The 40,660-nt window shown below is 50.9% G+C and carries 37 protein-coding genes and 3 pseudogenes; 21 read left to right on the top strand and 19 right to left on the bottom strand.

The genetic code is table 11. The features are described from left to right. Positions 1 to 75 precede the first annotated feature (75 nt). Positions 76 to 246: pseudogene (locus tag RTW80_RS14430) on the top strand (IS3 family transposase); the annotation flags it as partial. Positions 247 to 524: 278 nt separating this feature from the next. On the opposite strand, the gene glyS reads toward RTW80_RS14430, so the two are convergent. The 3 genes from glyS to RTW80_RS14415 all read right to left on the bottom strand — a co-directional run bounded on the left by glyS (position 525) and on the right by RTW80_RS14415 (position 3,909). Then, on the bottom strand, positions 525 to 2,594 hold the full coding sequence (glyS, locus tag RTW80_RS14425) for a glycine--tRNA ligase subunit beta (RefSeq protein ID WP_001291772.1): 2,070 nt from the start codon (positions 2,592 to 2,594) through the stop codon (positions 525 to 527). 9 nt (positions 2,595 to 2,603) lie between these two features. Then, the gene (gene glyQ, locus RTW80_RS14420; RefSeq protein ID WP_001168544.1) at positions 2,604 to 3,515 is read right to left on the bottom strand and encodes a glycine--tRNA ligase subunit alpha; all 912 of its coding nucleotides are present in this window, start codon (positions 3,513 to 3,515) and stop codon (positions 2,604 to 2,606) included. 94 nt (positions 3,516 to 3,609) lie between these two features. Then, entirely contained in the window at positions 3,610 to 3,909 is a 300-nt protein-coding gene (locus tag RTW80_RS14415; RefSeq protein WP_000980109.1) for a YsaB family lipoprotein, read from the bottom strand. Positions 3,910 to 4,083: 174 nt separating this feature from the next. Between RTW80_RS14415 and wecH the strand changes: the two genes are divergently transcribed. Then, entirely contained in the window at positions 4,084 to 5,079 is a 996-nt protein-coding gene (gene wecH, locus RTW80_RS14410) for an O-acetyltransferase WecH (protein ID WP_001182642.1), read from the top strand. 41 nt (positions 5,080 to 5,120) lie between these two features. On the opposite strand, the gene yiaA is transcribed toward wecH, so the two are convergent. The 4 genes from yiaA to xylA form a co-directional block, all read right to left on the bottom strand. Continuing rightward, positions 5,121 to 5,558: an inner membrane protein YiaA gene (gene yiaA, locus RTW80_RS14405; protein WP_063119200.1), complete on the bottom strand. Its 438-nt coding sequence runs from the start codon at positions 5,556 to 5,558 to the stop codon at positions 5,121 to 5,123. A 45-nt stretch (positions 5,559 to 5,603) separates the two neighbouring features. Further along, a complete protein-coding gene (yiaB, locus tag RTW80_RS14400) occupies positions 5,604 to 5,945 on the bottom strand; it encodes an inner membrane protein YiaB (protein WP_001295228.1) in 342 nt (113 codons plus the stop codon). 168 nt (positions 5,946 to 6,113) lie between these two features. After that, a complete protein-coding gene (gene xylB, locus RTW80_RS14395) occupies positions 6,114 to 7,568 on the bottom strand; it encodes a xylulokinase (RefSeq protein ID WP_032247845.1) in 1,455 nt (484 codons plus the stop codon). 71 nt (positions 7,569 to 7,639) lie between these two features. Continuing rightward, complete coding sequence (gene xylA, locus RTW80_RS14390; protein ID WP_001149592.1) at positions 7,640 to 8,962, bottom strand: xylose isomerase; 1,323 nt, start codon at positions 8,960 to 8,962, stop codon at positions 7,640 to 7,642. 365 nt (positions 8,963 to 9,327) lie between these two features. On the opposite strand from xylA, the gene xylF reads away from it, so the two are divergent. From xylF to xylR, 4 genes are all read left to right on the top strand, one after another. After that, entirely contained in the window at positions 9,328 to 10,320 is a 993-nt protein-coding gene (gene xylF, locus RTW80_RS14385; protein ID WP_001300957.1) for a D-xylose ABC transporter substrate-binding protein, read from the top strand. A 77-nt stretch (positions 10,321 to 10,397) separates the two neighbouring features. After that, positions 10,398 to 11,939 (top strand): D-xylose ABC transporter ATP-binding protein, encoded by a 1,542-nt coding sequence (gene xylG, locus RTW80_RS14380; protein ID WP_001146479.1) that lies wholly within the window; start codon positions 10,398 to 10,400, stop codon positions 11,937 to 11,939. After that, on the top strand, positions 11,917 to 13,098 hold the full coding sequence (xylH, locus tag RTW80_RS14375; protein WP_000045978.1) for a xylose ABC transporter permease XylH: 1,182 nt from the start codon (positions 11,917 to 11,919) through the stop codon (positions 13,096 to 13,098). The genes xylG and xylH overlap by 23 nt, the downstream gene beginning before the upstream one ends. Before the next feature lie 77 nt (positions 13,099 to 13,175). Beyond that, a complete protein-coding gene (xylR, locus tag RTW80_RS14370) occupies positions 13,176 to 14,354 on the top strand; it encodes a D-xylose utilization transcriptional activator XylR (protein WP_000494484.1) in 1,179 nt (392 codons plus the stop codon). Between the two features lie 195 nt (positions 14,355 to 14,549). Here the strand turns inward: xylR and RTW80_RS14365 are convergent, their stop codons facing one another. Next, the gene (locus RTW80_RS14365) at positions 14,550 to 15,374 is read right to left on the bottom strand and encodes a protein bax (protein WP_001297957.1); all 825 of its coding nucleotides are present in this window, start codon (positions 15,372 to 15,374) and stop codon (positions 14,550 to 14,552) included. Positions 15,375 to 15,693: 319 nt separating this feature from the next. Here RTW80_RS14365 and malS point away from each other — a divergent pair, with 319 nt between their 5' ends. Both malS and avtA read left to right on the top strand, forming a co-directional pair. After that, a complete protein-coding gene (gene malS / locus RTW80_RS14360; protein ID WP_000761225.1) occupies positions 15,694 to 17,724 on the top strand; it encodes an alpha-amylase in 2,031 nt (676 codons plus the stop codon). Between the two features lie 177 nt (positions 17,725 to 17,901). Then, the gene (gene avtA, locus RTW80_RS14355; RefSeq protein ID WP_000144361.1) at positions 17,902 to 19,155 is read left to right on the top strand and encodes a valine--pyruvate transaminase; all 1,254 of its coding nucleotides are present in this window, start codon (positions 17,902 to 17,904) and stop codon (positions 19,153 to 19,155) included. 150 nt (positions 19,156 to 19,305) lie between these two features. Here the strand turns inward: avtA and RTW80_RS14350 are convergent, their stop codons facing one another. Beyond that, a complete protein-coding gene (locus RTW80_RS14350) occupies positions 19,306 to 19,779 on the bottom strand; it encodes a 4Fe-4S binding protein (protein WP_001295229.1) in 474 nt (157 codons plus the stop codon). A 101-nt stretch (positions 19,780 to 19,880) separates the two neighbouring features. Next, a complete protein-coding gene (yiaJ, locus tag RTW80_RS14345; RefSeq protein ID WP_000514240.1) occupies positions 19,881 to 20,729 on the bottom strand; it encodes an IclR family transcriptional regulator YiaJ in 849 nt (282 codons plus the stop codon). A 200-nt stretch (positions 20,730 to 20,929) separates the two neighbouring features. On the opposite strand from yiaJ, the gene yiaK reads away from it, so the two are divergent. The 9 genes from yiaK (at position 20,930) to araD (ending at position 28,978) form a co-directional block, all read left to right on the top strand. Next, positions 20,930 to 21,928, top strand: coding sequence for a 3-dehydro-L-gulonate 2-dehydrogenase (gene yiaK, locus RTW80_RS14340; RefSeq protein ID WP_000869037.1), 999 nt, complete (start codon positions 20,930 to 20,932; stop codon positions 21,926 to 21,928). Positions 21,929 to 21,939: 11 nt separating this feature from the next. Then, complete coding sequence (locus RTW80_RS14335) at positions 21,940 to 22,407, top strand: YhcH/YjgK/YiaL family protein (RefSeq protein ID WP_000576071.1); 468 nt, start codon at positions 21,940 to 21,942, stop codon at positions 22,405 to 22,407. Positions 22,408 to 22,524: 117 nt separating this feature from the next. Then, positions 22,525 to 22,998, top strand: a complete 474-nt coding sequence (gene yiaM, locus RTW80_RS14330; protein WP_000721666.1) for a 2,3-diketo-L-gulonate TRAP transporter small permease YiaM — start codon at positions 22,525 to 22,527, stop codon at positions 22,996 to 22,998. Positions 22,999 to 23,000: 2 nt separating this feature from the next. After that, positions 23,001 to 24,278 carry a 2,3-diketo-L-gulonate TRAP transporter large permease YiaN gene (yiaN, locus tag RTW80_RS14325; protein ID WP_033548878.1) on the top strand — a complete coding sequence of 426 codons (1,278 nt, stop codon included), beginning with the start codon at positions 23,001 to 23,003 and terminating at the stop codon, positions 24,276 to 24,278. Between the two features lie 12 nt (positions 24,279 to 24,290). Next, positions 24,291 to 25,277: a 2,3-diketo-L-gulonate TRAP transporter substrate-binding protein YiaO gene (gene yiaO / locus RTW80_RS14320; protein WP_000776887.1), complete on the top strand. Its 987-nt coding sequence runs from the start codon at positions 24,291 to 24,293 to the stop codon at positions 25,275 to 25,277. 3 nt (positions 25,278 to 25,280) lie between these two features. After that, positions 25,281 to 26,777 (top strand): L-xylulokinase, encoded by a 1,497-nt coding sequence (gene lyxK / locus RTW80_RS14315; RefSeq protein ID WP_000196054.1) that lies wholly within the window; start codon positions 25,281 to 25,283, stop codon positions 26,775 to 26,777. Next, positions 26,774 to 27,436, top strand: coding sequence for a 3-keto-L-gulonate-6-phosphate decarboxylase UlaD (gene ulaD, locus RTW80_RS14310; RefSeq protein WP_001521852.1), 663 nt, complete (start codon positions 26,774 to 26,776; stop codon positions 27,434 to 27,436). Before lyxK ends, ulaD begins: the two co-directional genes overlap by 4 nt. Further along, positions 27,429 to 28,289, top strand: coding sequence for an L-ribulose-5-phosphate 3-epimerase (locus tag RTW80_RS14305; RefSeq protein WP_001295230.1), 861 nt, complete (start codon positions 27,429 to 27,431; stop codon positions 28,287 to 28,289). Before ulaD ends, RTW80_RS14305 begins: the two co-directional genes overlap by 8 nt. Next, positions 28,283 to 28,978 (top strand): L-ribulose-5-phosphate 4-epimerase, encoded by a 696-nt coding sequence (gene araD, locus RTW80_RS14300; protein WP_000893142.1) that lies wholly within the window; start codon positions 28,283 to 28,285, stop codon positions 28,976 to 28,978. The genes RTW80_RS14305 and araD overlap by 7 nt, the downstream gene beginning before the upstream one ends. Before the next feature lie 31 nt (positions 28,979 to 29,009). Here the strand turns inward: araD and RTW80_RS14295 are convergent. Next, positions 29,010 to 29,111, bottom strand: a pseudogene (locus RTW80_RS14295) (AraC family transcriptional regulator); the annotation flags it as partial. Between the two features lie 3 nt (positions 29,112 to 29,114). Between RTW80_RS14295 and RTW80_RS14290 the strand changes: the two are divergent. Continuing rightward, a pseudogene (locus tag RTW80_RS14290) lies at positions 29,115 to 29,303 on the top strand (hypothetical protein); the annotation flags it as partial. Between the two features lie 21 nt (positions 29,304 to 29,324). Here the strand turns inward: RTW80_RS14290 and RTW80_RS14285 are convergent. Further along, complete coding sequence (locus RTW80_RS14285; RefSeq protein WP_000906819.1) at positions 29,325 to 30,065, bottom strand: MipA/OmpV family protein; 741 nt, start codon at positions 30,063 to 30,065, stop codon at positions 29,325 to 29,327. A 123-nt stretch (positions 30,066 to 30,188) separates the two neighbouring features. Here RTW80_RS14285 and RTW80_RS14280 point away from each other — a divergent pair, with 123 nt between their 5' ends. After that, positions 30,189 to 31,163 carry a LysR family transcriptional regulator gene (locus tag RTW80_RS14280; RefSeq protein ID WP_000164033.1) on the top strand — a complete coding sequence of 325 codons (975 nt, stop codon included), beginning with the start codon at positions 30,189 to 30,191 and terminating at the stop codon, positions 31,161 to 31,163. Here the strand turns inward: RTW80_RS14280 and RTW80_RS14275 are convergent. Both RTW80_RS14275 and RTW80_RS14270 read right to left on the bottom strand, forming a co-directional pair. Further along, complete coding sequence (locus RTW80_RS14275) at positions 31,160 to 32,296, bottom strand: HlyD family secretion protein (RefSeq protein ID WP_000364882.1); 1,137 nt, start codon at positions 32,294 to 32,296, stop codon at positions 31,160 to 31,162. The two genes, RTW80_RS14280 and RTW80_RS14275, sit on opposite strands and share 4 nt — an antisense overlap. 5 nt (positions 32,297 to 32,301) lie before the next feature. Further along, complete coding sequence (locus RTW80_RS14270) at positions 32,302 to 32,625, bottom strand: DUF3302 domain-containing protein (RefSeq protein ID WP_000478193.1); 324 nt, start codon at positions 32,623 to 32,625, stop codon at positions 32,302 to 32,304. A gap of 170 nt (positions 32,626 to 32,795) precedes the next feature. Between RTW80_RS14270 and RTW80_RS14265 the strand changes: the two genes are divergently transcribed. After that, complete coding sequence (locus RTW80_RS14265; protein WP_001296793.1) at positions 32,796 to 32,951, top strand: hypothetical protein; 156 nt, start codon at positions 32,796 to 32,798, stop codon at positions 32,949 to 32,951. A gap of 218 nt (positions 32,952 to 33,169) precedes the next feature. On the opposite strand, the gene aldB is transcribed toward RTW80_RS14265, so the two are convergent. The 5 genes from aldB to RTW80_RS14240 form a co-directional block, all read right to left on the bottom strand. Continuing rightward, the gene (aldB, locus tag RTW80_RS14260) at positions 33,170 to 34,708 is read right to left on the bottom strand and encodes an aldehyde dehydrogenase AldB (protein WP_000183976.1); all 1,539 of its coding nucleotides are present in this window, start codon (positions 34,706 to 34,708) and stop codon (positions 33,170 to 33,172) included. A 164-nt stretch (positions 34,709 to 34,872) separates the two neighbouring features. Beyond that, complete coding sequence (yiaY, locus tag RTW80_RS14255; protein ID WP_000168700.1) at positions 34,873 to 36,024, bottom strand: L-threonine dehydrogenase; 1,152 nt, start codon at positions 36,022 to 36,024, stop codon at positions 34,873 to 34,875. Positions 36,025 to 36,213: 189 nt separating this feature from the next. After that, entirely contained in the window at positions 36,214 to 38,058 is a 1,845-nt protein-coding gene (gene selB, locus RTW80_RS14250; protein WP_000582470.1) for a selenocysteine-specific translation elongation factor, read from the bottom strand. Then, positions 38,055 to 39,446: an L-seryl-tRNA(Sec) selenium transferase gene (gene selA, locus RTW80_RS14245; protein ID WP_000206275.1), complete on the bottom strand. Its 1,392-nt coding sequence runs from the start codon at positions 39,444 to 39,446 to the stop codon at positions 38,055 to 38,057. Before selA ends, selB begins: the two co-directional genes overlap by 4 nt. Positions 39,447 to 39,543: 97 nt before the next feature. Next, a complete protein-coding gene (locus tag RTW80_RS14240) occupies positions 39,544 to 40,152 on the bottom strand; it encodes a glutathione S-transferase (protein ID WP_000779792.1) in 609 nt (202 codons plus the stop codon). Positions 40,153 to 40,380: 228 nt separating this feature from the next. Between RTW80_RS14240 and RTW80_RS14235 the strand changes: the two genes are divergently transcribed. Continuing rightward, positions 40,381 to 40,660, top strand: a 280-nt coding sequence (locus RTW80_RS14235; RefSeq protein ID WP_194245000.1) for a DUF6531 domain-containing protein, incomplete at its 3' end; no start/stop codon positions are given.

Here is a 40,660-nt window from a genome sequence, read left to right as displayed (position 1 = left end):
CTGATAGAAACAGAAGCCACTGGAGCACCTCAAAAACACCATCATACACTAAATCAGTAAGTTGGCAGCATCACCGGAACCTTAAAGTCGGAGTGTTTTTATCTTGATGAGTTCAGTAATATAAGCGAACTGAAGGATGCTGTTACGGAATATATTGAATACTACAACAGCAGAAGAATTAGCCTGAAATTAAAAGGTCTGACTCCAATTGAATATCGGAATCAGACCTATATGCCTCGTGTTTAACTGTCCAACTTTTTGGGGTCAGTACAAACTTTGATTTATAGTCAGGTGGGGCTTTTCTCTGTCTGCCTTTCGGTGAATACCTGAGACAAACAGTCTCAAGCACCCGTGGCTATTCTAGCTTAATAAGTTTGTTTCTTCTCCTTGATATAATCCTAAAAAAATCTCATAAAATTAATATATGAGATAATCTTTATTCAGCAGAAGATTATTAAAGGTTGCTGTATTATTTAGCGATAAAAAAAGCCTGCCAGATGGCAGGCTATTTAATAACGGCGTTATTATTGCAACAGCGAAATATCCGCAACGCGCAGGAACAGTTCGCGCAGTTTCTCCAGCATGGTCAGACGGTTGATACGCAATTCTTTGTCATCAACCATGACCATCACTTTATCGAAGAAAGCATCAACCGGTTCACGCAGCTCAGCCAGTTCGACCAGCGCATCCTGGTAACGACCTTCCGTAAAGTACGGCTCCAGCTTGTCACGTAGCACCACAACCTGCATCGCCAGTTTAATTTCTTCCGGCTCTTTCAGGGTAGAGGCATTCACGCGGTCGCTCAGCACTTCGTCAGATTTCGCCAGAATGTTAGATACACGTTTGTTCGCCGCCGCCAGTGCAGCAGCTGCATCCAGGGTACGGAAATGCGATACCGCTTTCATACGGGCATCGAAATCAGCCGGACGAGTCGGACGACGCGCCAGTACCGCCTGGATGGTGTCAACGGTATAACCTTCGTCCTGATACCAGGCGCGGAAGCGACCGAGCATAAAGTCGATAACATCATCAACTACGTTGGCATTAGTCAGCTTATCGCCATACAGACGCACCGCTTCTTCGGTCAGCGTTTGCAGATCAAGGTTGAGGTTCTTCTCAACGATAATTCGCAGCACGCCAAGCGCGGCACGACGCAGCGCAAACGGGTCTTTGTCGCCTTTCGGATGCTGACCGATACCGAAGATACCCGCCAGGGTATCCATCTTGTCAGCAATCGCCAGCGCACAAGCTACTGGGTTGGACGGCAGGTCATCACCAGCAAAACGCGGCTGATACTGCTCATTCAGCGCCACCGCGACATCTTCCGCTTCGCCATCGTGACGCGCATAGTGCATCCCCATAACGCCCTGGGTGTCGGTGAACTCGAAGACCATGTTGGTCATCAGGTCGCACTTAGACAGCAGACCCGCACGGGTAGCGTGGTTAACGTCAGCGCCAATCTGTTCAGCAATCCAGCCAGCCAGCGCCTGGATGCGGTCAGTTTTGTCGCGCAGCGTCCCCAACTGTTGCTGGAACAACACGGTTTGCAGGCGCGGCAGGTTATCTTCAAGACGTTTTTTACGGTCGGTGTTGAAGAAGAACTCGGCATCCGCCAGACGCGGACGAACGACTTTCTCGTTACCGGAGATAATCTGCTGCGGATCTTTCGATTCGATGTTGGCAACGAAGATAAAGTTCGGCAGCAGTTTGCCGTCGTTCGCATACACCGGGAAGTATTTCTGGTCACCTTTCATGGTGTAAACCAGCGCTTCAGCCGGCACCGCGAGGAATTTCTCTTCGAATTTTGCGGTCAGAACGACCGGCCACTCCACCAGCGAAGCCACTTCTTCCAGCAGGCTTTCGCTTAAGTCAGCGTTACCGCCAATCTTACGCGCTGCTTCTTCGGCATCGGCTTTAATCTTCGCCTTACGTTCTTCGTAATCGGCGATGACTTTCCCACGCTCACGCAGAATTTCCGGATACTGATCGGCGTTATCGATGGTGAATTCCGGCTCGCCCATAAAGCGGTGGCCGCGAATCACGCGATCGGACTGAATGCCCAGAATGGTTGCCGGAATGACTTTGTCGCCCAGCAGCAGGGTCACGGTGTGCACCGGACGCACGAAGTGCACGTCGCTTGCGCCCCAACGCATCAGTTTCGGGATCGGCAGTTTCGCCAGAGAAGTCGCAACCATATTCGGCAGCAGTGCTTCGGTGCTTTCGCCCTTCACATGGGCGCGATACAGCAGCCATTCGCCTTTATCGGTAGTCAGACGCTCAGCCTGGTCAACGGTAATACCGCAACCACGCGCCCAACCTTCTGCCGCTTTGCTCGGTTTGCCTTCAGCGTCGAACGCCTGGGCAATCGCCGGGCCGCGTTTTTCGATTTCACGATCCGGTTGCGCTTCCGCCAGGTTAGCTACTTTCAGCGCCAGACGACGCGGAGCAGCAAACCATTGAACGGTGCCGTGTGCGAGGCCAGCGTTATCCAGCTCCGCAGTAAAGTTCGCAGCAAAGGACTCAGCCAGGCTGCGCAGTGCTTTTGGTGGCAGCTCTTCAGTGCCGATTTCCACCAGAAAAGTTTTCTCAGACATAGCCGCCTCTTACTTATCTTTGTTGCACATCGGGAAGCCGAGGGCTTCACGGGAAGCGTAGTATGCTTCTGCCACTGCTTTGGTCAGGGTGCGAATGCGCAGAATGTAGCGCTGACGCTCGGTGACGGAGATGGCTTTACGCGCATCCAGCAGGTTGAAGCTGTGGGCGGCTTTCAGAATACGCTCGTAGGCTGGCAGCGGCAGCGGATTTTCCAGCGCCAGCAGCTGCTGCGCTTCTTTCTCGTACTGCTCGAAGCAGGTGAACAGGAAGTCCACATCCGCGTATTCGAAGTTGTAAGTGGACTGCTCCACTTCGTTCTGATGGAACACGTCGCCGTAGGTGGTTTTACCCAGCGGGCCGTCGCTCCAGACCAGGTCGTAAACGCTGTCTACGCCCTGAATGTACATGGCCAGACGTTCCAGACCGTAGGTGATCTCGCCGGTAACCGGTTTACACTCCAGACCACCAACCTGCTGGAAGTAAGTGAACTGCGTCACTTCCATGCCGTTCAGCCACACTTCCCAGCCCAGTCCCCAGGCACCCAGCGTCGGGTTTTCCCAGTTATCTTCCACGAAACGGATGTCGTGAATAGTCGGGTCCATGCCCAGCTCTTTCAGAGAACCGAGGTACAGCTCCTGAATATTGTCCGGCGATGGCTTAATGACCACCTGGAACTGATAGTAGTGCTGTAAACGGTTGGGGTTTTCGCCGTAGCGACCATCGGTCGGGCGACGAGAAGGCTGAACATAAGCAGCCGCCATCGGTTCTGGCCCCAGCGCGCGCAGACAGGTCATTGGGTGAGAGGTTCCCGCGCCGACTTCCATGTCCAATGGTTGAACAATGGTGCAGCCCTGGCGAGCCCAGTAATCCTGTAAGGTCAGGATCAAGCCCTGGAAGGTCCTGGTATCAAACTTTTGCATATTATTTCGTGCTGGATACGTGTGGATTTAAAGGAAGGGATCAGTATACCCGCTGGATGGAAGATATACAGTACGAAACGGGAAAAAGCAGGGCTTAACGCATGGAAAGATGCAAAAAATGGCCATCCGCGTCAAAAGAACAGACAAACTGCTCTTTACGGAAGGTATAACCGCGCATTTCATAGCTTCCCTGGAACTGTTCGAAGGCGGTGACGTCGATTTTTTGCTCGCCGGTGTTATAACGTTTTGCCGCCTGATCCTTGCATAACGCTTCCATATTCAATGACCGAATGGGATCAACTTTCACCCTTTGAGCTTTCTGTTCTGGTGGTGGTGTAGAACAACCCACTAGCACCATAAGCGCCATTGCCGGAAAGAAAGCGTTCATCATCATTAAATTACCGTCTGGTTTGCAGGTGAGTCTTATTATTTATATCGGTATAGTGGCTGATATCTTACGAATTTCCTTAAGCCTCTATAAGCTGTAGTGATAAAACTCAGATTATTCCAGTGTGCCAACTGAATGATTTATCGGTCAGACTTTTTTTAACCAGATACAGAGACACAGATGCAGCCCAAAATTTACTGGATTGATAACCTGCGAGGGATAGCGTGTTTAATGGTGGTGATGATTCACACCACTACCTGGTATGTGACCAATGCTCATAGTGTTAGCCCCGTCACCTGGGATATCGCCAATGTTCTGAATTCTGCCTCTCGTGTCAGCGTGCCGCTATTTTTCATGATATCCGGCTATCTCTTTTTTGGCGAACGCAGCGCCCAGCCGCGCCATTTCTTGCGTATCGGCTTATGTCTGTTTTTTTATAGCGCAATCGCGCTGCTCTACATTGCACTATTTACCTCCATCAATGTGGAGTTAGCGCTGAAAAACCTGCTGCAAAAGCCAGTGTTTTACCACTTATGGTTTTTCTTCGCGATTGCGGTGATTTATCTGGTTTCACCGCTGATTCAGGTGAAGAACGTCGGCGGAAAAATGTTGCTGGTACTAATGGTAGTGATTGGTATCATCGCTAACCCAAACACCGTGCCGCAGAAAATCGACGGTTTTGAATGGCTGCCAATTAACTTATATATCAATGGCGATACTTTTTACTACATTCTGTATGGCATGTTGGGCCGCGCTATAGGGATGATGGACACGCAGCATAAAGCACTGTCGTGGGTGAGCGCAGTACTGTTTGTGACGGGGGTTTTTATTATCTCTCGCGGGACATTATATGAATTGCAGTGGCGCGGAAATTTTGCCGATACCTGGTATCTTTACTGTGGGCCGATGGTTTTTATCTGCGCAATCGCGCTATTGACTCTGATTAAAAACACGCTGGATACGCGTACCATTCGCGGACTTGGCTTAATCTCACGCCATTCGTTGGGTATATACGGATTCCACGCCTTGATTATCCATGCGCTGCGCACCCGGGGAATTGAGCTTAAAAATTGGCCAATACTGGATATTATTTGGATCTTTTGCGCGACGTTGGCAGCGAGTTTGTTACTTTCTATGCTGGTACAACGAATCGACAGAAACAGATTAGTGAGTTAAGTAAAAGCCCGGTCACATTGGACTGACCGGGCTTACGTGAGTTATTCGCTGTATTCTTCCTGGGTAACCTGTGTTTCTTTTGGTAGGTTTATTCCGGCATCACGAATATTTTTCTGCACCGCTACTGCACCAAACAAGCTTAAGAAGAAAGCCAGTCCATAAAAACCTTTTTCGCTGAGTAATAATGTCGCATTCCACAGACCTACCATCAGTAATGCAACAGAGATAATAAAGACAGTCAGGCAGGTCATATAATAAATGGAAGTGGTCGGTATGCCTTCATACTTGTCCCGAACGGTCTTTTGATAAGACGCCGCAGAAAACAGTCCTAATACCAGTACGGCAAAATAATATCCTTTTTCATTTAACTGCATCTCTGCATTCCATAGCCCTAACAGATAGGTAACGATACCACCAACGAGAGCTATCCATGACACAATACTAAAGGCTGGTGAATAGGTTGATATTTTGTTGTCCATCACAGTATTCCTTTCATTCCTGAATATGTAAGAGCTTTATGTTGCTCATGCCGAGCGAAACAAACGCATTTGACCAAACAAGCAGACAAAAAAGGCGATGGGATAGATCACCATTTCATAAGTATTGATAGGTGCGTTTAAAACACCGATAAACAAGAGACCGATAGTGATTAACGCAACTAACTGGCAGATATGGGTAAAAAAATCATCCAGTTGCCCGAGTTTTTCTGCGCGAAGATATGCATAGTTGCCAAAAGTTGCTGTCATTAACACGCCAAGAAAATAGCCTTTTCCACTTAACAATGGGCATGAGATCCATAGCCCAACCAGATAAACCAGCGCCCCGACAACAAATAATAGTTTTGCCACAGTCTTTGAGGTTTTCATAACGATCTCCATATCTACCAGCGATACATTACGAGTAACCAACGAAAGACAAAACTGAAAAATGCCATTAACAAATGATTTTCAGAATAAATTCATACTAAATATTAATTAATTACTGAGATATATAGATGTGAATTATCCCCCACCCGGTCAGGCAGGGGATAACGTTTACGCCATTAATGGCAGAAGTTGCTGATAGAGGCGACGGAACGTTTCTCGTCGTGGCTGATAAGCGGCATAACGCTGCGCATCTGGTAGATGCGACTGTTCTAACGGTAGTTGCGGCAACAATTCAATGAGCGATTTCTCTGGATTCGCCGCGATCTGCGCCAGCCTTGCTGCGCCCAGTGCTGGCCCCACATCCCCCCCCGTACGGTAATCGAGCTGCTGACCGCTGATATCCGCCAGCATCTGACGCCAGTACTCACTACGCGCCCCGCCCCCAATCAACGTAACACTTTGCGGTTTAATACCGCAGGCATGCACGACATCCATGCCATCTGCCAGCGCATAACCCACGCCTTCCAGCACTGCTCGCGCCAGTTCATTGGGGCCATGTTGATGAGTCAAACCAAAGAAAATCCCCTTCGCCTGGGGATTATTGTGTGGCGTACGCTCGCCGGAAAGATAAGGCAGAAACCAAACTGGCTCGGCACTTTCATCAGCCTGTTGAGCTGCAGCGATTAAAGCTGGGACATTGCTCAGGCCGGTTAATTTCGCGGCCCAATCCAGACACGACGCTGCACTCAGCATCACAGACATTAAATGCCAACGTTGCGGTAGCGCATGGCAAAAGCTATGTACGGCGCTTTCTGGCTTGCTTAAGAACCCTTCGCTGACAGCAAAATAGACCCCCGACGTCCCCAGCGATAACATTGCCTGATTAGCATCAACCATTCCCACACCAACTGCACCAGCTGCATTGTCGCCACCGCCTGCGACAACTGGCACCGTCGCCATACCCCACGCTTTCGCAACTTCAGGTAACAAAGCACCAGTAATTTCGCTGCCTTCGTATAATGCGGGCATCTGGTCACGAGATAAGTCGCAAGCCTGCAGCATGACGTCACTCCAGTCACGCTTTGCGACATCCAGCCACATGGTGCCAGCTGCGTCAGACATATCGCTGGCAAACTCCCCCGTCATACGCAGACGCAAGTAATCTTTCGGTAATAATACTTTGTCGATTTGACGGAATATCTCCGGCTCATGCCGCTGAACCCATAGCAATTTAGGCGCAGTAAATCCGGGCATCATCAGGTTGCCGGTAATCACTCGTGATTGCGGAACTCTCGCTTCCAGCAAAGTGCACTCTTGCGCACAGCGCCCGTCGTTCCACAAAATGGCAGGGCGCAATACCCGTTGTTGAGCATCCAGTAAGGTTGCTCCATGCATCTGGCCGGCAATACCCAATGCTTTAACGTCCTGCAGAGAATGCTGATCGCCCAGAGCTTTCATTGCGCGATCAGTTGCCTGCCACCACTGTTCCGGGTCTTGTTCCGACCAGAGTGGATGCGGGCGCGAAACGGTCAGCTTTTCCGTTTGCGAAGCAACCACCTCACCCTGCTCGTTGAGCAAAATAACTTTTACGCCCGAGGTGCCAAGATCTATCCCGATATACATATCGATCGTTCCTTAAAAAAATGCCCGGTATCGCTACCGATAACCGGGCCAACGGACTGCACAGTTAGCCGTTATTTGTCGAACAGATAATGATTTACCAGATTTTCCAGTTGCTCCTGGCGACCACTCTGATGCACCGGAGACAAATTATGTTCCTGAGCATATTTGGCTAAATCTGCCAGTGACATTTGGCCTTTCAGGATTTGCTGGCCCAATTCGCTATTCCAGCCGGAATAACGCTGCGCGATGCGTTTATCCAGCTCGCCATCTTCAATCATGCGCGCTGCAATTTTCAGCGCCAGTGCCATCGTATCCATCGCGCCGATATGACCGTAAAACAGATCATATTTATCAGTACTTTGACGACGTACTTTGGCATCGAAGTTCAGACCACCGGTGGTGAAACCGCCTGCTTTGAGAATTTCATACATCACCAGCGCATTCTCTTCCACACTGTTCGGGAACTGGTCGGTGTCCCAGCCCAGTTGCGCATCGCCACGGTTGGCGTCGACAGAACCGAACAGGCCAAGCGCAATGGCGGTGGCTATTTCATGATGGAAAGAGTGACCTGCCAGCGTCGCGTGGTTAGCTTCAATGTTCAGTTTAATCTCTTTTTCCAGACCAAACTGTTTCAGGAAGCCATAGACCGTCGCGGCATCGTAATCATATTGATGTTTGGTCGGTTCTTGCGGTTTCGGTTCGATAAGCAACGTGCCCTGGAAACCGATTTTATGTTTATGCTCAACCACCATCTGCATAAAGCGGCCCAGTTGTTCACGCTCCTGACGCAAGTCGGTATTTAACAGCGTTTCGTAACCTTCACGACCGCCCCACAGGACATAGTTTTCACCGCCCAATTTATGGGTTGCTTCCATCGCTGTAACAACTTGCGTTGCCGCCCAGCTGAAGACTTCAGGATCTGGGTTCGTCGCCGCACCCGCGCCGTAGCGAGGGTTTGTAAAGCAGTTGGCGGTTCCCCACAGCAGCTTCACGCCGCTCTCTTCTTGCTTGCCTGCCAGGACATCAACCATTTGCGCAAAATTATTGATGTACTCTTTTAACGACGCGCCCTCAGGGGAAACATCCACATCGTGGAAGCAATAAAATGGCACATGTAACTTGTGGAAAAACTCAAATGCGACATCTGCTTTACGCTTCGCCAACGCCAGTGCCTCACCAGGCTGCTGCCACGGACGATTAAACGCCCCCACACCAAACATATCCGCCCCGTTCCAGCAGAAGGTGTGCCAGTAGCAGGCGGCAAAACGCAAGTGCTCTTCCATACGCTTACCCAACACCAGTTCGTCGGGATTGTAGTGACGGAATGCTAACGGGTTTGAGGATTTTGAGCCTTCATAACGAACGCGATCGAGCTGGTCAAAATAGGCTTGCATATTGAACTCCATAATCAGGTAATGCCGCGGGTGATGGATGATGTCGTAATATTGGGCACTCCCTTTCAGTTGCTCAATTATGTTATTTCACACTGCTATTGAGATAATTCACAAGTGTGCGCTCGCTCGCAAAATAAAATGGAATGATGAAACTGGGTAATTCCTCGAAGAGAAAAATGCAATAAGTACAATTGCGCAACAAAAGTAAGATCTCGGTCATAAATCAAGAAATAAACCAAAAATCGTAATCGAAAGATAAAAATCTGTAATTGTTTTCCCCTGTTTAGTTGCTAAAAATTGGTTACGTTTATCGCGGTGATTGTTACTTATTAAAACTGTCCTCTAACTACAGAAGGCCCTACACCATGAAAATAAAGAACATTCTACTCACCCTTTGCACCTCACTCCTGCTTACCAACGTTGCTGCACACGCCAAAGAAGTCAAAATAGGTATGGCGATTGATGATCTCCGTCTTGAACGCTGGCAAAAAGATCGAGATATCTTTGTGAAAAAGGCAGAATCTCTCGGCGCGAAAGTATTTGTACAGTCTGCAAATGGCAATGAAGAAACACAAATGTCGCAGATTGAAAACATGATAAACCGGGGTGTCGATGTTCTTGTCATTATTCCGTATAACGGTCAGGTATTAAGTAACGTTGTAAAAGAAGCCAAACAAGAAGGCATTAAAGTATTAGCTTACGACCGTATGATTAACGATGCGGATATCGATTTTTATATTTCTTTCGATAACGAAAAAGTCGGTGAACTGCAGGCAAAAGCCCTGGTCGATATTGTTCCGCAAGGTAATTACTTCCTGATGGGCGGCTCGCCGGTAGATAACAACGCCAAGCTGTTCCGCGCCGGACAAATGAAAGTGTTAAAACCTTACGTTGATTCCGGAAAAATTAAAGTCGTTGGTGACCAATGGGTTGATGGCTGGTTACCGGAAAACGCATTGAAAATTATGGAAAACGCGCTAACCGCCAATAATAACAAAATTGATGCTGTAGTTGCCTCAAACGATGCCACCGCAGGTGGGGCAATTCAGGCATTAAGCGCGCAAGGTTTATCAGGGAAAGTAGCAATCTCCGGCCAGGATGCGGATCTCGCAGGTATTAAACGTATTGCTGCCGGTACGCAAACTATGACGGTGTATAAACCTATTACGTTGTTGGCAAATACTGCCGCAGAAATTGCCGTTGAATTGGGCAATGGTCAGGAGCCAAAAGCAGATACCTCACTGAATAATGGCCTGAAAGATGTCCCCTCCCGCCTCCTGACACCGATCGATGTGAATAAAAACAACATCAAAGATACGGTAATTAAAGACGGATTCCACAAAGAGAGCGAGCTGTAAGCGTTACGCCCCGGCGCGGAGCGGGGGCGTGATTTCTCTCCATGCCGCGTGAATGAATTGGCTTAGGTGGAGTCGTTATGCCTTATCTACTTGAAATGAAGAACATTACCAAAACCTTCGGCAGTGTGAAGGCGATTGATAACGTCTGCTTGCGGTTGAATGCTGGCGAAATCGTCTCACTTTGTGGGGAAAATGGGTCTGGTAAATCAACGCTGATGAAAGTGCTGTGTGGTATTTATCCCCATGGCTCCTACGAAGGCGAAATTATTTTTGCGGGAGAAGAGATTCAGGCGAGTCACATCCGCGATACCGAACGCAAAGGTATCGCCATCATTCATCAGGAATTGGCCCTGGTGAAAGAATTGACCGTGCTGGAAAATATCTTCCTGGGTAACGAAATAACCCACAATGGCATTATGGATTATGACCTGATGACGCTACGCTGTCAGAAGCTGCTCGCACAGGTCAGTTTATCCATTTCACCTGATACCCGCGTTGGCGATTTAGGGCTTGGGCAACAACAACTGGTTGAAATTGCCAAGGCACTTAATAAACAGGTGCGCTTGTTAATTCTCGATGAACCGACAGCCTCATTAACTGAGCAGGAAACGTCGGTTTTACTGGATATTATTCGCGATCTACAACAGCACGGTATCGCCTGTATTTATATTTCGCACAAACTCAACGAAGTCAAAGCGATTTCCGATACGATTTGCGTTATTCGCGACGGACAGCACATTGGTACGCGTGATGCTGCCGGAATGAGTGAAGACGATATTATCACCATGATGGTCGGGCGAGAGTTAACCGCGCTTTACCCTAATGAACCACATACCACCGGAGATGAAATATTACGTATTGAACATCTGACGGCATGGCATCCGGTCAATCGTCATATTAAACGAGTTAATGATGTCTCGTTTTCCCTGAAACGTGGCGAAATACTGGGTATTGCCGGACTCGTTGGTGCCGGACGTACCGAGACCATTCAGTGCCTGTTTGGCGTGTGGCCCGGACAATGGGAAGGAAAAATTTATATTGATGGCAAACAGGTAGATATTCGTAACTGTCAGCAAGCCATCGCCCAGGGGATTGCGATGGTACCCGAAGACAGAAAGCGCGACGGCATCGTTCCGGTAATGGCGGTTGGTAAAAATATTACCCTCGCCGCACTCAATAAATTTACCGGTGGCATTAGCCAGCTTGATGACGCGGCAGAGCAAAAATGTATTCTGGAATCAATCCAGCAACTCAAAGTTAAAACGTCGTCCCCCGACCTTGCTATTGGACGTTTGAGCGGCGGCAATCAGCAAAAAGCGATCCTCGCTCGCTGTCTGTTACTTAACCCGCGCATTCTCATTCTTGATGAACCCACCAGGGGTATCGATATTGGCGCGAAATACGAGATCTACAAATTAATTAACCAACTCGTCCAGCAGGGTATTGCCGTTATTGTCATCTCTTCCGAATTACCTGAAGTGCTCGGCCTTAGCGATCGTGTACTGGTGATGCATGAAGGGAAACTAAAAGCCAACCTGATAAATCATAACCTGACTCAGGAGCAGGTGATGGAAGCCGCATTGAGGAGCGAACATCATGTCGAAAAGCAATCCGTCTGAAGTGAAATTGGCCGTACCGACATCCGGTGGCTTCTCCGGGCTGAAATCACTGAATTTGCAGGTCTTCGTGATGATTGCAGCTATCATCGCAATCATGCTGTTCTTTACCTGGACCACCGATGGTGCCTACTTAAGCGCCCGTAACGTCTCCAACCTGTTACGCCAGACCGCGATTACCGGCATCCTCGCGGTAGGAATGGTGTTCGTCATAATTTCTGCTGAAATCGACCTTTCCGTCGGCTCAATGATGGGGCTATTAGGTGGCGTCGCGGCGATTTGTGACGTCTGGTTAGGCTGGCCTTTGCCACTTACCATCATTGTGACGTTGGTTCTGGGACTGCTTCTCGGTGCCTGGAACGGATGGTGGGTCGCGTACCGCAAAGTCCCTTCATTTATTGTCACCCTCGCGGGCATGTTGGCATTTCGCGGCATACTCATTGGCATCACCAACGGCACGACTGTTTCCCCCACCAGCGCCGCGATGTCACAAATTGGGCAAAGCTATCTACCTGCCAGCACTGGCTTCATCATTGGCGCGCTTGGCTTAATGGCTTTTGTTGGTTGGCAATGGCGCGGAAGAATGCGCCGTCAGGCTTTGGGTTTGCAGTCTCCGGCCTCTACCGCAGTAGTCGGTCGCCAGGCTTTAACCGCTATCATCGTATTAGGCGCAATCTGGCTGTTGAATGATTACCGTGGCGTTCCCACTCCTGTTCTGCTGCTGACGTTGCTGTTACTCGGCGGAATGTTTATGGCAACGCGGACGGCATTTGGACGACGCATTTATGCCATCGGCGGCAATCTGGAAGCAGCACGTCTCTCCGGGATTAACGTTGAACGCACCAAACTTGCCGTGTTCGCGATTAACGGATTAATGGTAGCCATCGCCGGATTAATCCTTAGTTCTCGACTTGGCGCTGGTTCACCTTCTGCGGGAAATATCGCCGAACTGGACGCAATTGCAGCATGCGTGATTGGCGGCACCAGCCTGGCTGGCGGTGTGGGAAGCGTTGCCGGAGCAGTAATGGGGGCATTTATCATGGCTTCACTGGATAACGGCATGAGTATGATGGATGTACCGACCTTCTGGCAGTATATCGTTAAAGGTGCGATTCTGTTGCTGGCAGTATGGATGGACTCCGCAACCAAACGCCGTTCTTGATTTTGATAAAAATTTTCTCAAAGCCGGTTACGTATTACCGGTTTTGAGTTTTTGCATGATTCAGCAGGAAAAGAACCATGTTTACTAAACGTCACCGCATCACATTACTGTTCAATGCCAATAAAGCCTATGACCGGCAGGTAGTAGAAGGCGTAGGGGAATATTTACAGGCGTCACAATCGGAATGGGATATTTTCATTGAAGAAGATTTCCGCGCCCGCATTGATAAAATCAAGGACTGGTTAGGAGATGGCGTCATTGCCGACTTCGACGACAAACAGATCGAGCAAGCGCTGGCTGATGTCGACGTCCCCATTGTTGGGGTTGGCGGCTCGTATCACCTTGCAGAAAGTTACCCACCCGTTCATTACATTGCCACCGATAACTATGCGCTGGTTGAAAGCGCATTTTTGCATTTAAAAGAGAAAGGCGTTAACCGCTTTGCTTTTTATGGTCTTCCGGAATCAAGCGGCAAACGTTGGGCCACTGAGCGCGAATATGCATTTCGTCAGCTTGTCGCCGAAGAAAAGTATCGCGGAGTGGTTTATCAGGGGTTAGAAACCGCGCCAGAGAACTGGCAACACGCGCAAAATCGGCTGGCAGACTGGCTACAAACGCTACCACCGCAAACCGGGATTATTGCCGTTACTGACGCCCGAGCGCGGCATATTCTGCAAGTATGTGAACATCTACATATTCCCGTACCGGAAAAATTATGCGTGATTGGCATCGATAACGAAGAACTGACCCGCTATCTGTCGCGTGTCGCCCTTTCTTCGGTCGCTCAGGGCGCGCGGCAAATGGGCTATCAGGCGGCAAAACTGTTGCATCGATTATTAGATAAAGAAGAAATGCCGCTACAGCGAATTTTGGTCCCACCAGTTCGCGTCATTGAACGGCGCTCAACAGATTATCGCTCGCTGACCGATCCCGCCGTTATTCAGGCCATGCATTACATTCGTAATCACGCCTGTAAAGGGATTAAAGTGGATCAGGTACTGGATGCGGTCGGGATCTCGCGCTCCAATCTTGAGAAGCGTTTTAAAGAAGAGGTGGGTGAAACCATCCATGCCATGATTCATGCCGAGAAGCTGGAGAAAGCGCGCAGTCTGCTGATTTCAACCACCTTGTCGATCAATGAGATATCGCAAATGTGCGGTTATCCATCGCTGCAATATTTCTACTCTGTTTTTAAAAAAGCATATGACACGACGCCAAAAGAGTATCGCGATGTAAATAGCGAGGTCATGTTGTAGCGATGATGAGAATTGTCGGCGTCACATCAGGTAACGCTGCGTGGTTGTCGGATGCGGCGTGAACGCCTTATCCGACCTACCCGCCAGGCATGATAAAACGCACCAACAACGCTTCAGGCTCGTAGCTCAACTGCCTGAGACAAAGTAAAAAGCCTTATCCGACTGACAAGTCGGATAAGGCTCAAGGAAATGCAATTACATATGCGCCGCGATTAACCGTTGGTTATCCTGGTACATTGCGAACAGGTAGTTGTTATAACTCTTCCCTTTGGTCGAGTAGCCCTTCAGCTTGTGAATCATCGCTGTGGCAGTCACTTCCTGATCCGCTTTACGCAGCTGCGCACGCGATTTACGGAACGAAGAGTAAGCCGGGTGCGTATTCAGGTTAGTGACATAGGCGCTCACCGATTCTTTGACAGAACTAAACTGTGAGTACCCTTTCACTTTACCTGGCGCATTGGTACAACGTCCTTTCATGCATTTCATGCCGAACAGGTTGTTGTTGTTGCGCGCCAGCTTCGACGTTCCCCAACCGCTTTCTGCTGCAGCCATCGTCGCCACCATACTGGTGGGGATAATGTCTACGCGTTCAAGCAAGGTATTCCACGGGATTTTTCGCGTATTACCGGACCACTTCACCTTGTAGCGTTTGGCGATGTCTTTCAGACGCGCACGCTCAGCAGGTGACCATTGGCCCTGATACTGTTTTGAAATGAGCCAGTTACGTTCCGCAGTAATGGCCGCATTTTGGCTGGTAATGTAAGGCATTACGGTCCGGAGAAACGCCTTTTTCCTTGGTGTTCCGGAAGGGTATTTTCGCAAATCAGGAAGTGAACTACTCTTTGCACTATTGCGAGAATACTCTTGTTTACTGCTTACCTGTTTATTACTAGCTTTAGTTAAGTGGGACTTTTGACTCGCTGTTGTTGTGTGCGTCTTCGCTAACACCTCACTCGAAAACACCAGAGTGAGTAACATAAGAATCATCGCCCCATATCGTCGTATGGGAGTCAAAATCATCAGGTCTCCTGGTCGGATTTAATCATTCCAACACCTTATATTTTTCACAAATTTGAGAGTTGAATCTCAAATCATATCAAAAATAGCTGTCAAGAGCACCCCAAGGAATAGTCCAAATCTGAAACTATGTCACGTGTTAACGATTCAGATTGGCGCTAAATCGCAGAAAATGTGGGGGTTATCGCAAAATTCAGCCGTTTTTTGCGCGAGATCGCTCACCCTTGCTTCTCATCCTGTGGACTTACCGCTCAGGGATGAGTTTTGTTTGGCTTATCGCTGGCAAACTGTCTGAAATCGCAGCAATAAGGACTCATCCGCCATGAAACTCGCCGCCTGTTTTCTGACACTCCTTCCTGGCTTCGCCGTTGCCGCCAGCTGGACTTCTCCGGGGTTTCCCGCCTTTAGCGAACAGGGGACAGGAACATTTGTCAGCCACGCGCAGTTGCCCAAAGGTACGCGTCCACTAACGCTAAATTTTGACCAACAGTGCTGGCAGCCTGCGGATGCGATAAAACTCAATCAGATGCTTTCCCTGCAACCTTGTAGCAACACGCCGCCTCAATGGCGATTGTTCAGGGACGGCGAATATACGCTGCAAATAGACACCCGCTCCGGTACGCCAACATTGATGATTTCCATCCAGAACGCCGCCGAACCGGTAGCAAGCCTGGTCCGTGAATGCCCGAAATGGGATGGATTACCGCTCACAGTGGATGTCAGCGCCACTTTCCCGGAAGGAGCCGCCGTACGGGATTATTACAGCCAGCAAATTGCGATAGTGAAGAACGGTCAAATAATGTTACAACCCGCTGCCACCAGCAACGGTTTACTCCTGCTGGAACGGGCAGAAACTGACACATCCGCCCCTTTCGACTGGCATAACGCCACGGTTTACTTTGTGCTGACAGATCGTTTCGAAAACGGCGATCCCAGTAATGACCAGAGTTACGGACGTCATAAAGACGGTATGGCGGAAATTGGCACTTTTCACGGCGGCGATTTACGCGGCCTGACCAACAAACTGGATTACCTCCAGCAGTTGGGCGTTAATGCTTTATGGATAAGCGCACCATTTGAGCAAATTCACGGCTGGGTCGGCGGCGGTACAAAAGGCGATTTCCCGCATTATGCCTACCACGGTTATTACACACAGGACTGGACGAATCTTGATGCCAATATGGGCAACGAAGCCGATCTACGGACGCTGGTTGATAGCGCACATCAGCGCGGTATTCGTATTCTCTTTGATGTCGTGATGAACCACACCGGCTATGCCACGCTGGCGGATATGCAGGAGTATCAGTTTGGCGCGTTATATCTTTCTGGTGACGAAGTGAAAAAATCGCTGGGTGAACGCTGGAGCGACTGGAAACCTGCCGCCGGGCAAACCTGGCATAGCTTTAACGATTACATTAATTTCAGCGACAAAACAGGCTGGGATAAATGGTGGGGAAAAAACTGGATCAGAACGGATATCGGCGATTACGACAATCCTGGATTCGACGATCTCACTATGTCGCTAGCCTTTTTGCCGGATATCAAAACCGAATCAACTACCGCTTCTGGTCTGCCGGTGTTCTATAAAAACAAAATGGATACCCACGCCAAAGCCATTGACGGCTATACGCCGCGCGATTACTTAACCCACTGGTTAAGTCAGTGGGTCCGCGACTATGGGATTGATGGTTTTCGGGTCGATACCGCCAAACATGTTGAGTTGCCCGCCTGGCAGCAACTGAAAACCGAAGCCAGCGCCGCGCTTCGCGAATGGAAAAAAGCTAACCCCGACAAAGCATTAGATGACAAACCTTTCTGGATGACCGGTGAAGCCTGGGGCCACGGCGTGATGCAAAGTGACTACTATCGCCACGGCTTCGATGCGATGATCAATTTCGATTATCAGGAGCAGGCGGCGAAAGCAGTCGACTGTCTGGCGCAGATGGATACGACCTGGCAGCAAATGGCGGAGAAATTGCAGGGTTTCAACGTGTTGAGCTACCTCTCGTCGCATGATACCCGCCTGTTCCGTGAAGGGGGCGACAAAGCAGCAGAGTTATTACTATTAGCGCCAGGCGCGGTACAAATCTTTTATGGTGATGAATCCTCGCGTCCGTTCGGTCCTACAGGTTCTGATCCGCTGCAAGGTACACGTTCGGATATGAACTGGCAGGATGTTAGCGGTAAATCTGCCGCCAGCGTCGCGCACTGGCAGAAAATCAGCCAGTTCCGCGCCCGCCATCCCGCAATTGGCGCGGGCAAACAAACGACACTTTTGCTGAAGCAGGGCTACGGCTTTGTTCGTGAGCATGGCGACGATAAAGTGCTGGTCGTCTGGGCAGGGCAACAGTAACTTTTCCGGCTTCCCGTTCGTCAGTACCTCGGGAAGCCGCCAACCAGGATAAAATGTCAGCCCTAATCAGCGTTGCAGGATAAAGCACCGCTCACTCTTCAACAGACCGATTTGCACCCCAGCAAATGTAGCGTTATTGTTACCTTCCTTGCTACAGAGTTCGACAGATATCCCGCTATGACATTCTCCCTTTTTGGTGACAAATTTACCCGCCACTCCGGCATTACGCTGTTGATGGAAGATCTGAACGACGGTTTACGCACGCCTGGCGCGATTATGCTCGGCGGCGGTAATCCGGCGCAGATCCCGGAAATGCAGGACTACTTCCAGACGCTACTGACCGACATGCTGGAAAGTGGCAAAGCGACTGATGCACTGTGTAACTACGACGGTCCACAGGGGAAAACGGAGCTACTCACACTGCTTGCCGGAATGCTGCGCGAGAAGTTGGGTTGGGATATCGAACCACAGAATATTGCACTAACAAACGGCAGCCAGAGCGCGTTTTTCTACTTATTTAACCTGTTTGCCGGACGCCGTGCCGATGGTCGGGTCAAAAAAGTGCTGTTCCCGCTTGCACCGGAATACATTGGCTATGCTGACGCCGGACTGGAAGAAGATCTGTTTGTCTCTGCGCGTCCGAATATTGAACTGCTGCCGGAAGGCCAGTTTAAATACCACGTCGATTTTGAGCATCTGCATATTGGCGAAGAAACCGGGATGATTTGCGTCTCCCGGCCGACGAATCCAACAGGCAATGTGATTACTGACGAAGAGTTGCTGAAGCTTGACGCGCTGGCGAATCAACACGGCATTCCGCTGGTGATTGATAACGCTTATGGCGTCCCGTTCCCGGGTATCATCTTCAGTGAAGCGCGCCCGCTATGGAATCCGAATATCGTGCTGTGCATGAGTCTTTCCAAGCTGGGTCTACCTGGCTCCCGCTGCGGCATTATCATCGCCAATGAAAAAATCATCACCGCCATCACCAATATGAACGGCATTATCAGCCTGGCACCTGGCGGTATTGGTCCGGCGATGATGTGTGAAATGATTAAGCGTAACGATCTGCTGCGCCTGTCTGAAACAGTCATCAAACCGTTTTACTACCAGCGTGTTCAGGAAACTATCGCCATCATTCGCCGCTATTTACCGGAAAATCGCTGCCTGATTCATAAACCGGAAGGAGCCATTTTCCTCTGGCTATGGTTTAAGGATTTGCCCATTACGACCGAGCAGCTCTATCAGCGCCTGAAAGCACGCGGCGTGCTGATGGTGCCGGGGCACAACTTCTTCCCAGGGCTGGATAAACCGTGGCCGCATACGCATCAATGTATGCGCATGAACTACGTACCAGAGCCGGAGAAAATTGAGGCGGGGGTGAAGATTCTGGCGGAAGAGATAGAAAGAGCCTGGGCTGAAAGTCACTAAAAATTGCCTGATGCGCTACGCTTATCAGGCCTACATGATTTCTGCAATATATTGAATTTGGAAGAATTTGTAGGCCGGATAGGGCGTTTACGCCGCATCTGGCATAAACAAAGCACGCTATTCCGGCGTTGAGAAACGCCGGAAAACGTTTCAAACAGGCTGCTGCCGTAGCCGATGCCGCTGCACTTTCTCGACATCCATGCACTGCAACGCCTTTGTCGGGCAGGCTTCAACACAGGCCGGTCCCGTCTCCCGATGCCAGCACAGATCGCACTTAATCGCCCTCGCCTTTTTGCGCGAAGAAACGACCTCCATCGCACCAAACGGGCAAGCCAGCATACAGCTTTTACAGCCAATGCAACGTGTTTGTTCAACGAAAATATGCCCTTGTTCGCGGCTTATCGCGTCAACAGGGCAGACATTCGCGCACGGTGCATCTTCACACTGATGACAGGCTACTGCCGTGGTCCAGCTGTGGTCTTTAATGACACGAATACGGGAAATAAACTCGTCTGGTGACAACGCAGCGCAATCCTGATTCTCCTGATGCGACACTGCGCAAGCCACTTCACAGGTACGGCAACCGATACATTTCGTCGCATCCGCAATAATAAACCGGTTCATGATCACTCCTTTGCACTAAAACAGCAGAGTGCCAGAGAGCGCGTCCCTACTGCTTTGATCCAACGAAGGAAATGTTAAAGTTTTGGCACTTGTCCAAAGCGTTATGTGATCGCGCCCAGGTCATCCCTGACAGTAAATCCCAGTTCATTAGAAATAGCCTGCGCGGTTTCACGCAGTGGTTTCAGGAGATTTTTCTCTCCCACCTGTTTCAGACGTGATGTCGAAAGCGAAATCGACACGGCGTACGGCACCCGCCCATGAATATCAAACACCGGAACAGCAATACAGGAGACGCCGAGTTCGTTTTCTTCTCTGTCCATCGCCGCTCCGCTTTCACGAATGTGCGCCAGTTCGTCGAACATCGCGGGCAGCTCGGTAATGGTATTGCGGGTTAACGGCTGGATCTCATGCTGATGGCTTTCCCAGTATGACTTCACGTAGTCCGGGTGACCAAACGCCATGTAGATCTTGCCCATTGCGGAACAGTAGAGCGGCATATGCTGGCCAATATAGGCACGGGTTCGCAGCATCCCGGTTGTGGGTTCCAGCTTATAAATCAAAATAGCGTGATCGTCTTCGCGGCTGGAGAAGTTAATGGTTTCACCAGTGGCGATGTTCAGTGCCTCAAGATGCGGAGCGGCGATATGAATGATATTCAGCGAAGACAGCGCCTTCTGCCCGACGGCAATAAATTTGGTGGTCAGGCGATAACTCCCTGCGGCAGGCGCGGTGGTCACATAGCCGCAGGACTGTAATCCCTGCAATAAGCGATGGACGGTACTCTTATTTAAACCAGCCAGCTCCGAAAGATGCGCCAACGGACAACCGTTTGGATAGTTGCTCAAAATCTCAATCAGCATCAACCCGCGAAACAGACTCTGGCTTCCGGCTGGACGCTCTTTTTCCTGCGCCATCTCGTTCTCTTTTTTTCCCATCACTTCTTTCCCCATTTTGTCGCGTCCTGATGGTAGCGCAAAGTGTGCCGTAGTTCACGATCTCGACAGATAATTTATAACCAATTGATTTTTATGTCTTTTGAAATTCATCAATCAGATTGCTTTGTTAAAAAGCGATCGATATATTTGAAATTAAGTTTCGCATATTGAAATTTTAAGCCAAAAAAGCGATCAAAAAAACAAGGAAGCCTGGGATGAAAGTGACATTTGAGCAGTTAAAAGCAGCCTTTAATCGGGTCTTAATTTCACGCGGCGTTGACAGCGAAACGGCTGACGCCTGTGCAGAGATGTTCGCCCGCACCACCGAATCCGGCGTTTATTCTCACGGCGTTAATCGTTTCCCTCGTTTCATTCAACAACTGGAAAACGGCGATATCATTCCTGATGCCCAACCCAAACGTATAACCAGCCTCGGCGCAATTGAACAGTGGGACGCCCAGCGTTCGATCGGTAACCTGACAGCGAAAAAGATGATGGATCGCGCCATTGAACTGGCTGCCGATCACGGTATTGGTCTGGTGGCACTACGTAATGCCAACCACTGGATGCGCGGCGGCAGCTACGGCTGGCAGGCGGCGGAAAAAGGCTATATTGGCATTTGCTGGACCAACTCCATCGCCGTAATGCCGCCGTGGGGCGCAAAAGAGTGTCGCATCGGCACTAACCCGCTGATCGTCGCCATTCCTTCCACGCCGATCACCATGGTCGATATGTCGATGTCGATGTTCTCTTACGGCATGTTAGAAGTTAACCGTCTGGCAGGTCGTCAGCTCCCGGTCGATGGTGGCTTTGATGATGAGGGCAATTTGACCAAAGAACCTGGCGTTATCGAGAAGAATCGCCGCATTTTGCCGATGGGCTACTGGAAAGGTTCTGGCATGTCGATTGTGCTGGATATGATCGCTACTCTCCTTTCCGACGGCGCATCCGTTGCCGAAGTCACCCAGGACAACAGCGACGAATACGGCATTTCACAAATTTTTATTGCCATTGAAGTGGACAAGCTTATCGACGGTCCCACCCGCGATGCCAAGCTGCAACGCATCATGGATTACGTTACTAGTGCCGAGCGTGCTGACGAAAATCAGGCCATTCGCTTACCCGGCCATGAATTTACTACCCTGCTGGCCGAAAACCGCCGTAACGGTATTACCGTTGATGACAGCGTGTGGGCCAAAATCCAGGCGTTATAAGGAGATAAGTCATAATTTTTGGACATATCGCGCAGCCCAATCCGTGCCGTTTGCCCGCCGCCATTGAAAAGGCGCTCGATTTTCTGCGCGCTACCGATTTCAACGCCCTGGAGCCGGGCGTTGTCGAAATCGACGGCAAAAATATTTATGCGCAAATTATCGATTTAACCACACGCGAAGCGGTGGAAAACCGTCCGGAAGTGCATCGTCGGTATATCGATATTCAGTTTCTGGCGTGGGGTGAAGAGAAAATCGGCATTGCTATTGATACGGGAAATAATAAAGTCAGCGAATCACTATTAGAGCAGCGCGATATTATTTTTTATCATGACAGTGAACATGAATCATTTATAGAAATGATACCGGGCAGCTACGCAATTTTCTTTCCGCAGGATGTTCACCGACCAGGTTGTATTTTGCAAACAGCCTCTGAGATACGAAAAATTGTGGTTAAAGTCGCATTAACGGCGCTGAATTAATCGAATAATCGTCTACGCCAGAACGCCTGGGTAATGTTATTGCTCTAACTATATTAATAATTCAGGTTGCTGCACATGCAACATGAATTATGACAGACATAGCCTCAAGGAATAGCTATGAAAAAAATACTCGAAGCAATACTGGCGATTAATCTCGCCGTACTTTCCTGTATTGTGTTTATAAACATTATTTTAAGATATGGTTTTCAAACAAGTATTTTATCTGTAGATGAATTGTCGCGTTATTTATTTGTCTGGTTAACATTTATTGGCGCGATTGTGGCTTTTATGGATAACGCCCACGTTCAGGTCACCTTTCTGGTGGAGAAACTCTCCCCCGCATGGCAGCGACGAGTCGCTCTGGTTACCCATTCCTTAATCTTATTTATTTGTGGCGCACTGGCCTGGGGCGCAACGCTAAAAACAATTCAGGACTGGAGCGATTATTCACCGATCCTCGGTTTACCCATCGGCCTGATGTATGCCGCTTATCTGCCCACCAGCCTCGTTATCGCATTCTTTGAACTGCGTCATTTATATCAACTCATCACGCGTAGCAATTCTCTAACGTCGCCACCGCAAGGAGCTTAATCATGGCTGTGCTGATTTTTCTGGGCTGTCTGTTGGGTGGTATTGCTATCGGTTTGCCTATTTCCTGGGCACTGTTGTTGTGCGGGGCGGCGTTAATGTTCTGGCTGGACATGTTTGATGTCCAGATCATGGCACAAACGCTGGTGAACGGAGCCGATAGCTTCTCCCTGCTGGCGATTCCGTTCTTTGTGCTGGCGGGTGAAATCATGAATGCGGGCGGCTTGTCAAAACGCATTGTTGACCTGCCGATGAAACTGGTGGGGCATAAACCAGGCGGGCTGGGCTACGTCGGCGTGCTGGCGGCTATGATTATGGCAAGCCTTTCTGGTTCTGCCGTTGCGGATACCGCCGCCGTTGCCGCTCTACTGGTGCCGATGATGCGCAGCGCCAACTACCCGGTCAACCGGGCGGCGGGGCTGATTGCCTCTGGCGGCATTATCGCGCCAATTATTCCCCCTTCCATTCCGTTTATTATCTTCGGCGTTTCCAGCGGATTATCCATCAGTAAGCTGTTTATGGCGGGCATTGCCCCTGGCATGATGATGGGCGCAACGCTGATGCTTACCTGGTGGTGGCAGGCCAGTCGCCTTAATTTACCCCGCCAGCAAAAAGCAACGATGCAGGAAATCTGGCACTCTTTTGTCTCCGGTATCTGGGCGCTGTTTCTTCCAGTCATCATTATTGGCGGGTTTCGCTCCGGTCTGTTTACCCCTACCGAAGCCGGGGCCGTTGCTGCTTTCTATGCGCTGTTTGTCGCCACAGTTATTTACCGTGAAATGACCTTCGCCACACTTTGGCATGTACTCATTGGCGCGGCGAAAACCACCTCAGTGGTTATGTTTCTGGTGGCCTCGGCACAAGTTTCCGCCTGGCTGATTACCATTGCTGAACTGCCGATGATGGTTTCTGATTTACTGCAACCGTTGGTCGATTCACCGCGTCTGCTGTTTATCGTCATTATGGTGGCTATCCTGATTGTCGGCATGGTCATGGATTTAACGCCGACGGTATTAATTCTTACCCCGGTATTAATGCCTTTAGTTAAAGAGGCAGGAATCGATCCGATTTATTTCGGTGTCATGTTTATCATTAACTGCTCAATCGGCTTAATTACACCGCCTATCGGTAATGTACTTAACGTTATTTCAGGGGTGGCAAAACTCAAATTCGATGATGCAGTCAGAGGCGTTTTCCCTTACGTCCTGGTTTTATATTCATTATTAGTCGTATTTGTTTTTATTCCCGATCTCATCATCCTCCCTTTGAAACGGATTAATTAAAAGGAAAATATTATGAAATTACGCTCTGTAACCTACGCATTATTCATTGCTGGCCTGGCTGCATTCAGCACATCTTCTCTGGCGGCACAATCTTTACGTTTCGGTTATGAAACATCACAAACCGACTCGCAACATATTGCGGCGAAAAAATTCAATGATTTATTGCAGGAGAGAACCAAAGGCGAGCTGAAATTAAAACTGTTCCCGGACAGCACTCTCGGTAACGCGCAGGCGATGATCAGCGGCGTACGTGGCGGCACCATCGATATGGAAATGTCCGGCTCGAATAACTTTGCCGGGTTATCACCAGTGATGAACTTGCTTGATGTCCCTTTCCTGTTCCGCGATACCGCTCACGCGCATAAAACGCTCGACGGCAAAGTCGGTGATGATCTGAAAGCCTCACTTGAAGGTAAAGGACTGAAAGTACTGGCCTACTGGGAAAACGGCTGGCGCGATGTCACCAACTCGCGCGCACCGGTTAAAACCCCCGCCGACCTGAAAGGGCTGAAAATCCGCACCAACAATAGCCCAATGAATATCGCCGCATTCAAAGTCTTTGGCGCTAACCCGATCCCGATGCCGTTTGCCGAAGTCTATACCGGGCTGGAAACCCGCACTATCGACGCTCAGGAACACCCGATCAACGTCGTCTGGTCAGCAAAATTTTTCGAAGTGCAGAAGTTCCTTTCTCTGACGCACCACGCCTATTCCCCGCTTCTGGTGGTGATCAACAAAGCGAAGTTTGATGGCTTAAGTCCGGAGTTCCAGCAGGCGCTAGTTTCATCTGCACAAGAAGCGGGTAACTATCAGCGCAAACTGGTTGCTGAAGATCAGCAAAAAATCATCGACGGCATGAAAGAAGCGGGCGTGGAAGTCATCACCGATCTCGACCGCAAAGCCTTTAGCGACGCACTGGGGAATCAGGTTCGCGACATGTTTGTTAAAGATGTGCCGCAGGGAGCTGATCTGCTGAAAGCCGTGGATGAGGTGCAATAAACCATGACGCAATACTGGCTGGGGTTAGATTGTGGCGGTAGCTGGCTGAAAGCCGGGCTGTATGACCGCGAAGGCCGGGAGGCAGGCGTGCAGCGCCTGCCGCTGTGCGCATTAAGCCCGCAGCCAGGCTGGGCAGAGCGCGATATGGCAGAACTGTGGCAATGCTGCATGGCTGTCATTCGCGCCCTGCTTACTCATTCTGGTGTTAGCGGGGAACAAATTGTCGGTATCGGCATCTCCGCACAGGGAAAGGGCTTGTTTTTGCTGGATAAAAACGACAAACCGCTCGGGAATGCTATTTTGTCCTCGGACCGCCGGGCGATGGAAATCGTTCGTCGCTGGCAGGAAGATGGCATCCCGGAAAAACTCTACCCGCTGACCCGACAAACCTTGTGGACCGGGCATCCGGTGTCGCTGTTACGCTGGCTGAAAGAGCACGAACCAGAACGCTACGCGCAAATTGGCTGCGTGATGATGACGCACGACTACCTGCGCTGGTGTTTAACTGGCGTCAAAGGCTGTGAAGAGAGCAATATTTCCGAGTCCAACCTCTACAACATGAGTCTTGGGGAATATGACCCGTGCCTCACCGACTGGCTGGGGATCGCTGAAATCAATCACGCCCTGCCGCCTGTTGTCGGATCTGCCGAAATCTGCGGGGAGATCACCGCTCAGACAGCCGCCCTGACCGGTCTGAAAGCGGGTACGCCCGTTGTTGGCGGCCTGTTTGATGTGGTTTCCACCGCACTCTGCGCCGGGATCGAAGACGAATTTACCCTCAATGCGGTGATGGGGACCTGGGCGGTGACCAGCGGCATAACCCGCGGTTTACGTGACGGTGAAGCGCATCCGTATGTCTATGGTCGCTACGTTAACGATGGTGAATTTATCGTTCACGAAGCCAGCCCTACCTCTTCCGGCAACCTCGAATGGTTTACCGCACAGTGGGGAGAAATCTCGTTTGATGAGATCAATCAGGCCGTTGCCAGCTTGCCGAAGGCTGGGGGCGATCTCTTTTTCCTGCCGTTCCTGTACGGCAGCAACGCCGGACTCGAGATGACCAGTGGTTTCTACGGGATGCAGGCCATTCACACCCGCGCGCACCTGTTGCAGGCCATCTATGAAGGGGTGGTGTTCAGCCATATGACCCACCTCAACCGAATGCGCGAACGTTTTACTGATGTTCACACCCTACGCGTCACTGGCGGCCCGGCGCACTCCGATGTCTGGATGCAAATGCTGGCGGACGTCAGCGGTCTGCGTATCGAGCTGCCGCAGGTGGAAGAAACCGGCTGCTTTGGTGCGGCCCTTGCCGCCCGCGTCGGCACCGGGGTTTATCACAACTTCAGCGAAGCCCAACGTGACTTGCGACACCCGGTGCGCACCCTGCTGCCAGATATGACCGCCCATCAGCTTTACCAAAAAAAATATCAACGTTATCAGCATCTCATTGCCGCACTTCAGGGCTTTCACGCCCGCATTAAGGAGCACACATTATGAGCCGACCACTTCTGCAACTGGCCCTCGACCACTCATCACTTGAAGCCGCGCAGCGCGACGTGACGCTGTTAAAAGACAGCGTCGATATCGTCGAAGCGGGCACCATTCTCTGTTTAAACGAAGGGCTTGGCGCGGTGAAAGCCTTGCGCGAACAGTGCCCGGACAAAATCATCGTTGCTGACTGGAAGGTCGCCGACGCTGGTGAAACGCTCGCGCAACAGGCGTTTGGCGCAGGCGCTAACTGGATGACCATCATCTGCGCCGCGCCGCTCGCGACGGTAGAAAAAGGCCACGCAATGGCACAACGCTGCGGGGGTGAAATTCAGATAGAGCTGTTCGGTAACTGGACGCTGGACGACGCCCGCGACTGGCATCGTATTGGCGTGCGGCAGGCCATTTATCATCGCGGTCGTGATGCACAGGCCAGCGGGCAACAGTGGGGCGAAGCCGATCTGGCACGCATGAAGGCGCTTTCAGATATCGGCCTTGAGCTTTCCATTACTGGCGGGATTCCCCCTGCTGACCTGCCGCTGTTTAAAGATATCCGCGTGAAAGCGTTTATTGCCGGGCGGGCACTGGCAGGCGCGGCAAATCCGGCGCAAGTGGCTGGCGATTTCCATGCGCAAATCGACGCTATCTGGGGAGGTGCGCGTGCGTAATCATCCGTTAGGGATTTATGAAAAAGCGCTGGCGAAAGATCTCTCCTGGCCGGAGCGGCTGGTGCTGGCAAAAAGCTGCGGTTTTGATTTTGTCGAAATGTCGGTGGATGAAACCGACGAACGGCTCTCACGTCTTGACTGGAGCGCCGCACAAAGGACTTCGCTGGTTGCCGCGATGATCGAAACAGGTGTTGGGATCCCGTCGATGTGCCTGTCCGCACATCGTCGCTTTCCCTTTGGTAGCCGTGACGAGGCAGTGCGCGAACGGGCGCGGGAAATCATGAGTAAAGCGATTCGCCTGGCGCGCGATCTCGGCATTCGCACCATCCAGCTGGCAGGTTATGACGTCTATTACGAAGACCACGACGAAGGCACCCGGCAACGTTTTGCTGAAGGGCTGGCGTGGGCAGTCGAACAGGCGGCGGCATCACAAGTAATGCTGGCGGTGGAGATTATGGATACCGCGTTTATGAACTCCATCAGCAAATGGAAAAAATGGGACGAGATGCTCGCCTCACCGTGGTTCACCGTCTACCCGGACGTCGGCAACCTCAGCGCCTGGGGCAATGATGTTCCCGCCGAACTGAAACTGGGCATTGACCGTATCGCCGCGATCCACCTGAAAGACACCCAGCCAGTCACCGGGCAAAGTCCCGGACAGTTCCGCGACGTGCCGTTTGGCGAAGGCTGCGTCGATTTCGTTGGCATCTTCAAAACGCTGCATAAACTGAACTATCGCGGTTCTTTCCTGATTGAGATGTGGACCGAAAAAGCCAAAGAGCCGGTGCTGGAGATTATTCAGGCGCGGCGTTGGATTGAAGCGCGTATGCAGGAGGCTGGATTTATATGTTAGAGCAACTGAAAGCCGACGTGCTGGCGGCGAATCTGGCGCTTCCCGCTCACCATCTGGTGACGTTCACCTGGGGCAATGTCAGCGCGGTAGACGAAACGCGGCAATGGATGGTAATCAAACCTTCCGGCGTCGAGTACGACGTGATGACCGCCGACGATATGGTGGTGGTTGAGATAGCCAGCGGTAAGGTGGTGGAAGGCAGCAAAAAACCCTCTTCCGATACACCAACGCATCTGGCGCTCTACCGTCGCTATGCCGAAATTGGCGGTATTGTGCATACCCACTCGCGCCACGCCACCATCTGGTCACAGGCCGGGCTGGATCTCCCCGCCTGGGGCACCACCCACGCCGATTATTTTTACGGTGCCATCCCCTGCACGCGACAGATGACCGCAGAGGAGATTAACGGCGAATATGAATATCAGACCGGCGAAGTGATCATTGAAACCTTCGAAGAACGTGGCAGGAGTCCGGCACAAATCCCGGCGGTGCTGGTGCATTCTCACGGCCCGTTCGCATGGGGTAAAAACGCCGCCGATGCCGTGCATAACGCCGTAGTACTCGAAGAATGCGCCTATATGGGTCTATTCTCGCGCCAGCTTGCGCCGCAGCTCCCTGCGATGCAAAACGAACTGCTGGATAAGCACTACCTGCGTAAGCATGGGGCCAATGCCTATTACGGGCAGTAATCCCTCACGCCGGGGCTTCATCGCCCCGGCACTACGAATTGATATGTTCCTTGCTGTAACGCCGCTTCCACGCTGCTGGCGTTAAACCAGTATGTTTCTGAAAAATCTGCCGGAAATAGCCAACGTCATTAAACCGTATTGCATGGAGCAGGCCGACAACGTCGAGTCACTGCATAACCTGTTGCTGCCCGCCGATGCGCCATTTACGACATTTGAAGGCAAGGGATTGTTCAGCCATAAGATCCTGATTCAGACGCCAGGTTCCCGGTATGAACAGAGCAATCCAGAGCAACAACCTTTGTGGCATTACGACGGAGCACCAGCCGCACCGACATCCACCGGTGAATTAAAAACGCCAGCTCACCCCGGTGACAAAGGTAAAACTCTCATTACGATCAATCATCGGGCTGTCGGTAATCTCTTCCGGCAGCTCGCTGTATCCTGCGCTCGCCATCAATACGACGTGCTCTCCTATCGGGTATTTTGCCGTCAGGCTGACATAGGGCACCCAGGCATCCTGCGCGGAATAACTTGCCAGACCGCTACGACGGGACTCACTCTCTGAAATGCCATAGTAATAGTCACTGAAATTCTCGTCATAATAGAGAACGCCCAGCGCAGGTGTCAGCGACAGACGACCTATCTGCATTTTGTGGAATACCGATAGCTCCCCCACCCAGCCGTTGCTGTTATCCAGAACGTCCGCAGCTGCAGAGGCTTTCACGGTTCCCCAACGCTCGTGGTGATACCAGGCAACCCCCGCCATAGCCGTACTATCACGCTTATCAAGCTGTTGCATGGCATAATCGTCATTATCGGTAGGGTCAAATTCCAGCGGCATCCAGGATGCGGTCAGGCTAAGTTCATTTTTTTCACTTTGCGACAGAATAAAACCTAACGTGGTCTGACGAACATAAAAAGTATCACCTTCATAACTAATCAGCGGAATTGCCTTCGTATTTTCATTATAACCGCGATAAGGCGATTCATTATAAGCCGCACCAGCACCAATGGATAATTCAGAAGCAGTTGCGCTTGCCATAAAAGGCAACGCAAATAACGCCACAATATTGCGATTAATTAACATGTCCGGTATTCCATTTTAAAATAAGATAAAAAAGAGTCGGCATAATAATGCTTACAATTTCTCCGGTGCAAGATTCATATTTATATAGTAATACATAAAATTATATATAATTGGGCTGTTGCGATGACAAAATTACAACTTAAGTACCGGGAGTTAAAAATTATCTCGGTAATCGCTGCCAGTGAAAATATCAGCCATGCCGCGACTGTACTTGGCATCGCACAGGCCAACGTCAGCAAATATCTTGCTGATTTTGAATCAAAAGTGGGTTTAAAAGTCTTTGACCGAACCACCCGGCAGCTGATGCTCACACCTTTTGGCACCGCGCTGTTACCGTACATCAACGACATGCTGGACAGAAACGAGCAACTTAATAATTTTATTGCAGATTATAAGCATGAGAAACGTGGTCGGGTCACCATCTACGCCCCAACCGGCATAATTACCTATTTATCCAAACATGTAATCGATAAAATTAAAGATATCGGTGATATCACCTTATCGCTAAAAACCTGCAATCTTGAGCGTAATGCCTTTTATGAAGGCGTCGAATTTCCTGATGATTGTGATGTTTTAATCAGCTACGCTCCACCAAAAGATGAATCGCTGGTTGCCAGTTTTATTACCCAATATGCCGTAACCGCTTATGCCAGCCAGCGCTATCTTGAGAAACATCCCATTAGCCGTCCTGACGAACTCGAACATCACTCCTGTATTTTGATCGACTCGATGATGATCGACGACGCGAATATCTGGCGCTTCAACGTCGCCGGGAGTAAAGAGGTGCGGGATTATCGCGTGAAGGGAAATTACGTTTGCGACAACACGCAATCTGCGCTGGAGCTGGCACGAAATCACCTGGGGATTGTGTTTGCGCCAGACAAAAGTGTGCAGAGCGACCTGCAAGACGGCACGCTGGTGCCCTGCTTTCAGCACCCGTATGAATGGTGGCTGGATCTGGTGGCTATCTTCCGTAAACGGGAATACCAGCCCTGGCGGGTCCAGTATGTGCTGGATGAAATGCTGCGTGAAATTCGCCACCAGCTTGCTCAGTCGCAGCAATTGCGGCCTGAACAAGCAGCGGAAAGCGAAGATTAATGATCGAGATAAAGGTAATGCACCCAACTGGTCATGCGTAACAGCACTTTGCGCATCACCGAGACATGGCTGAAATGATCAGAGTAGACCGCCACCTGGGCGTAAATACCGTCTGGTAAAGCGCTCAAATCAGTGTGCTCATCCAGTTCAATGGTCGCGATAACGCCATCTGAACCCGGCGCTATGTTTAACGTCTGTAAGGTGCCGGTCGACTGATAAGCTCCGCCGGGAACAGCTGGACTAATGGCTGCCAGCTTACCGCTGAACACTTTGCCTGGCAGAGCGTTAAATACCACTTCCGCATCATCGCCGGGAGCCAGGCGCAGCAAGGAGTTCTGACGGAACTGCGCCACGATTTGTCGTTTCTGATCGGGTATAAACACCATCACCGGACGTAGCGGCAGCGACGCGGCATAGGTACCCGGACGAATCAGCACCTGGGTCACATAACCATCGCTCGGCGCACGCACTATCGTCTGCTCAAGGTTATATTTTGCTTCCGCGAGCTGCGCTTTCAGGCTGGCGATTTGAGAATGTTCACCCAACACCAGGCTATCCAGCTGGCTCTGGATCTGTTTTTGTTCCGCCGCCGATGACTTTACGGAGGCTTCCTGCGCCAGATAATTTTGCCGCGCCACATCAATATCGCGTTCTGAAAACGGGTTTACTTTCGCCTGGCTGCCGCGTGCGTAACGCTGATACTCTTTAGCGAATTTATCCCGCGTGGCCTTTGCCTGCTGAGTATTCGCCGCCATCTCATCTAACTCTGCGCCCAACGCCCGCTGTTTATGTTCTGCGGTAACGATATCCGCCATCAGCCGATCCACCCGCGCCTGATAACGCGTCGGGTCCAGTCGAAATAGCACCTCACCTTTTTTAATCAGCGTATTTTTCTTATCCGTCACTTCGATCACCACGCCTGTCACCTGTGGGACAACAGGAATAGAAATAACCGCTTTTTGCGCTTTGAAGGTATACGGATGGTTATAGTTCATTAACAGAATTAAACCACTGACAATAAATATGCCACCCAGAGCCGCTGTGGGAATGGTCCATTTATTTACAGGAATTTTGAAGATCTTAAACATTGCCCATGCAAAAGCCACATAGGTCAAAATAATCAGTAAATCCATAAGTATTACTCGGCAGAAGAGGATTTGATGTCGGCGAGCTGTTTCTCCAGCCCGGCAATACGCTGTTGTAGTTGCACAACGGAGGAGTCATGGTTTTGCATTCCCCATCCCCGCTCCGGGCGGTAAAGCGTGGCCCAAATCCACAAAAATGGCCAGATAACATGCAGCGTAAAAAGACTCACCCAACCAGCAACATGAATGGCGTCGGCATGAGGATGATTACGTTTTTTAGCAATCAGGTAGGGAATATCATGTAAAATAATAATCCCATAGAATATCACCAGAAATACAAAAATAAGCACTCCCAGTGCAAAATAGTCCAGGAACATATTTCCCTCAAAGAATATAAAAAAGAACAATTAACGCATATTATGAAATGCCATGATGCAGTGCAATTTCCTTATTTATATAACGACATATTGTTTTTTATATACTATCTGAAATGTGCTGTCTGGTTTTTCAACAGGACGAGGTTTATCATATTGAAATAGTGGAACTATTGGCCAAACTAATGAATAACTCCAGTAAAACATCCACAGTACAGATTAAGCGTATTAAACCTTCAATTATCTACCGTTTATTGCTGATTGGCCTCGGATCACCAATGGTGATTTACGGCCTGGTTCGCCCGCTCACCATCGAAACGCGAGATTAAACTCCTGACAAAACACGCCCCAGAAACGCACTTCTGTTGGCGTAGTCTGGGTTATTGCGCACGTAGGTTTAAAACGTAAATTGTAACAACGTGCGCTTTGTTTATGCCGGATGCGGCGTGTACGCCTTATCCGGCCTACGGTCAGGTTCCCGTAGGCATGATAAGACGCGTAAGCGTCGCATCAGGCAATGAATACCCAATGCGACCAGCTTCTTATATCAGAACAGCCCCAACGGTTTATCCGAGTAGCTCACCAGCAGGCACTTGGTTTGCTGGTAATGCTCCAGCATCATCTTGTGGGTTTCGCGACCGATACCTGATTGTTTGTAGCCACCAAACGCAGCATGTGCCGGGTAAGCGTGATAGCAGTTGGTCCACACGCGCCCAGCCTGTATGCCGCGCCCCATCTTATAGGCCAGATTACCGTTGCGGCTCCAGACACCTGCGCCCAGGCCATATTGCGTGTCGTTCGCCAGCTCCAGCGCCTCATCCATCGTTTTAAAGGTGGTCACCGCCAGCACCGGGCCAAAAATCTCCTCCTGGAACACGCGCATATTGTTCTGACCAAACAAAATCGTCGGTTCGAGGTAGTAGCCGTCTTTCAGTTCACCTTCCAGCAGCTTGCGCCGCCCGCCTGTGAGCACGTCAGCGCCCTCTTTTTTACCGATATCAATGTAGTTGAGGATGGTTTCCAGTTGCCCGTGAGAAACCTGCGCGCCCATTTGCGTCACGCTGTCGAGCGGGTTACCGCTACGAATGCTTTCGACACGGCGGATGGCGCGTTCCATAAAGCGTTCGTAGATAGATTCCTGCACTAAAGCACGACTCGGACAGGTGCAAACTTCGCCCTGGTTAAAGGCAAACAGTGCAAAGCCTTCCAGCGCTTTATCGAAAAAGGCATCTTCTTCATCCATCACATCAGCAAAGAAGATATTTGGCGATTTGCCGCCCAGCTCCAGCGTCACCGGAATAATGTTTTGCGTGGCGTATTGCATAATTTGTTGGCCCACTTCCGTTGAGCCGGTAAACGCCACTTTGGCGATGCGTTTCGAGGTCGCCAGATATTCGCCAATTTCCCCACCTGCGCCGTTGACCACGTTCACCACGCCCGGCGGCAGTAAATCACCGACGATTTCCATTAGCAGCAGTACAGAAAGCGGGGTAAGACGTGCGGGTTTCAGCACCACACAGTTGCCCGCCGCCAGCGCGGGAGCCATTTTCCAGCTCGCCATCAGCAGCGGGAAGTTCCACGGAATAATCTGCCCCACCACGCCTAACGGTTCGTGGAAATGATAGGCCACGGTTTCGCTATCAACTTCACTGATACCGCCTTCCTGTGCCCGGATACACGAGGCGAAATAGCGGAAATGGTCAATCGCCAGCGGTACATCAGCAGCACTGGTTTCGCGAATGGGTTTGCCGTTATCCCAGGTTTCAGCTGTCGCTAACAGCTCGAGGTTTTGTTCCATTCGATCGGCAATCTTAAACAGAATCGCCGCACGATCCTGCACCGAGGTGTGCGCCCATTTATCTTTCACTTTGTGCGCAGCATCCAGCGCCAGATCGATGTCTCGTTTGCCCGAAGACGCCACTTCGCACAGCAGCTGCCCGGTCACCGGCGTCAGATTCTGGTAATACTCGCCGTCGGCAGGGGCTACCCATTCGCCGCCAATAAAGTTGTCATAGCGGGCTTTTAACTTGAGGGGGAAACCATACTCGCCGGGCTTAATCTGTGCTGAAGGGGGATTATTGGTCATGATCGTCTCCTTGCGGTGTGAGGTATAACAAGGGTAGACGTGACTGGCGAAATCTTCGCCAGTCGGTAACAGCTTTACGACAGCTATCACGAATTTACGGGCAAGGGTTACAGAGATAGTTGAAAAAGCGGCTGACAATTTGCCAGCCGTTGTGGAAATGATGATTACATCGCTGCGCGATAAATCGCCACAATTTCTTCGTGAGTTGCCTGGATCGGGTTAGTAAAACCACAGGCATCTTTCAGGGCATTAGTTGCCAGAACCGCGAAATCTTCTTCTTTCACGTTCAGGTCGCGTAGGCCTGCCGGGATATCCACTTTCTTCGCCAGTTCACGGATGGCGTTAATGCAGGCTTCAGCACCTTCCGCATCGTTTTTACCTGTCACGTTCACGCCCATTGCAGCGGCACAGTCACGCAGACGTGCGGCGGCGACTTTGCTGTTGAATACCTGAACATGCGGCAGCAAAACGGCGTTACATACACCGTGTGGCAGGTTGTAGAAACCGCCCAGCTGGTGCGCCATCGCATGAACATAACCCAGAGAAGCATTATTGAACGCCATACCGGCGAGGAACTGGGCATAAGCCATTGCTTCACGCGCTTTCGCATTACTGCCATCTTCAACGGCTAACGGCAGGTTTTCGGCAATCATGGTCACGGCTTTCAGTGCACAAGCGTCAGTGATCGGCGTGGCGGCAATAGAAACATACGCTTCGATAGCGTGCGTTAAGGCGTCCATACCAGTGGCGGCGGTCAGTGACTTCGGCATACCGATCATCAGCGAGGAGTCATTGACAGAAAGCAGCGGAGTCACGTGCTTATCAACAATCGCCATTTTGATGTGACGCGCTTCGTCGGTGATGATGCAGAAACGAGTCATTTCTGATGCTGTACCCGCAGTGGTATTGATGGCGATCATCGGCAGCTGCGGTTTTGCAGAGCGGTCAACGCCTTCATAATCACGGATATCACCACCATTGGCTGCCACCAGCGCAATACCTTTTGCACAGTCATGCGGAGAACCACCGCCTAAGGAAATCACGCTATCGCAATTATTTTCTTTAAGTAATTTCAAACCTGCGGCGACGTTTTCCGTGGTTGGGTTAGGTTGGGTGCCATCATAAATAACGCTAAAAATATTGCGTTCTTCCAGTGCTTTTTGCACATCACCCGCCATACCTAATTTCGTTAACATATTGTCAGTGACAATTAAGGTACGGGTAAATCCATAATCTGCCATCATATTCATTGCATCAGTCAATGAATCAGCGCCGATGACATTCACAGAAGGAATAAAGAAAGTTGAAGATGCCATAACACACTCCTGAAAGTGTAAAAAAGGGCGGGCAGCTTACTGAGGATTTTCATTCGAAAATATGATCAGTATTATTGATTATCAAAATTAATCTAATAAAAAGCACATTGTATTCATTAAACAATGTGCTTTTTTTAAAATCATAAGAAATTTGTATTAATTTATTTTAAAAATTAATTAATCATTTCCTTATTTTTCCGGAAATAATAATGCGTCGCGCAATAAATGATCATTTCCACGACGACGCGTAAAGCCAATGCGGTCAAAATATTCCAGAATCTGAATTGCCAGCTTTCGGCCTACGCCTAAGCGATCGCGGAAATCCGCCGCGCAGGTTGAACCACACTCCTGATCGAGATCGCGGATCATATTGGCAAATTCGACAATCCGATCGTTACGGTAATAACGATCTTTGACGATCGCGGTAATTATTCCTTGCTGCGCCGCCTGGCGCAGCGTCAGGCGCATTGCCTGCTCGTCGGTTCCCGTCTCTTTTGCCAGGTCACGCACCCACCACGGCTCGTCACCAAACAGCGGCTCTGCTTTTTGCCAGATGGCCTGCTGCTCTTCGCTGAAGCCCGCTTTGTGATCTGGCAGATGCAGCCAACCGTGATGACTGAGGATGTCGCCGCTTTCGCGCATCTTTTCAATCAGCAACAGTACCAGCGCTTCATCTTCCATTGGCAACGCCATACGTCGCAGACGTTCGCGCCCAGGACCAGGTTCATCGCGATGTTGCTCATGATAAGTCGCTAATGTGTCGAGAATTTTCCGCTGCCAGCGGGCGGCAACCGGCGCATTCAACAAGCTATAACCAGCCTGAATATAACCAGGCTGTTGCAGCAATTCGCGCATCCCTTCGCCGTTGAGCTGGCGCGCCCAGGCGAAATCCGCAAGGTTAACCGCGCCGCGTTCCAGATGAACAGATAACGCATCGGCATCGCTCTGCGCCCGTGCAAGAGACGCCAGCCATTGCAGATATTCCGGCTTACGTTTACCGCGACGCGGCGGGTTAAGCATCACGACGCGCGCTCCGGCCAGCGTGTTGCGGGCAGAGATATCGCGCAATACCAGGCGGTCGTTATCTGCCAGCCATAACGGGGTGTCGAAGACCAGTTCAGCAAGGTTATCTTCCAGCAGTGAAACGCGTCCCGTGACGTGGCTGGCGGCGTGGTGAATATGCAGCGGCTGCCACTGGGTCAGCGGTGTATGGGTTTGAAGCTCGACAATCACCCGTGTGAACGGCTCTGGCGGCACATCGGCAAGCAGCCAGTCGCCACGGTTAATCTGCTCTTTTTCCGCATCACCCGCGATGTTAAGCGCGATACGCTGCCCGGCATTGGCGGTTTCTGTTGGCTGGTTTTGCGCATGCAGCGCACGTACACGCATCGGTTTATTTACACCAGTCAGCCAGAGTGAATCGCCTACCTTCACTTCCCCGCTTAACGCCGTACCGGTGACGACCAGCCCGGCACCTTTTACGGTAAATGCGCGGTCAATCGCGAGGCGGAAACTATGTTGGCTGGCGTGCTCGCGTTCCGGCAACTGAAGCAGATGCTCGCGCAGGGCATCCATTCCCCGACCTTCGGTTGCTGCGGTGATAAACAGTTTTGCCTCAGCAAAACCGTATTCCCGCAGAACCTCCTTTACCTGGCGTTCAACCTCATCAACACGCGCTTCGTCCACGCGATCGGCTTTGGTCAGCGCCACTGTCAGCATCGGGTTACCGGTCAGCTGCAAAATCGCCAGATGCTCACGGGTCTGTGCCATCACGCCGTCATCGCACGCCACCACCAACAGCGCGTGATCGATACCACCAACGCCCGCCAGCATGTTGGAAAGAAACTTTTCATGACCGGGAACGTCGATAAAACCAGGCACGCGACCATCCGGCTGCGGCCAGTAGGCATAGCCGAGATCGATGGTCATGCCGCGCTTTTTTTCTTCCGGCAGACGGTCAGCATTTACGCCAGTAATCGCCTGCAATAAGGTTGTTTTGCCGTGGTCAACGTGTCCGGCAGTCGCAATAATCATTTCAACAACATCTCCAAAAACCGTTGCTCATCTTCAAGGCAGCGTAAATCCAGCCACAATCGTCCGTCATAAATACGACCAATCACCGGCACTGGCAATTCACGCCAGCGGGCGGCTAATGACTCAAGGTGGCTACCGCGTCCATCATGGGGTGTAAACGTTAATGCCGCGCTCGGCAGGCGATCAACCGGCAGCGAACCACTGCCAATCTGCGAAAGACATGGCATAACCTGTACCGCAAACTCCGCGCCGTAATGTGCGGCAAGGGGGGCCTGTAAACGTTGTGCCTGGATTTGAATGACCTCTGCGCTGCGGGTAAGCAGGCGCAGGGTCGGTAATTTTTCACTCAGAGCTTCAGGGTGTAAATAAAGACGCAACGTGGCTTCCAGCGCCGCGAGGGTCATTTTATCCGCGCGTAATGCACGCTTCAGCGGGTGGCTTTGCAGGCGGGCGATCATCTCTTTTTTACCAACAATAATTCCTGCCTGCGGCCCGCCTAACAACTTGTCGCCGGAGAAACTCACCAGACTGACGCCCGCCGCAATCAACTCCTGCGGCATTGGCTCTTTCGGCAAACCGTACTGGCTAAGATCGACCAGCGAGCCACTGCCTAAATCAGTCACTACGGGAACATCCAGCTCTTTGCCGAGCGCCACCAGTTCCGCTTCATCTATCGCTTTGGTGAACCCCTGAATGCTGTAGTTACTGGTATGTACTTTCATCAACAGTGCGGTATTTTCATTCACCGCCTGACGATAATCATTCGCGTGCGTGCGGTTGGTGGTCCCTACTTCGTGTAGGGTGCAGCCTGCCTGACGCATAACATCGGGAATACGAAACGCGCCGCCAATCTCCACCAGTTCGCCGCGAGATACCACCACCTCTTTTCCGCTGGCAGTGGCCGCCAACATCAATAACACCGCCGCCGCATTGTTATTGACGATACAGGCATCTTCCGCCCCCGTAATACGGCACAGCAGCTGCGCCAGCGCCCGATCGCGATGTCCGCGTCCGGCGTCGTCCAGATCATACTCGAGGGTCACTGGCGAACGCATAGCCTGCGCAACGGCTTCCACCGCGGCTTCCGCCTGTAAAGCTCGCCCAAGGTTGGTATGCAGCACGGTTCCCGTCAGGTTGATCACCGGACGCAGCGCGCTCTGCGCTTCTTTCGTCAACCGGGCATCGACTTCTTGCGCCCAGTTTTCACACCACGCAGGCAGCGTCTGGCTGCCACGAATCACTTCTCGCGCTTCGTCGAGCATCTGACGCAACAATTCCACCACGCGGGTGTGACCATAAGTATCACGCAAAGAAAGGAAGGAGCTATCGCGCAATAAGCGATCAATAGCCGGAAGTTGACTATAGAGGGAACGCGTTTCGGTTGTCATAGGAAACCTGGCTGATCAAGGCCCTCTCACACGGAGAAGGGCGTTTAACATAACCACGGATTGTAACGTGAGATGGGTCAGGAGGACATATCGCGCATCAAGCCTTTGGCGGTTCGGTGCGAGCAAAACTTTCGCGGCTAAACAGGTTTTCGACCAGTTTGACTAAGTGTGGGCGGTCGACACACCAACCTGGCGCAACGCGGCGGAAATTGAGATATCCGACGGCACAGGCAATGGCGATAGTCGCCAGATTGACCGTATCGGTTTTGAGTGTGCCATCGACCAGATATCCTTCCAGCACATCCAGACTGCGGTTGATTTTCTCCCGCTGGCGTAACAATTCATCTTCAGACTGCTGCGCCGCTGGACGCGCCTGTTCACGCACCGATACCAGCCCGGCATCCATAATGCCATCCGCCAGTGCCTCAATTTTGCGCACCCGCAACGACTCCAGCGGATCGCGCGGCAACATCGCCGGAGCGACATTCATTAATTCAATATATTCAGCGATGATCGGCGAATCAAACCAACATTCGCCCTCTTCGGTCACCAGCACCGGCACTTTTCCTAACGGGTTAAATTGCGCCACGCCGTTGTCCGCGTTATAGGGCAGTTCATTAATAAATTCGAAAGTTATGCCCTTTTCTAACAACAGAATAGAAAGTTTGCGTACAAACGGGCTGGTGTAGCTACCGACGAGTTTCATGCCGAGTCCTTTGTGCGAGGAAAAATATCAGTATGGCCTGGTGATGGGAAAAAGGGCAGAAAATGTTGATGGTTTGTTACTTACAAATAAATCACATATTTATCATGGTGATATAAATATTTTCCTAATTGTTTCTATCTGATGGATATCTCACTTAAGGCTTTCTTATAAATCTGTAGGGTTTTGCCTGGAAGCAGACAAATAACCCGATAAAACAAGGATGAGCAGATGAGCGGAAAACCGGCAGCGCGTCAGGGCGACATGACGCAGTATGGCGGTAGCATTGTTCAGGGTTCAGCCGGGGTGCGCATTGGTGCCCCCACCGGCGTGGCCTGTTCGGTGTGCCCCGGCGGAGTGACGTCCGGCCATCCGGTCAATCCCCTGCTCGGTGCAAAGGTCCTTCCCGGTGAAACCGACCTTGCCCTGCCCGGCCCGCTGCCGTTCATCCTCTCCCGCACCTACAGCAGTTACCGGACAAAAACGCCCGCGCCGGTGGGGAGCCTCGGCC

The organism is Escherichia sp. AM3 (genome assembly GCF_032029835.1).
Lineage (GTDB): Bacteria > Pseudomonadota > Gammaproteobacteria > Enterobacterales > Enterobacteriaceae > Escherichia > Escherichia coli.
Note: the sequence above shows the minus strand (reverse complement) of the source record. Positions and strands in the feature narration are given on the sequence as shown.

What these genes read in the sequence shown, in the direction of transcription:
- glyS (WP_001291772.1), bottom strand. Translation starts at nt 2,594, where the DNA reads ATGTCTGAGAAAACTTTTCTGGTGGAAATCGGCACTGAAGAGCTGCCA.
- glyQ (WP_001168544.1), bottom strand. Translation starts at nt 3,515, where the DNA reads ATGCAAAAGTTTGATACCAGGACCTTCCAGGGCTTGATCCTGACCTTA.
- RTW80_RS14415 (WP_000980109.1), bottom strand. Translation starts at nt 3,909, where the DNA reads ATGATGATGAACGCTTTCTTTCCGGCAATGGCGCTTATGGTGCTAGTG.
- wecH (WP_001182642.1), top strand. Translation starts at nt 4,084, where the DNA reads ATGCAGCCCAAAATTTACTGGATTGATAACCTGCGAGGGATAGCGTGT.
- yiaA (WP_063119200.1), bottom strand. Translation starts at nt 5,558, where the DNA reads ATGGACAACAAAATATCAACCTATTCACCAGCCTTTAGTATTGTGTCA.
- yiaB (WP_001295228.1), bottom strand. Translation starts at nt 5,945, where the DNA reads ATGAAAACCTCAAAGACTGTGGCAAAACTATTATTTGTTGTCGGGGCG.
- xylB (WP_032247845.1), bottom strand. Translation starts at nt 7,568, where the DNA reads ATGTATATCGGGATAGATCTTGGCACCTCGGGCGTAAAAGTTATTTTG.
- xylA (WP_001149592.1), bottom strand. Translation starts at nt 8,962, where the DNA reads ATGCAAGCCTATTTTGACCAGCTCGATCGCGTTCGTTATGAAGGCTCA.
- xylF (WP_001300957.1), top strand. Translation starts at nt 9,328, where the DNA reads ATGAAAATAAAGAACATTCTACTCACCCTTTGCACCTCACTCCTGCTT.
- xylG (WP_001146479.1), top strand. Translation starts at nt 10,398, where the DNA reads ATGCCTTATCTACTTGAAATGAAGAACATTACCAAAACCTTCGGCAGT.
- xylH (WP_000045978.1), top strand. Translation starts at nt 11,917, where the DNA reads ATGTCGAAAAGCAATCCGTCTGAAGTGAAATTGGCCGTACCGACATCC.
- xylR (WP_000494484.1), top strand. Translation starts at nt 13,176, where the DNA reads ATGTTTACTAAACGTCACCGCATCACATTACTGTTCAATGCCAATAAA.
- RTW80_RS14365 (WP_001297957.1), bottom strand. Translation starts at nt 15,374, where the DNA reads ATGATTTTGACTCCCATACGACGATATGGGGCGATGATTCTTATGTTA.
- malS (WP_000761225.1), top strand. Translation starts at nt 15,694, where the DNA reads ATGAAACTCGCCGCCTGTTTTCTGACACTCCTTCCTGGCTTCGCCGTT.
- avtA (WP_000144361.1), top strand. Translation starts at nt 17,902, where the DNA reads ATGACATTCTCCCTTTTTGGTGACAAATTTACCCGCCACTCCGGCATT.
- RTW80_RS14350 (WP_001295229.1), bottom strand. Translation starts at nt 19,779, where the DNA reads ATGAACCGGTTTATTATTGCGGATGCGACGAAATGTATCGGTTGCCGT.
- yiaJ (WP_000514240.1), bottom strand. Translation starts at nt 20,729, where the DNA reads ATGGGGAAAGAAGTGATGGGAAAAAAAGAGAACGAGATGGCGCAGGAA.
- yiaK (WP_000869037.1), top strand. Translation starts at nt 20,930, where the DNA reads ATGAAAGTGACATTTGAGCAGTTAAAAGCAGCCTTTAATCGGGTCTTA.
- yiaM (WP_000721666.1), top strand. Translation starts at nt 22,525, where the DNA reads ATGAAAAAAATACTCGAAGCAATACTGGCGATTAATCTCGCCGTACTT.
- yiaN (WP_033548878.1), top strand. Translation starts at nt 23,001, where the DNA reads ATGGCTGTGCTGATTTTTCTGGGCTGTCTGTTGGGTGGTATTGCTATC.
- yiaO (WP_000776887.1), top strand. Translation starts at nt 24,291, where the DNA reads ATGAAATTACGCTCTGTAACCTACGCATTATTCATTGCTGGCCTGGCT.
- lyxK (WP_000196054.1), top strand. Translation starts at nt 25,281, where the DNA reads ATGACGCAATACTGGCTGGGGTTAGATTGTGGCGGTAGCTGGCTGAAA.
- ulaD (WP_001521852.1), top strand. Translation starts at nt 26,774, where the DNA reads ATGAGCCGACCACTTCTGCAACTGGCCCTCGACCACTCATCACTTGAA.
- araD (WP_000893142.1), top strand. Translation starts at nt 28,283, where the DNA reads ATGTTAGAGCAACTGAAAGCCGACGTGCTGGCGGCGAATCTGGCGCTT.
- RTW80_RS14285 (WP_000906819.1), bottom strand. Translation starts at nt 30,065, where the DNA reads ATGTTAATTAATCGCAATATTGTGGCGTTATTTGCGTTGCCTTTTATG.
- RTW80_RS14280 (WP_000164033.1), top strand. Translation starts at nt 30,189, where the DNA reads ATGACAAAATTACAACTTAAGTACCGGGAGTTAAAAATTATCTCGGTA.
- RTW80_RS14275 (WP_000364882.1), bottom strand. Translation starts at nt 32,296, where the DNA reads ATGGATTTACTGATTATTTTGACCTATGTGGCTTTTGCATGGGCAATG.
- RTW80_RS14270 (WP_000478193.1), bottom strand. Translation starts at nt 32,625, where the DNA reads ATGTTCCTGGACTATTTTGCACTGGGAGTGCTTATTTTTGTATTTCTG.
- aldB (WP_000183976.1), bottom strand. Translation starts at nt 34,708, where the DNA reads ATGACCAATAATCCCCCTTCAGCACAGATTAAGCCCGGCGAGTATGGT.
- yiaY (WP_000168700.1), bottom strand. Translation starts at nt 36,024, where the DNA reads ATGGCATCTTCAACTTTCTTTATTCCTTCTGTGAATGTCATCGGCGCT.
- selB (WP_000582470.1), bottom strand. Translation starts at nt 38,058, where the DNA reads ATGATTATTGCGACTGCCGGACACGTTGACCACGGCAAAACAACCTTA.
- selA (WP_000206275.1), bottom strand. Translation starts at nt 39,446, where the DNA reads ATGACAACCGAAACGCGTTCCCTCTATAGTCAACTTCCGGCTATTGAT.
- RTW80_RS14240 (WP_000779792.1), bottom strand. Translation starts at nt 40,152, where the DNA reads ATGAAACTCGTCGGTAGCTACACCAGCCCGTTTGTACGCAAACTTTCT.